The 57,671-nt window shown below is 61.6% G+C and carries 46 protein-coding genes and 18 pseudogenes (2 of these 64 running past the window's edge); 28 read left to right on the top strand and 36 right to left on the bottom strand.

The annotated features are described in order from the left end of the window. The 6 genes and pseudogenes from nifN to NKH01_RS19325 all read right to left on the bottom strand — a co-directional run. A protein-coding gene (gene nifN, locus NKH01_RS19350) for a nitrogenase iron-molybdenum cofactor biosynthesis protein NifN (RefSeq protein WP_353021748.1) crosses the window boundary here: on the bottom strand, window positions 1–924 show its 5' portion. 459 nt of this gene lie to the left of the window's left edge; the window shows 924 of its 1,383 coding nt (coding positions 1–924); the start codon lies at window positions 922–924; its stop codon lies off the left edge, out of view. Between the two features lie 7 nt (window positions 925–931). Continuing rightward, window positions 932–2,422 (bottom strand): nitrogenase iron-molybdenum cofactor biosynthesis protein NifE, encoded by a 1,491-nt coding sequence (gene nifE / locus NKH01_RS19345; protein ID WP_353021745.1) that lies wholly within the window; start codon window positions 2,420–2,422, stop codon window positions 932–934. Between the two features lie 63 nt (window positions 2,423–2,485). Continuing rightward, the gene (nifK, locus tag NKH01_RS19340) at window positions 2,486–4,027 is read right to left on the bottom strand and encodes a nitrogenase molybdenum-iron protein subunit beta (RefSeq protein WP_353021743.1); all 1,542 of its coding nucleotides are present in this window, start codon (window positions 4,025–4,027) and stop codon (window positions 2,486–2,488) included. Window positions 4,028–4,155: 128 nt separating this feature from the next. Next, window positions 4,156–5,658, bottom strand: a complete 1,503-nt coding sequence (gene nifD, locus NKH01_RS19335) for a nitrogenase molybdenum-iron protein alpha chain (RefSeq protein ID WP_353021741.1) — start codon at window positions 5,656–5,658, stop codon at window positions 4,156–4,158. 98 nt (window positions 5,659–5,756) lie between these two features. Then, window positions 5,757–6,650, bottom strand: coding sequence for a nitrogenase iron protein (gene nifH, locus NKH01_RS19330; protein ID WP_023801970.1), 894 nt, complete (start codon window positions 6,648–6,650; stop codon window positions 5,757–5,759). A 1,071-nt stretch (window positions 6,651–7,721) separates the two neighbouring features. Then, window positions 7,722–7,962: pseudogene (locus tag NKH01_RS19325) on the bottom strand (oligopeptide/dipeptide ABC transporter ATP-binding protein); the annotation flags it as partial. Window positions 7,963–8,104: 142 nt separating this feature from the next. Here NKH01_RS19325 and NKH01_RS19320 point away from each other — a divergent pair. Continuing rightward, window positions 8,105–9,270, top strand: a pseudogene (locus NKH01_RS19320) (IS110 family RNA-guided transposase). 568 nt (window positions 9,271–9,838) lie between these two features. Then, window positions 9,839–10,351 (top strand): annotated as a pseudogene (locus tag NKH01_RS19315) (transposase); the annotation flags it as partial. A 341-nt stretch (window positions 10,352–10,692) separates the two neighbouring features. Here the strand turns inward: NKH01_RS19315 and NKH01_RS19310 are convergent. Further along, a pseudogene (locus NKH01_RS19310) lies at window positions 10,693–12,021 on the bottom strand (aspartate aminotransferase family protein). A gap of 287 nt (window positions 12,022–12,308) precedes the next feature. Between NKH01_RS19310 and tnpA the strand changes: the two are divergent. From tnpA to tnpC, 3 genes are all read left to right on the top strand, one after another. Continuing rightward, window positions 12,309–12,701, top strand: a complete 393-nt coding sequence (tnpA, locus tag NKH01_RS19305) for an IS66-like element accessory protein TnpA (protein ID WP_353021737.1) — start codon at window positions 12,309–12,311, stop codon at window positions 12,699–12,701. Further along, window positions 12,698–13,045, top strand: a complete 348-nt coding sequence (gene tnpB, locus NKH01_RS19300; protein WP_353021735.1) for an IS66 family insertion sequence element accessory protein TnpB — start codon at window positions 12,698–12,700, stop codon at window positions 13,043–13,045. Before tnpA ends, tnpB begins: the two co-directional genes overlap by 4 nt. A 45-nt stretch (window positions 13,046–13,090) precedes the next feature. After that, a protein-coding gene (tnpC, locus tag NKH01_RS19295; RefSeq protein WP_353021733.1) for an IS66 family transposase occupies window positions 13,091–14,745 on the top strand; the annotation gives its coding sequence in 2 pieces (ribosomal slippage) (window positions 13,091–14,140 and window positions 14,143–14,745; 1,653 coding nt in all). Window positions 14,746–14,946: 201 nt separating this feature from the next. Here the strand turns inward: tnpC and NKH01_RS19290 are convergent. Continuing rightward, the gene (locus NKH01_RS19290; RefSeq protein WP_353021731.1) at window positions 14,947–16,164 is read right to left on the bottom strand and encodes an ATP-grasp domain-containing protein; all 1,218 of its coding nucleotides are present in this window, start codon (window positions 16,162–16,164) and stop codon (window positions 14,947–14,949) included. Window positions 16,165–16,641: 477 nt separating this feature from the next. Between NKH01_RS19290 and NKH01_RS35350 the strand changes: the two are divergent. Further along, window positions 16,642–16,862 (top strand): annotated as a pseudogene (locus tag NKH01_RS35350) (IS701 family transposase); the annotation flags it as partial. 554 nt (window positions 16,863–17,416) lie between these two features. On the opposite strand, the gene NKH01_RS19285 reads toward NKH01_RS35350, so the two are convergent. Then, complete coding sequence (locus tag NKH01_RS19285; RefSeq protein WP_353021730.1) at window positions 17,417–17,599, bottom strand: hypothetical protein; 183 nt, start codon at window positions 17,597–17,599, stop codon at window positions 17,417–17,419. Here NKH01_RS19285 and NKH01_RS35345 point away from each other — a divergent pair. Further along, complete coding sequence (locus tag NKH01_RS35345) at window positions 17,534–18,151, top strand: tyrosine-type recombinase/integrase (RefSeq protein ID WP_502912653.1); 618 nt, start codon at window positions 17,534–17,536, stop codon at window positions 18,149–18,151. The genes NKH01_RS19285 and NKH01_RS35345 overlap by 66 nt on opposite strands. Next, on the top strand, window positions 18,138–18,449 hold the full coding sequence (locus NKH01_RS19280) for a site-specific integrase (RefSeq protein WP_353021728.1): 312 nt from the start codon (window positions 18,138–18,140) through the stop codon (window positions 18,447–18,449). Before NKH01_RS35345 ends, NKH01_RS19280 begins: the two co-directional genes overlap by 14 nt. A 472-nt stretch (window positions 18,450–18,921) precedes the next feature. Here the strand turns inward: NKH01_RS19280 and NKH01_RS19275 are convergent. Continuing rightward, window positions 18,922–19,601, bottom strand: a pseudogene (locus NKH01_RS19275) (integrase core domain-containing protein); the annotation flags it as partial. Between the two features lie 691 nt (window positions 19,602–20,292). Here NKH01_RS19275 and NKH01_RS19270 point away from each other — a divergent pair. Next, a complete protein-coding gene (locus NKH01_RS19270; protein WP_352843033.1) occupies window positions 20,293–20,643 on the top strand; it encodes a hypothetical protein in 351 nt (116 codons plus the stop codon). Here the strand turns inward: NKH01_RS19270 and NKH01_RS19265 are convergent. Continuing rightward, window positions 20,570–20,953, bottom strand: a complete 384-nt coding sequence (locus tag NKH01_RS19265; protein ID WP_353021726.1) for a GNAT family N-acetyltransferase — start codon at window positions 20,951–20,953, stop codon at window positions 20,570–20,572. The two genes, NKH01_RS19270 and NKH01_RS19265, sit on opposite strands and share 74 nt — an antisense overlap. 365 nt (window positions 20,954–21,318) lie before the next feature. On the opposite strand from NKH01_RS19265, the gene NKH01_RS19260 reads away from it, so the two are divergent. From NKH01_RS19260 to NKH01_RS19220, 9 genes and pseudogenes are all read left to right on the top strand, one after another. Continuing rightward, on the top strand, window positions 21,319–21,762 hold the full coding sequence (locus NKH01_RS19260; protein WP_353021723.1) for a GDP-mannose 4,6-dehydratase: 444 nt from the start codon (window positions 21,319–21,321) through the stop codon (window positions 21,760–21,762). A 288-nt stretch (window positions 21,763–22,050) separates the two neighbouring features. Then, window positions 22,051–22,260: pseudogene (locus NKH01_RS19255) on the top strand (recombinase family protein); the annotation flags it as partial. A gap of 122 nt (window positions 22,261–22,382) precedes the next feature. Continuing rightward, a complete protein-coding gene (locus tag NKH01_RS19250; RefSeq protein WP_353021783.1) occupies window positions 22,383–22,574 on the top strand; it encodes a hypothetical protein in 192 nt (63 codons plus the stop codon). Further along, window positions 22,571–22,621 (top strand): annotated as a pseudogene (locus NKH01_RS19245) (hypothetical protein); the annotation flags it as partial. The gene NKH01_RS19250 and the pseudogene NKH01_RS19245, both read left to right, overlap by 4 nt. A gap of 143 nt (window positions 22,622–22,764) precedes the next feature. Then, a complete protein-coding gene (locus NKH01_RS19240) occupies window positions 22,765–23,040 on the top strand; it encodes a recombinase zinc ribbon domain-containing protein (protein WP_353021781.1) in 276 nt (91 codons plus the stop codon). A gap of 32 nt (window positions 23,041–23,072) precedes the next feature. Further along, entirely contained in the window at window positions 23,073–23,309 is a 237-nt protein-coding gene (locus NKH01_RS19235; protein WP_353021721.1) for a hypothetical protein, read from the top strand. 392 nt (window positions 23,310–23,701) lie between these two features. Further along, window positions 23,702–23,989, top strand: a pseudogene (locus NKH01_RS35340) (transposase family protein); the annotation flags it as partial. Window positions 23,990–24,214: 225 nt separating this feature from the next. After that, window positions 24,215–25,420 (top strand): aminotransferase class I/II-fold pyridoxal phosphate-dependent enzyme, encoded by a 1,206-nt coding sequence (locus tag NKH01_RS19225; protein WP_353021719.1) that lies wholly within the window; start codon window positions 24,215–24,217, stop codon window positions 25,418–25,420. Between the two features lie 131 nt (window positions 25,421–25,551). After that, window positions 25,552–26,829: pseudogene (locus tag NKH01_RS19220) on the top strand (ISL3 family transposase); the annotation flags it as partial. A gap of 52 nt (window positions 26,830–26,881) precedes the next feature. Here the strand turns inward: NKH01_RS19220 and NKH01_RS19215 are convergent. Next, window positions 26,882–27,080, bottom strand: a pseudogene (locus NKH01_RS19215) (transposase); the annotation flags it as partial. A gap of 367 nt (window positions 27,081–27,447) precedes the next feature. On the opposite strand from NKH01_RS19215, the gene NKH01_RS19210 reads away from it, so the two are divergent. Beyond that, entirely contained in the window at window positions 27,448–28,716 is a 1,269-nt protein-coding gene (locus NKH01_RS19210; RefSeq protein ID WP_353021717.1) for a pyridoxal phosphate-dependent decarboxylase family protein, read from the top strand. A gap of 62 nt (window positions 28,717–28,778) precedes the next feature. Here the strand turns inward: NKH01_RS19210 and NKH01_RS19205 are convergent, their stop codons facing one another. From NKH01_RS19205 to NKH01_RS19120, 19 genes and pseudogenes are all read right to left on the bottom strand, one after another. Next, a complete protein-coding gene (locus NKH01_RS19205) occupies window positions 28,779–29,462 on the bottom strand; it encodes a GntR family transcriptional regulator (protein ID WP_353021715.1) in 684 nt (227 codons plus the stop codon). Between the two features lie 161 nt (window positions 29,463–29,623). Then, on the bottom strand, window positions 29,624–30,175 hold the full coding sequence (locus NKH01_RS19200) for a P-loop NTPase family protein (RefSeq protein ID WP_353021713.1): 552 nt from the start codon (window positions 30,173–30,175) through the stop codon (window positions 29,624–29,626). A gap of 390 nt (window positions 30,176–30,565) precedes the next feature. Next, entirely contained in the window at window positions 30,566–31,147 is a 582-nt protein-coding gene (locus NKH01_RS19195; protein WP_353021778.1) for a type II toxin-antitoxin system HipA family toxin, read from the bottom strand. 39 nt (window positions 31,148–31,186) lie between these two features. Continuing rightward, window positions 31,187–31,318, bottom strand: a complete 132-nt coding sequence (locus tag NKH01_RS19190; RefSeq protein WP_352595110.1) for a hypothetical protein — start codon at window positions 31,316–31,318, stop codon at window positions 31,187–31,189. A 208-nt stretch (window positions 31,319–31,526) separates the two neighbouring features. Next, window positions 31,527–32,630, bottom strand: a complete 1,104-nt coding sequence (locus NKH01_RS19185) for an IS5 family transposase (RefSeq protein WP_352749953.1) — start codon at window positions 32,628–32,630, stop codon at window positions 31,527–31,529. A gap of 79 nt (window positions 32,631–32,709) precedes the next feature. Next, a pseudogene (locus NKH01_RS19180) lies at window positions 32,710–33,339 on the bottom strand (type II toxin-antitoxin system HipA family toxin); the annotation flags it as partial. Continuing rightward, window positions 33,314–33,631, bottom strand: coding sequence for a helix-turn-helix domain-containing protein (locus NKH01_RS19175; RefSeq protein ID WP_353021775.1), 318 nt, complete (start codon window positions 33,629–33,631; stop codon window positions 33,314–33,316). The pseudogene NKH01_RS19180 and the gene NKH01_RS19175, both read right to left, overlap by 26 nt. A gap of 105 nt (window positions 33,632–33,736) precedes the next feature. Continuing rightward, entirely contained in the window at window positions 33,737–34,120 is a 384-nt protein-coding gene (locus NKH01_RS35335; protein WP_502912655.1) for a hypothetical protein, read from the bottom strand. Next, window positions 34,120–34,299: pseudogene (locus NKH01_RS35330) on the bottom strand (transposase); the annotation flags it as partial. The pseudogene NKH01_RS35330 and the gene NKH01_RS35335, both read right to left, overlap by 1 nt. Before the next feature lie 160 nt (window positions 34,300–34,459). After that, window positions 34,460–35,624: pseudogene (locus tag NKH01_RS19165) on the bottom strand (NAD(P)/FAD-dependent oxidoreductase). A gap of 54 nt (window positions 35,625–35,678) precedes the next feature. Beyond that, window positions 35,679–36,728: a type 2 isopentenyl-diphosphate Delta-isomerase gene (gene fni / locus NKH01_RS19160; protein ID WP_353021710.1), complete on the bottom strand. Its 1,050-nt coding sequence runs from the start codon at window positions 36,726–36,728 to the stop codon at window positions 35,679–35,681. A gap of 85 nt (window positions 36,729–36,813) precedes the next feature. Next, on the bottom strand, window positions 36,814–37,716 hold the full coding sequence (locus tag NKH01_RS19155) for a terpene synthase family protein (protein WP_353021708.1): 903 nt from the start codon (window positions 37,714–37,716) through the stop codon (window positions 36,814–36,816). Continuing rightward, window positions 37,713–39,263: a hypothetical protein gene (locus NKH01_RS19150; RefSeq protein ID WP_353021706.1), complete on the bottom strand. Its 1,551-nt coding sequence runs from the start codon at window positions 39,261–39,263 to the stop codon at window positions 37,713–37,715. Before NKH01_RS19150 ends, NKH01_RS19155 begins: the two co-directional genes overlap by 4 nt. Window positions 39,264–39,409: 146 nt before the next feature. Further along, window positions 39,410–40,402: a polyprenyl synthetase family protein gene (locus NKH01_RS19145; RefSeq protein WP_353021772.1), complete on the bottom strand. Its 993-nt coding sequence runs from the start codon at window positions 40,400–40,402 to the stop codon at window positions 39,410–39,412. A gap of 154 nt (window positions 40,403–40,556) precedes the next feature. Further along, complete coding sequence (locus NKH01_RS19140) at window positions 40,557–41,900, bottom strand: cytochrome P450 (RefSeq protein WP_353021704.1); 1,344 nt, start codon at window positions 41,898–41,900, stop codon at window positions 40,557–40,559. Beyond that, window positions 41,900–42,745 (bottom strand): SDR family oxidoreductase, encoded by an 846-nt coding sequence (locus NKH01_RS19135; RefSeq protein WP_352904667.1) that lies wholly within the window; start codon window positions 42,743–42,745, stop codon window positions 41,900–41,902. The genes NKH01_RS19140 and NKH01_RS19135 overlap by 1 nt, the downstream gene beginning before the upstream one ends. A 168-nt stretch (window positions 42,746–42,913) precedes the next feature. Further along, window positions 42,914–43,039, bottom strand: a pseudogene (locus tag NKH01_RS19130) (ferredoxin); the annotation flags it as partial. Between the two features lies 1 nt (window position 43,040). Beyond that, the gene (locus NKH01_RS19125) at window positions 43,041–44,330 is read right to left on the bottom strand and encodes a cytochrome P450 (protein ID WP_352904646.1); all 1,290 of its coding nucleotides are present in this window, start codon (window positions 44,328–44,330) and stop codon (window positions 43,041–43,043) included. A gap of 91 nt (window positions 44,331–44,421) precedes the next feature. Next, on the bottom strand, window positions 44,422–45,624 hold the full coding sequence (locus tag NKH01_RS19120) for a cytochrome P450 (protein ID WP_353021702.1): 1,203 nt from the start codon (window positions 45,622–45,624) through the stop codon (window positions 44,422–44,424). Window positions 45,625–45,824: 200 nt separating this feature from the next. Between NKH01_RS19120 and NKH01_RS19115 the strand changes: the two genes are divergently transcribed. From NKH01_RS19115 to NKH01_RS19100, 4 genes are all read left to right on the top strand, one after another. After that, entirely contained in the window at window positions 45,825–46,124 is a 300-nt protein-coding gene (locus NKH01_RS19115; RefSeq protein WP_352725454.1) for a hypothetical protein, read from the top strand. Between the two features lie 1,132 nt (window positions 46,125–47,256). Beyond that, window positions 47,257–47,790 (top strand): peroxiredoxin, encoded by a 534-nt coding sequence (locus tag NKH01_RS19110; protein ID WP_352948310.1) that lies wholly within the window; start codon window positions 47,257–47,259, stop codon window positions 47,788–47,790. 69 nt (window positions 47,791–47,859) lie between these two features. After that, the gene (gene rpoN, locus NKH01_RS19105) at window positions 47,860–49,296 is read left to right on the top strand and encodes an RNA polymerase factor sigma-54 (protein WP_353021700.1); all 1,437 of its coding nucleotides are present in this window, start codon (window positions 47,860–47,862) and stop codon (window positions 49,294–49,296) included. A gap of 57 nt (window positions 49,297–49,353) precedes the next feature. Then, the gene (locus NKH01_RS19100) at window positions 49,354–50,571 is read left to right on the top strand and encodes an MFS transporter (RefSeq protein WP_353021697.1); all 1,218 of its coding nucleotides are present in this window, start codon (window positions 49,354–49,356) and stop codon (window positions 50,569–50,571) included. A 365-nt stretch (window positions 50,572–50,936) separates the two neighbouring features. On the opposite strand, the gene NKH01_RS19090 is transcribed toward NKH01_RS19100, so the two are convergent. Continuing rightward, complete coding sequence (locus tag NKH01_RS19090) at window positions 50,937–51,128, bottom strand: group II intron maturase-specific domain-containing protein (protein ID WP_353021695.1); 192 nt, start codon at window positions 51,126–51,128, stop codon at window positions 50,937–50,939. Window positions 51,129–51,191: 63 nt separating this feature from the next. On the opposite strand from NKH01_RS19090, the gene NKH01_RS19085 reads away from it, so the two are divergent. From NKH01_RS19085 to NKH01_RS19075, 3 genes are all read left to right on the top strand, one after another. Then, entirely contained in the window at window positions 51,192–51,563 is a 372-nt protein-coding gene (locus NKH01_RS19085; protein ID WP_353021693.1) for a type II toxin-antitoxin system RelE/ParE family toxin, read from the top strand. Then, window positions 51,563–51,958 carry an XRE family transcriptional regulator gene (locus NKH01_RS19080; protein WP_352752928.1) on the top strand — a complete coding sequence of 132 codons (396 nt, stop codon included), beginning with the start codon at window positions 51,563–51,565 and terminating at the stop codon, window positions 51,956–51,958. Before NKH01_RS19085 ends, NKH01_RS19080 begins: the two co-directional genes overlap by 1 nt. Window positions 51,959–52,024: 66 nt before the next feature. Further along, complete coding sequence (locus NKH01_RS19075) at window positions 52,025–53,368, top strand: hypothetical protein (protein WP_353021691.1); 1,344 nt, start codon at window positions 52,025–52,027, stop codon at window positions 53,366–53,368. Between the two features lie 154 nt (window positions 53,369–53,522). On the opposite strand, the pseudogene NKH01_RS19070 reads toward NKH01_RS19075, so the two are convergent. The 4 genes and pseudogenes from NKH01_RS19070 to NKH01_RS19055 all read right to left on the bottom strand — a co-directional run. Further along, window positions 53,523–54,084, bottom strand: a pseudogene (locus tag NKH01_RS19070) (IS91 family transposase); the annotation flags it as partial. Between the two features lie 9 nt (window positions 54,085–54,093). Further along, window positions 54,094–54,699: pseudogene (locus tag NKH01_RS19065) on the bottom strand (tyrosine-type recombinase/integrase). 38 nt (window positions 54,700–54,737) lie between these two features. Further along, window positions 54,738–54,935 carry a phage integrase N-terminal SAM-like domain-containing protein gene (locus NKH01_RS19060; protein WP_353021769.1) on the bottom strand — a complete coding sequence of 66 codons (198 nt, stop codon included), beginning with the start codon at window positions 54,933–54,935 and terminating at the stop codon, window positions 54,738–54,740. 520 nt (window positions 54,936–55,455) lie between these two features. Beyond that, a pseudogene (locus tag NKH01_RS19055) lies at window positions 55,456–56,434 on the bottom strand (IS110 family RNA-guided transposase); the annotation flags it as partial. Window positions 56,435–56,916: 482 nt separating this feature from the next. Between NKH01_RS19055 and NKH01_RS19050 the strand changes: the two are divergent. Both NKH01_RS19050 and NKH01_RS19045 read left to right on the top strand, forming a co-directional pair. Further along, window positions 56,917–57,081, top strand: a complete 165-nt coding sequence (locus NKH01_RS19050; protein WP_353021689.1) for a hypothetical protein — start codon at window positions 56,917–56,919, stop codon at window positions 57,079–57,081. After that, on the top strand, window positions 57,078–57,671 hold the 5' portion of the coding sequence (locus tag NKH01_RS19045; RefSeq protein ID WP_353021686.1) for a hypothetical protein. The gene runs 1,434 nt beyond the window's last position; 594 of the gene's 2,028 nt are visible here — the first part of the coding sequence; it begins with the start codon at window positions 57,078–57,080; its stop codon lies beyond the right edge, outside the window. Before NKH01_RS19050 ends, NKH01_RS19045 begins: the two co-directional genes overlap by 4 nt.

Below are 57,671 nucleotides of genomic sequence, written 5' to 3'. Positions count from 1 at the left end.
GTGGAAATGTCCGTCGAGCAACGCGTCCTGCAACTGCGCCCGGCGACGGCGCACCCCAGCCGGCGCCGCCGCGCCCGAAACCGCGGACAGCAGCGAGACGAACCGGTCGGCGTCCTTCAATCCAGTCAGCGCCTGGAACAGCACGTAAGGCACGCCGGTCAACCTCTGCAGCAGCTCGGCCGGGCGGCGCATATGCTCACCGATGACGATACATTGCTCGGCCGTGCCAAGCTCGCGGATATCCTCGACGCTGGTGCCGCCATAGGTGGTCGTGACCCAGCGGTCGGGCACCGTACCGTCGAGCGAGCCGGAGACGTCCGGCAGAATCACGGGCTTCAGTCCAAAGCTTTCAACCATCTCACGTAAATGCTCGATATCAGCCACAGTGAGGTTCCAGCCAGGCAGGATCACGATCTTCTTCGACTGCCGCGCCTGCTGGCCGGGCCGTGTAATCCTTTCGATCATCGCGCTGACAGCCTTGGCCCAGCCCTCTTCGATCGCGCCGCCGAAATCCGGTGTGTTGGCTAGCACCACCTCCGTACCCGCGAGTTCTTCCGCGCGCTTCAGCCTGATATTGGCGATATCTCCTGCGCAGTCTTCGCCCCGGGTTTCCACCAGCGCCGTCGTGCAGACCCCGATCAGCGTTGGCTTTGCGCGGGCCTTGAGGTTGAGGACCGCCTCTTCCAGATGGTCTGCCCCGCCGAGAATCGTCGCCACCTCATCCATCGCGGTTGTCTGCAAGGGGATGGCTTCCTTGAAATGCCGCACGAAGAGCACGAGGGCGAAGCTGGTGCAGCCCTGGCTGCCGTGGAACAACGGCATCGCGCCGTCGACCCCAAGGAAAGCGAAGGCGGCGCCGAGCGGCTGCGAGGACTTCAGCGGATTGACCGCCGCCGCTTTGGTCTGGGGAAGGATGCGGACCATCGCTTCCTCAACACTCGCCGAAATCGTCGGCTGTCGTGCCGGCGAATTCCTGGACAACATGCAAGGTCGCGGTCTCGCTTTTCGTGCTCGGCAGTTCTTCCCTCACCCCAGGCTGGCAATCCCATGGTGCCGGTTCCCGCACATGGCGCCAGATCGGGTTATGAATGGCGAGGTCGATCTGGCGTACGAGTTCCACCATGCCGTCATAGCCGGCGTAAGGATGTTGGCGCTCCTGGTTGATATCGAGCCAGGGTGTCTTGGCCTTCAGCGCGATGAACTGCGTGCGCCCGCCCGACAGCATGATATCGGCCTTGTGTTCTGAGAGCATGGCGTAAAGCTCGCGCGGCGTCATCTGCTCGAACATGTCGTTGTCGTCCTTGAGGATCTGCTTGATGCGCTCCTTGTCTCCGACGGTCGATTTCTTGACAGAGGTGCCGACGATCTCGATGCCGATCTCCATCAGCGCATGGACGACCGACCAGGACTTCACACCGCCGGTGTTGAGCAGCACGCGCTTGCCTTCGAGCCTCGGCCGGTAGGCCGCGAGCTTCTTCCATGCGATCACCTCCTCATCTGCAATCAAGGCCTCGGTGCGGCCGAGGATCTCCGGATCGGCACCCTTCTTCACGAGCAGCTGAGAGATCTGTCGGAGCGCTTCCGAGGTGTCGGTGATGCCGTAGAAGGAGCCCTCGAAGAATGGGATCTCCCAGCGCTGCTCCATCTTGCGGGCGAGATTGATGAGCGCGGTCGAGCACACCATCATAGCCGCCCGGGCGCGGTGCGCGGAGGCAATGTCGAGGTAGCGCGCGTCGCCCGGAATGCAGGCGCGCACCCGGATGCCCAGCCGATCAAGGAGCGGCTTCACCAGCCAGAATTCGCCCGAGAGGTTGAATTCGCCAAGGATATTGATGTCGTAAGGGCCGGCATCGTCGGGCTCCGCCGTGCCGATGACATGATCGAGCAACGCCTCGCCGGCAAGCTTGTTGCCGAGATTCTTGGAGCCGACGAAGCCCGGCGCATTGACCGGCACCACCGGCAGGCCGAACTTTTCCGCCGCGCGCTTGCAGACGGCCTCGATGTCGTCGCCGATCAGCGCCGTCACGCAGGTCGGATAGACGAAAATAGCCGGCGGCCCATACGCTTCCTTGATCTCGCGGATCGCTTTGAAGAGCTTCCGCTCGCCCTGCCCCATCACAACATCGAGTTCTGTGAGGTCGGTCGTGAAGCTTGTGCGCCACAGCGTTGGCCCGGACGAAGCCGCACCGCGGTTGTCCCAGGAATTGCCCTCGCAGGCGAGCGGCGCATGGATCAGGTGCGCGACGTCGGTGATCGGCTGCAGCACGATCTTGGCGCCATCGAAGGCACAGCCGCCGGCCGCCGCCCCGGGGATGAGTGGCTTCGAACAGCCCTCCTTGCGCGCCTTGGCATCCTTGCCGCGGTTCTGCTCGCAGGCGGGCTCGTTGAAGACATCCTGGATTTTGGCTCTGAGCGAGGACATTGCGTCGGTCTCCAAAGTCCCTCTGGACGACGACCGGCCTCACCGAAGAGCCGGCCGCCACCCTTAGCGGGTGAGGTCATACGAATAGTCCGTCACGCCCGTCTCGCTTGTCTCGCGATCGAGCTTGTCGAAGATCTTGTCGAGGATCGTCGTCAGGACGCGCAACCCGCCTTGGTAGCCCATAAGCGCAAACCGATGGTGATGGTGGCGGTCGAAGATCGGAAACGTCAGCCGGATCAGCGGCGTGCCGGTGTCGCGCTCCAGATACTTGCCATAGGAGTTGCCGATCAGCAGGTCCACCGGCTCGGTGAAGAGCAGCGAGCGCATCGCCCAGAGGTCCTTGCCCGCCCAGACTTGAGCATCCTCGCCGAAGGGCGATGATGCAAGCAGCTCCTTCAACTCCGCTTCCCATGCCGAGGTGCCGTTGGTGGCGAGGCAATGGGTCGGCTCGCCGCCGGTCTCCATGATGAAGCGGGCCATGGCGTAGACAAAGTCCGGATCGCCGTAAATGGCGTATTTCTTCCCGTGCAGCCAGGATTGGCTGTCCGCCATGGCGTCAACAAGTCGGCCGCGCTCCAGGCGGATTGCCTCGGGGATTTGCTTGCCGGTAATCGCGGAGACCTCCATCAGGAAGTCGTCGGTCGCCTGGACTCCGAGCGGGTAATGGAACGAGGCAGTCGCCTGCCCTACCCCCTCGCAATACTCCAGTGTTTTTCGGGTGTTGTAATGTTGTAGCGAAAGTGTCGCCTCGGCGTTGATTGCCTTCCTCACGTCTTCGATCTTCGTGCCGCCGTCGTACATGCGGTATTCGCCGTCCGACGGCGTGTCGAACTGGTCAGAGGCGTCTTGGATGAAGGTATAGGACACGCCTATCAGATCGAGCAGGCGCTTGAGTTCCCGGTTGTTGCCGACACAGAAGCCGTCGAAGCCCGGAATGATGTTGATGCTTCCCTCGGCTTCCGTGCGCTCCTCGCCTTTCCAGAAATGCTCCAAAATGCCCTTGACCGTAACGTCATAGCCGTCGACATGGCTGCCGACGAAGGCCGGCGTGTGGGCAAAGGGCACGTCGAAGTCGCGCGGGACCGAGCCTTCGTCCTTGGCGTTCTCGATGAAGCTGTGCAGGTCGTCGCCAATGACCTCGGCCATACAAGTGGTCGAGACGGCGATCATCTTCGGGTCATAGAGTTGATACGTGTTGGCGAGCCCGTCGACCATGTTCTTCAGGCCGCCGAACACCGCCGCGTCCTCGGTCATCGAGGAGGAAACTGCTGAAGCAGGCTCCTTGAAATGGCGCGACAGGTGCGAGCGGTAATAGGCCACGCAGCCTTGGCTGCCGTGGACGAAGGACATGGTTCGCTCGAAACCCGCGGCCGCGAATACCGCGCCGAGCGGCTGGCAGGCCTTGGCGGGGTTCACGACAAGCGCTTCGCGAGCGAGGTTCTTTTCGCGGTATTCCCACGTCTTGGTGAATTCGCGTGCGTCGGTAACGACCTGGTCCGGGTGAGGACATTCGAAATTCAGCCTCTTCTCGGCGAGCATCTGCCTGTATTCCGGCTCGCGGAACAGGGGCGCGTGGTCGAGAACTTTTTCAGCCGACTGCGGCATGGGTGGTTACCTCTTTTCCATCTGGCCGCGCCATACGGCGGCACAGGGACGTCGAAACGTTTCAGGTCTCCCGCGGACTGAGGGCCACAGGCGTTCAACGGCCTCCCGGCTTTCGGGAGGCCAGGGTTTCATTCCGCAGCGATCGCCGCCGACGGCTCGGCTTTTTTCTTCCAGGGAGCGTCGTAGAGGCCCCAGACCGGGTTGTTGATGGCCAGATCCATGTCGCGGGCGAAGATGGCGAAGCCGTCGTAGCCGTGATACGGGCCGGAATAATCCCAGGAATGCATTTGACGGAACGGTATGCCCATCTTCTGGACGGGGTACTTCTCTTTGATGCCGGAGCCCACGAGATCAGGACGGATCCCCTCGATGAACTTCTCCAGCTCGTAACCAGTCACGTCGTCATAGATTAGCGTGCCCTTCTTCACGTAGTGGCCGGTACGCTGATAATCGTCGTTATGGCCAAATTCGTAGCCAGTGCCGACAATAACCATGCCCAGGTCCTCATATGCCGTGACAACGTGACGGGGGCGCAGCCCGCCGACATAGAGCATCACCGTCCTGCCTTCGAGGCGCGGCCGGTACTTGGCTACGACCGCATCGACCAGGGGCCGGTATTTGGCGATGACCGCCTCGGCCTTGGCCTCGATTTCCGGTCCGAAATGCTTGGCTATCTTGCGCAGAGAGGCTTCGGTCTGGGAGGGGCCGAAGAAATTATACTCCATCCAGTCGATGCCATACTTTTCCTCCATATGCCGGCAGATGTAGTTCATCGACCTGTAGCAATGGATGAGATTGAGCTTTGCCTTTGGCGCTCGCTCTATTTCGGCCAGCGTAGCGTCGCCCGACCAGTTGCCGACCACGCGCAGGCCCATCTCCTCGAGCAGGATGCGCGAAGCCCAGGCGTCGCCGCCGATATTGTAGTCGCCGATCACATTGACATCGTACGGGCCGGCCTCGAACTCGACGTCCTTCTTCTCGAACACCCAGTCGCGGATCGCGTCGTTGGCGATGTGGTGGCCGAGTGATTGCGAGACGCCGCGGAAGCCCTCGCAGCGCACCGGCACGATCGTCTTTTCGTGCTCCTTGGCCTTGTTGCGGGACACCGCTTCGGTGTCGTCGCCAATCAGGCCGATCGGACATTCGGATTGCACGCTCATGCCTTTGTTCAGCGGAAACAGTTCCTCGATCTCGTCGATCGTCCGTTCCAGCTTCTTGTCGCCGCCGAAAACAATGTCCTTCTCCTGGAAATCGGAGGTGAACTGCATCGTGACGAACGTGTCGATACCGGTTGTGCCGACGTAGTAGTTGCGGCGTTGCGACCAGGAATATTGCCCGCAGCCGACCGGGCCGTGCGAGATATGGACCATATCCTTGACTGGACCCCACACCACGCCTTTCGAGCCGGCATAGGCGCAGCCGCGAATCGTCATCACTCCGGGGATGGACTTGATGTTCGATTTGACCTCGCATTCGGAAAGGCCCTCGCTTTCCTCGCCAGCCTCGTCGCCGCTCTTTGCGACGCTGAGGTGCTTTTTGCGGCGCTTCGCCGCCTTGTCAGGATATTGCGACAGCACCTCCTCGATAAGCTTCGCATGGAGGGCGCCGTCATTCTCGTATTCCAGGCTCATGGGACCCCTTTCAAGGTTCAGGGTGACGCCTCACCAACGAGGCGCCGTTCTTTGAAAGGCGCGCCAGTCAAGGCCGCGCCTCGTGTCGGCAGCGGTCGTTACTGTGCGGCCGCCTTGGCCGCTTCCTTGACCTGAAGCTCGGCAAGCATCTGCTCGTCAGTCTTCATGATGCCGAAGTCGAGCAGCATGTCCTCGAGCTCCTCCATGGTGATCGGGGTCGGGATGGTACCCTGGCCCGAATTGGCATGGATCTTCTCGGCCAGCGCCCTGTATTCCCCGGCCTGCTTGGAGTCCGGCGCATACTGGATCACAGACATCTTCCTGAGCTCGGCGTGCTGGACGATATTGTCGCGGGGCACGAAGTGGATGAGCTTGGAATTGAGCCTGGAAGCCAGCGCTTCGGCGAGGTCGAGCTCGCGGTCGGTTTGGCGCTCGTTGCAGATCAGGCCGCCGAGCCGCACGCCGCCCGAATGGGCGTATTTCAGGATGCCCTTGGCGATGTTGTTGGCGGCATAGAGCGCCATCATCTCGCCCGACATGACGATATAGATTTCCTGGGCCTTGTTCTCGCGGATCGGCATCGCGAAACCGCCGCACACCACATCCCCGAGCACGTCGTAGGAGACATAGTCGACATCGTCGTAGGCACCGTTCTCCTCGAGGAAGTTGATCGAGGTGATCACGCCGCGGCCGGCGCAGCCGACACCCGGCTCAGGGCCGCCCGACTCCACGCATTTGATGCCTTTGTAGCCGACCTTGAGCACGTCCGCGAGTTCCAGGTCTTCCACCGAACCTTCCTCTGCCGCGAGGTGCAGGACCGTATCCTGCGCCTTCGCGTTCAGGATCAGGCGGGTGGAGTCGGCTTTGGGGTCGCAGCCGACGATGAGGATTCTCTGCCCGAGGTCGACAAGGGCGGCGAGCGTATTTTGGGAGGTGGTGGACTTGCCGATGCCGCCCTTGCCGTAAAAGGCGATCTGACGCAAACCTGACATGTAGCTTTCCTTCCTTCGTTCCATTCATCGCGGCTGCCGCGACATGAATGCCGGTCGGCAGCTCTTGCCGCCTCGCACCGAAGGGTTTCAAGACTCGTGCCAACTGGGCTAATGGCTCGAAGAAAGATTTCGTGTTTGATTTTCAGCAATTTAGCATGAGGCCATCCAAGGGATTGTCGGAACAAGCCGTGTAGCGGACCCGACAATGGCGGAAAAGCGTCGATAGCGGAGGCTCGCTGCCGTGGCATCAGCCTGGTGAGGGGTTGGTCTCAGCAACCAAACCCTCCCCCAGGAGGCCATTCCAGCCACTGCACACAATCCCGCGTCAGCGGTCGTTCAATCCGCCTTCGATTCAGCTCTCTAGCACCCAACCGCGGCATCTCGGCTTTCGTGTCATCAATGTCGTTCATCGCCGAGCGCGCCTGCTACAGATATCTGAGCAGGGTCCGTAATATAATGTGAAAACAAAATTTCGCCGCATTTTACGAGTTCCCCGCACCGCTGTCACGAGGGGTCTCCCGAACCGGAGAACGCCCCTTGCTAGGTGTTTGCACTTCCAGGATTCCGACATCTCCCATCCCGGACTCCGGCTGCGTCGTACGCAGCAGCGTGGAAGCCTACCGGTTGATGGGAGAACAGATAAGGAAGCCTGACCGCACTCAGCCTCACTCGAACGAGCGCTCTCCTGCCGAGCAATCGCCATTAGGATTCCGGTTTCCGTAGTCCGGGCTTGTTAGACCCTATGATTGCTGGGCCTGAGCCTCATAACAAAACGCCATGACGGGCGACGTTGCAGGCGATGCGGGGAATCGCACTGATCAATGCGGTGGTGTTGGTCGCGGAAGTCGGCGACTTCACAGGCTTCTTGAATCTAGGCCAACTGATTTTGGTCTCGTACCAGGCGAGCAATCAAGCGGTGAGACGATCCGACAACCCACCGTATCAAAGCCACCATCCCGCAGGTTTACAGGGTGTCCTGCTTCGTGAGAATCCATTTTATCTCCTATGTTTCAAGAGCATCAGTTTCTCCGCTGTTTTTTCGATGCACTGGGACCGGATGATGGGGCTAAACTATATGAGCAGGTGAATAACTGCCGCTGTAACCGGTTGGACCGAGATGTCAGTGGCCGGAGCGCGCACATTACAGGCCACGACCCGTCCGTCTGCCATTGGGACCTAGGGTAGCACTTCGATGCGGCAACGCTCGACCGCGAGCGCAGCGCGGGTGAAACGCGCACCCACTCGGCGGGTTGATGGGGCTTGGCACTTCGCCCTCAACGGGTGCCTCCAGCCGAACTTCCGTAGGATTCGGGGTCGCGTCCCTACAGGTGGTGTAGCTCGGCGGGTAGCGAAGCCGCTCGCGAGCGCGCCCTCGATAGCGCTGTAGATGCTATGGGCGGCGGCGAGCGTGTGGCACCCTCGACGCTGTTGAGCAGCTACCTAAGGAGCGCCCCATGTCACCATCCTTTGATGCAAGCAAATCCCTTACCGCCCTTGATCAGGACAGCACGTTGGTCGCAGTGATTGAGATGAGCCAGACAAAGTGGCTCATTGCTGCGACGGTCCCTGGCTTTGAACGTAACCCTCTCAAGAAGCTCGATGCCGACCCGGATTCGGTGTTCAGGCTGTTGCGCCGCTGGCGCAGCGAAGCCATCCAAGCCGGGCGTGAAGTCCGGCGCATCGTTGTCGCCTATGAGGCTGGACGCGACGGCTTTTGGTTGGCGCGCTGGCTCCAGGCGCGCGCTGTCGAAGCTTATGTCATACATCCATCGAGCGTCGCGGTTTCCCGTGAACATCGGCGTGCCAAGACCGATCGCCTCGATACCGAACTGCTGATGCGCGCCTTTCTTGGCTGGCTGCGGGGCGAGAAGCGCCACTGCAGCATGGCAGCCATCCCAACCATCAATGAGGAGGAGGCCCGCCGTCCGAACCGTGAACGAGACAATCTCGTCCGCGAACGTACACGGATCGTCAACCGCATCAAGGCAATCCTCGCTCGCTTCGGCATTCGCGCCTTCAAACCCAATCTGCGCAAAGCTGCCGAGAAACTGGAGGCTCTGCATACGGCGGAAGGTATGCCCCTACCAGAACGAAGCCGAGCCGAGTTGCGCCCTAATCTCGGACGGCTTCACCTGTTGCGTGAACAAATCCACGAGATCGAACAGGAGCGGTTGCGGCAGCTCTCGGTGGTTCCGGACACGGAGAAGGGTCCGCTCGCGATGGTTCGCCTTCTTGCGCGGATCATCGGTGTCGGTATCGAGACTGCGGACATGCTGGTGAATGAGATTCTCTCACGCGGCCTGCGTGATCGGCGAGCCGTCGCCCGCTATGCCGGACTTACCGGGGCGCCGGATGAGAGCGGCCAACGCAGGCGCGAGAAAGGTCTTGCGCGGGCCGGCAACGCTCGGTCCGCTACGGCATGATCCTATTGGCTTGGCGGTTCCTCCAATTCCAAAAGAACAGCGCGCTGGCGCACTGGTTTTGCGCGAGAACGGCCGATGGCCGTGGCGGTACGCGCAAGACAATGATCGTGGCTTTGGCGCGTAAGCTACTGATTGCCTTCTGGCGACTTGTCACGACCGGCGAGATCCCGACGGGAGTAGCCCTGCGTCCGGTATAAAGCATGGAGGAGCGTTCGACAGGACGAGCATTGAAGTTTGGCAGCTGCAATAGCGTCTGCCAATAACGATCCGAGGTGGTGGTGATCCCGGTCGCTCACATGGCTTACGACGCCGCGCTGTAGAATGGGCCCACCGCCCGGAGCTTCGCCGCCGATGCGTATGGCTGCATCATGGTTTTTGATCCGCGAGGATCAACCGCATACAAGCTTGCGGCGCGTTTACGGGCGCCTGATGGCGAGCTCCCCTCGGTTTGAAGTTGTAGACCTCTACAAACAGCACCTGCCGGCTCAATGTAGCGCTGCCGCCGTGCTCGTGACCATCAAGGGCAAGTCGCTTCGCGATGGCCAAAGGCCCACCCTTGACCGTCACTGCGCGGCGCCCCAATGGACCCCGGAGCCAAAGCAGGAACAAATGGGCGCACACGGCTGAACAAGGAGACGGGACGACTGAAAGATCACCTTGACAAAGATTAGCCCATACAAGCGAGCGAGCGGCTTTGCGGTGGTCATCGACAGTTCGCCGGTAAGGTCGGGTTGCTGACACCAACCTGATCCGAAGGAACCATCGATGACCGACGACATGATGAACCTGCGCGCGCTCGTGGAGAAGACTCCGGATTCCGATCTCTTGCGCGAGATGATCGGCTTTGCCGCCGAGCGGCTGATGGAGCTGGAGGTTTGGGGCCGCCACCGGCGCCGCCTATGGCGAGAAGAGCCCGTTGCGCACGGCCCAGCGCAACGGCTATCGCGAGCGCGACTGGGACACGCGCGCCGGCACCGTCGAGCTGCGCATCCCCAAGCTCAGGAAGGGCTCCTACTTCCCCGGTTTCCTCGAACCGCGCCGCATGGCCGAGAAGGCGCTGACCGCCGCCATCCAGGAGGCCTACATCCAGGGGATCTCGACCCGCTCGGTCGACGATCTGGTCAAGGCCATGGGCATGAGCGGCATCTCCAAAAGCCAGGTCAGCCGGCTGTGCGAAAAGATCGACGGCAAGGTCAAAGCGTTCTTTGAAAGACCCATCGAGGGCGACTGGCCATATATGTGATCGACGCCACCTACCTGAAGGTGCGCCGCGGCGGCGCTGATCGCGGCAGCCCCGATCCCGAATCGATCGTATCCCAGGTAATGGTGTAGCTGACGGCTGGATCGCCGCGCTCTCCGGCATGGGACCGGGGTGATCAACGTAAATGGTCGAAAAGTGGGGCGTTTCCGACGACAAGAAGACCTACACGTTCCAACTCCGCGAACCTTGATCAAGTCGCGTCTAGTAATGGTCATGTTCTGTTCCTCCTCTTTTGGCCGGGTGCTCCCGGCATTACGAATGCGCTGATCACAGTCGGAAGTCCGGGAGTCCTACTCGGAAGCCAGCCCGCCATCGGCTTGCTTCAATCCTGGTCCTCACAGGCCCTCAGCAGACCTCCTCACGAAGCTGGCGCTGTCGCCAGGAACCGTTCGAAGACGTTCACGATCTTGTCGATGTCGGCATCAGACATTGCCGTCGATAGCGAGGCCGAAGTGTCGGCATGAAGAAGGATACCCTCACTGCGGAAGAAACGGCTTATTGCTTTCAACGCGCCCGCCTCATCGGTCGACGGGTAGGCTTCGCGATAGTCGCGCGGAAGCGTTTGTTTGGGGTGGATGCGAAAGAGCGACGCTGCGCCGCTGATGACATAGCGGGCCTGATGGCGGCTGATGGCGGCGGCGAGCGCAGTGCGGAGCCGATTCCCCATTTCCTCCAGGCGAGCGAAAGCCGCTTCCGTCTGGCTTCCATACTGACGCGACCGGCGACCATTGAGATCGGATTTTGCCGAGAAGGTGCCAGCCTGCGCCACTTTGGCCCGTCCGGCCGATCCGTCGAAGACGCTCATGACGCGGCGCGATCCGCCAATGGCACCGATTGGAAATCCGCCACCGATAATCTTGCCGGCGGCAATCAGGTCAGGCTCGATCCCATAGCGTGCGGATGCGCCACGATAGCCTTGGCGAAGATTGAGCACTTCGTCGCAAACGACGAGAATGCCATGTTGGCGCGCGGTTTCGACTACAGCGGCGATGAAGTCAGGATCAGGCGGGATAAGGCCACCGCTGCTCGGCATTGGGTCGAGCAGGATACAGGCTAGGCGATCGGCGGCAGCTGCGATCCTGCGACGCGCACCGTCGGCATCATTGAACCGAAGAATGACGACCTCATCAGCAACCGATGCCGGTGTGCCTGCATAGGCCGGCACGGCGACAGGCCCATCCGGCGATCACCATGTTGCGGGCGTACCTCCCAGGTCCGCCTCGGCCCAGTCATAGGAGCCGTGATAGGCGCCTTCGGTCTTGGCAATGCCCGGGCGTCCGGTGAATGCGCGCGCCGCCTTGATGGCGAACATCACCGCCTCGGTGCCAGTGTTGACGAAGCGAATTTGTTCAACCGCCGGAATGCGGTCAACCAGCAGTTCTGCCAAGTCGATCTCATGAGCGGTCGGATTGGAAAAGCAGGTACCGTCGCGAAGGAGACGCGCCACCGCATCAAGCGCCGGAAGAAAACCATGCCCATGGATCAGCGTGGTGAAATTGTTGCTGAGATCCAGAAAACGTTGTCCGTCAACGTCAATCAGATACGCGCCGTCACCCTTCAGGATGTAGCGCGGCGTCGGATCGCGTTCAACCGTAGCGCGGGTAATGCCACCCGGAAAAACCGCGCGGCCTCGGGCAAACAATTTGTTCGATTGCGGGCCAAGCAGTGCAATGTTGGGCGCCGTCATGAATTTGTTTGGCACATCAGATCTCCCGAAAAGTGTCGCTTGTCATTTGTTTTGTCGCAAAGGAATCGAGACCGTTTGCCCGGTCCGTCGATCGACCACTTCCTCACTCGTCTGATGTCGCAATACCTGCCCTGCTCCCGAAATTGGAACGCATCACCATACTCTTCCGGAAAGACCGCAAGAGCCTCGCCAGCGCACTCAAAGAGATTTACCGCGCCGTCGATGCCGAGTACGCGTCCGAGGAGGGCCGCCTTGCGGGCGAACGGAGGGTGTAGCTGACTGTCGGTATGGATATCGCTACTGACCGTCGCCAAGTCACTCGTCTCGAGATTGTTGACACTGGCCGCCGGCGCCGCTGGTCGGAGGGGGAGAAGCTGCGGATCGTCGAGGAGAGCTATTCGGCTCCGCGGCAGGCATCCGCGACAGCGCGGCGTCACGGGATTTCCACCCCACTGCTGTTTGCCTGGCGCAAGGCGCATCGCGAGGGTCGGCTTGGCGAAGGTGGCGTCTGCGGTTTCGTGCCAGCGATGATCGTACCGGAGCAGCCAGAGAAAGGTCCAGAACCGGCTGGCGGGCGCATGGAAGTGGTGAGCGTGAATGGCCGCAGGGTCATCGTCGAGCCCGACGTTCACGTGGAAGCGCTGCTTCGGGTCATGCGCGGCCTGGAAACGCTGCGATGATCCCAATTCCGACGGGGGTGCGAGTGTGGCTGGCGACGGGTTACACCGACATGCGCTGCGGCTTTCCCAGCCTTGCTCTACGCGTGCAGGAGATCTTGAAGAAGGATCCGCTGAGCGGTCATATTTTTTGCTTTCGCGGTAAAAGAGGTGATCTCCTGAAGATCATTTGGCATGATGGGCAAGGATCGTGCCTGTTTACGAGACGTCTTGAGCGCGGCCGCTACATCTGGCCATCTCTGGCAGACGGAAGCGTTACGATATCAACGGCGCAGTTGAGCTATCTCCTGTCCGGGATCGATTGGCGTAACCCTCAGGAAACACGGCGTCCAACGCGGGTCGGCTAGCATTTACATTTTGAAATTGCAGGCAAAATCTGATTCACTGGCCTCATGACGTTGAAGCCGGATGATCTTCCTTCGGACCTCGCGAGTGCCCTGGCGGCACTGCGGGCTGAACGCGAAGCACGCCGACAAGCCGAGGCGGTGGCTGCCAGCGCGCAGGCGAAACTATCGGACACCGAGGCGCTGATTGCACATCTACAGCTTATGATCGAGAAGCTGAAGCGCGAGAAATACGGCCAGCGTTCCGAACGCACGGCGCGCCTGATCGAGCAGATGGAACTTCAGCTCGAAGACCTCGTGACCGCGGCGAGCGAGGATGAGCTTGCCGCGGCCGCTGCGGTGGCGAAAACCCAGAGCGTGCGCGCCTTCGCGCGCAAGCGACCAGTGCGTAAGCCCTGGCCAGAGACTATCGAACGCGAGCGCGTCGTCATCGAGCCTCCCACCGCCTGCGCCTGCTGCGGCGGATTCCGGCTGTCCAAGCTGGGCGAGGACGTGACCGAGACGCTGGAGGAGATCCCGCGCCGCTTCAAGCTGATCGAAACGGTGCGCGAAAAGTTTACCTGCCGCGACTGCGAGAAGATCACCCAGCCGCCGGCGCCGTTCCATGTCACGCCGCGCGGCTTCATCGGTCCCCAACTGCTGGCGACAATCCTGTTCGACAAGTTCGGCATGCATGCTCCACTCAACCGCCAGAGCGCGCGCTTCAAGGCCGAGGGGATCGAGCTGCCGCTGTCGACGCTGGCCGATCAGGTCGGCCACGGAACCTTCGCCGTCATGCCGCTCTTCCAGCTGATCGAGCGCCATGTGCTCGCGGCCGAGCGCCTTCATGGCGACGACACCACCATTCGCATCTTGGCGAAGGGCAAGTGCGTGACCGGGCGCATATGGACCTATACGCGCGACGACCGTCCCTTCGCCGGGCCTGCGCCGCCGGCGGCGATCTATTACGCCTCGAGCGACCGGCGCGGCGAGCGTCCTCAGAAGCATCTGGCCGGGTTCGCCGGCATCCTTCAGTGCGACTGTTACAGCGGCTTCGAGCCGCTGTTCGACCCGCAGCGGAAGGAGCAGCCGATCACGCCGGCCTTTTGCTACGCCCATGCGCGCGGCGAGGATTCTTCGAATTGGCCGACATCGCGAAAAAGGCCCGGGATGGCAAGAAGGGCAAACCGATCTCCCCGATCGCGCTGGAGGCGGTCAGGCGCCTCGACGCACTGTTCGAGATCGAGCGCGCCATCAACGGCCGCAGCGCTGCCGAGCGGTATGCCGTGCGGCAGGAGAAGAGCAAACCACTTCTCGACGACATGCACGCCTGGTTGCTCCGCGAGCGCGATACCCTCTCGCGCTCTTCCGAGGTCCTGAAGCCAATCAATTACATGCTCAGGCGCTGGGCCGACTTCGCCCGCTTCATCGACGACGGCAGAATCTGCCTCAGCAACAACGCGGCCGAAAGAGCGCTGCGTGGCATTGCTCTGGGAAGGCGCAACTGGACCTTCGCCGGTTCCCAGCGCGGCGCCGACCGCGCCGCCGTTATGCTTACCCTCATCACCACGGCACGCCTCAACGACATCGACCCAAAAGCCTGGCTCGCCGATGTCCTGGCCCGCATTGCTGATCTTCCCGCTTCGCGTCTGCACGAACTACTGCCTTGGGAATGGAAGCGCCTGCGCGAAGCCGACAAGGCCGCCGATCAGCAGGCCGCCTGACCTTCACGCATCGCCATCATAGAGCCCGCCGCGCACGCGCGCGTGTCCCAATCATGCGGCCTTCGTCGTATGCGTACGATGCCGATGCCGAAGTGGAGGATCGGCGCAGATAGACCACGAGAAACGCCAGCGGGTCCAAAGAATGGTATGGAGCGTCAAAAACAAGCTCTCCCTCAGCCCCGAAGGAGATTAGGGCTTAGGTCAGGTCGAAAATGGTGTAATCGACCACTCGATTGTGTCGACGGCATGCTGAAGTATCGCCTCTGTCTGAGCACGGCTGGGGGAAGCGGCGATGACATACCCGATCCAGTCTCGGAGATCGCCTTTCCTGACGATTGGCGTCTTGGCTTCAACATAGAATTTGACTTCGGCTACACCGGGTATGGCAACCGCCTGACTGTCGCCTTCGATCCAATCAAGGATGCCATCGCGATCAGGAACGAGGAACCGCGCGGCCGCGACGTGCGAATGCCTTCTGCGTAAATTCAATTCGTCGCCGATGACAAGCTTGATGTGCTCGGTGATGACATCGAGCCCGTAAGCCACCTGAAGCAGTTGAGGCCCGGGCGCGCCACCAAGACGCGGATTGACTTCAATGACGACTGGGCCAAGCTTCGTCCACCGGAATTCAATGCAGGTTGGCCCCCAGCCAAGGCCGAGAGCTCGCAAACACCCCAGCGAAACACCGGCGATACGCTCATGCTCGTCATTGGTCAGCAGCGCCGGAAAGGTGAACTCACGAAAGACGAAATGCGGCGGGGGCCCGAAGTCACCGGCGAAAATTCCAGTGACCTTATCTCCCATTATCTCGGCGCAATAATAGGGGCCTTGTGCGAATTCTTCGACCAGTATCCTCGGCGAGGACTGCCATATGTGCTGCCCGCCCAACAGATAGGTCGTATGTTCGGCTAACTCATCGAGGTTGCGGCACAGTCGGACACCTCTGCTGCCGGCACCTACGGCTGGTTTAAGAATCACCGGCAGCCCGATTTCATCGGCAGAGCTTTCTATGTCCGCCGCATCCGTTGCCAAGCGATAATCAGGTATTGGAACGCCCGCCTCCGCGAGAAGCTGACGTTGAGTGAATTTATTGCAGCATCGTTCAATGGATGTGGGGTTCGGTCCCGGTAGATCGAAATGGCGGCAGAGCTTGCCAACTGTCGCATAGAACGAGTCCCCGACGGACGTAATGCCAGCGATGTCATAGGTTGCATGCAGCCGCGAGCATTCGCGGGTCAGCGCATCGAGATCGGCTGTATCGACACGGATTGCCTCAATTCCTTCGGCCCCAAGATAGTCGTACTGAGCTGGATTAGCCGACAGGACAATTGGATGAAGACCAATTTGCAGAGCTGCTTGGACGTATAGCGGACCATTATACCTTGAGCCTTCAACCAGGATCAGCGCTCTTCTTGCCATGGCCGTTGACTCCGACGTTGCGAGGGGTGCGCCGGTCCGAGCGTGCATCGGCAAAGCTTTTTCAGCCGTGCCTGATCTCAGACCTTGTAGTGAACGTACCATTGTCAGCGATTTTAGGTCGCAAAGATTCTGTGAATTTACTTGAAGGATCTGTTGCAACCGGTTTGCTTACCGGGCCGTGGCACGGAGCGTCTTGATGAATTTCTGAGGGTTGTGAGCTTCAAGGCGCGCCGGTTCGACCGGTCAGTGATCGTCACCGGTAAATCGTGCGCCGTGGCGTGAGCGTCGCGCATGAACGACGCGCCGATGAAGAGGCCGCCCTCCCCTCTTCCGAAACCAATTAACAATCAAGCACAAGCTGAAACATGTCCACACTGAGCACACAGCTTCCAAACCCGTTCAAAAAGGAGTCTTCCGGAGGGCGTTCTAGTCCTACAGTTGCGGATCATTTGATTTTCTGATTCCTTGCGACAGGTTATGGAGGGAGCCACGTCTGTCACTTCGTGGTCAGGGTCGTTGTTGGCTGGGAGCAGGAGTTCACAGCGCTGAAGGCGCTGGTTGGGCGGGTGCTTCCTCTCGTGAGCTGCGGGAGACGGGCGCAGATTTCCTTGACGGCCTTCGTTCCGATTGAGCGGAAGACAGGCTGGCTGATGGCTGAGCAGTCCGGAGCGGAGCGGCCCTATCGGATGCAGTCGCTATCGCGCGGGTCATGTCGGCAGCACCACGCTCGGTAAATTCTCCGGTGAGGCAATAGGGGTCAGTTTCTCAATTCGGCCGACAGACCGCCCAGGGCCGGCGGTGAGGGTTACACGCCGGGGTCGGTGCACGATAAGTGCGAACCGTAGCGGATCTCAGTCGCTGGCTCGATGGGTGCAAACTTCGCCGGATGTGCTCGATGAGGAGGTTCTCCGTCAGTATCATGCAGCCCGCCGCCGGGGCTATTTGCGGCGTGGCGAGGCGGCCACTGGTCGGCAACTGCTCAGGTACTTACGTGACCTCGATTGCATTCGAGCCGTCCCGCCAGAGTTGATTGGAGAGATCCAAGATTTCGGGCGCTACCTGAGTGCGGAGCGTGGGCTCTCACCGGCGACCTTGAGCAAATATCTGCCGATTGTTCGAAGCTTTCCAATCGGGCCGTTTGAGAACAAGTCGATGGGGCTAGATGAGCTGCGCCCAATGGATGCCCATCGTTTCGTTGTCCGTTACACTAACACGGGAAGCCGTCGCCGGGCTCAGCTGATGATCACAGTGATCACAGCATTGCGCTCGTTTCTGCGGCAACACCGGGGCGCAATCGCGACGGATCTCGCTCGCGCAGTGCCTCGGGTGCCCCACTGGAGCTTGGCGCACCTTCCGCCTGGTCCAGCAGATGCTCGCGTTTTGCGATCGCGGCACGCCGGTCGGTCAGCGCGATTATGGCGAGATTGTCGTCCACGGCAAGGGCCAGCGGCTGGGGCGACTGTCATTACCGGCGGACGTCGGTGCGGCGCTGGTCGACTATTTGCGGCACGTTCGTCCGATCTGCTCGACGCGGCGTCACCGACACCTACTGCTATCTCACCGCAACGCCAGAGTTACTGCAATGCGCCCTACTGCGAGTGGAGCCGTCCGAGCGGGGAGAACCCGCATGAAGAGCGCCAGCACATTTCCCACTCTGCTGGAGAGTTTCTTCATGGACCGGCTGATGCGACAGAGACAAGTGGCCGCTCTGCTCGCCGCCCCTGACCTCAATATCTGGAGCGGGCGGCGCGATCGGGCGTTGCTGCTTCTGGCCGTCCAAACCGGACTGCGCGCCTCCGAACTCCGCGGTCTGCGCTGCCAGGACGTCGTGCTCGTCCCCGGCGCGTCAAGGCAAGGGGCGCAAAATCCGCAACACACCCCTGCGCAAAGAGGCCATCGCGGTTCTGCGCAGTTGGTTTCAAGAAGGCCAGGGCTAGGCCCCAGAACCTGCCCTTCCGACCATCACCGGCACGGTGCTGAGCCATGACGCCCTGCAATACTTGCTCAACAAACATCTTGCCATTGCGCATCGTCGCTGCACCTCATTGTCCGGAAAGCATGTGACGCCTCATGTGCTTCGACACACGCTGGCGATGGACTTGCTTCACCACGACGTCGACCGTTCCGTGATCGCGCCGCCGAATAGAAAAGCCAGGATATTCGATCTATTCCCCGCGCACGAGATCGGCCGCGAACTGAAGACCATGTCGCAATGGCTGGCGCAAGCGGCGAGGGTATGGCATCTTTCGGCACTGAAGGAGGCGCCCCATGTCACAATCTTTTGACGTGAGCAGGTCCCTCACCGCTCTCAAACAGGATAACACGTTAAGCGCCGTGATCGAGATGGGCCAAGCGAAGTGGCTCGTTACAGCGCTCGTTGCGGGTCTCAACGCCAAGGCCCTTCAAGAAGATCGAGGCCGACGCGGAAGCGCTGTTGAAGTGTCGCAGCGCTGGCGCGACGCAGCCGGCCAGACTGGGCACACGATCAAACGCATTGCCGTTGCCTATGATGCAGGCCGCGAACGGCTTCTGGCTGGCGCTCTGGCTGCGGGCCCGCGGGATCGAGGCCTATGTGATCCACCCTTCAAGCGTTGCGGTATCGCGCGAGCACTGCCGCCAAGACCGATCGTCTTGACGCGGAGTCGCTGACGCGCGCCTTTTCTCGATTGGCTGCGCCGCGAGAAGTGCCAATGCACCATGCGGCGATCCTGACGATCGAGGAGGAGGACACGCGGGCCAAACCGCGAGCGGAAGAACCTAGTTGTTCAGTCCCGGCATTTGATGGATTGGATCAATGATGAATCGATCCGGGTCTGAAGTCCATCGTTTGCAGATGAACTCGTACGGTGTGAGGCCCTTCAGCGTGTTTAGCCTGCGGCCGAAATTGTAGGCGTCGATGAAGTCCTGAAGGTGGCGACGCAGTTGTTCCTGGCTGTCGTAGTGGAAGCGCTTGACGGTCGCGTCCTTGATGGTTCGGGTCATCCGTTCCACCTGTCCGTTTGTCCAGGGATGGTTGATCTTGGTGAGCCTGTGCTCGATGCCGTTCTCGTCGCAGACGCGATCGAAGATGTGGTGGAACGCGTATCTGTGACGGGCGTGGTTGGTGAACTGGATGCCGTTGTCGGTCAGCACCGTGTGGATAGTGTAGGGGACCTGCGCAGGAACTGAGCTGCGACCATCTTGCCTGCCTCCCGGTGGAGCTCGGCGTAGGCGAACTTGGATGTGCGGTCGATGGCTACGAACAGGCGCAGCTTGCCCTCGGCCGTTTGCACCTCGGCAATGTCGATGTGGAAGAAGCCGATCGGATAGGCTTTGAACTTCTTCTTGGGCGCCTTGTCGCCTTCGATCTCCGGGAGCCGGCTGATGCCGAGCCGCTGCAGGCAGCGATGCAATGAAGACCGCGACAGGTGAGGGATCGTCGGCTGAAGCGCATAGAGACTTCCGGCTGAGCCTGCGCCAAGCCGCCCTCGAGACACATCCGCAGGGCGAAGTTGCCAGACAACACCCGCGCCGAGCTGCGCCGTTTGCTTGAGCGGCTGCGCCAGATTCGCGCGATCGAGCAGGACCGCCTGTGCCGGCTCCCGGCGGCTCCGGTTATGGCGAACGGGCCGACGTGCGATGGTTCGCTTGCTGGTGCGGATCATCGGCGTCGGCGTCGGCGTCAAGACCGCAGACATGCTGGTCAACGAGGTCCTGTCGCGCAGGCTGCGGGACCAGTGCGCGGTGGCGCACTATGCCTCACGGGATCGCCGATGAGAGCGGCAAACGCCGCCGTGAAAAGGGTTGGCACGCGCCGGCATCCTCGAAACCGAAAAACGACAGCTTCCGCTTCAGAATAGCTCGGCGCATGACGCCAAAACCATGAAGGAGAAAAACAGACCCGCAACATACCTAAGTGGCGGTCAATTCTCGAAGGAAATGATCCCGCAACTCCGGTTCAGTTCTTAGTGGAAATTAACAGACGCCGAAAATGCGACACGCGCGTCGTCTCGGGCAAGAGGTGACCCTCGAGGTCGCGGTCACATAACGGCTGGCTTCGAACCAAGACGCATCACCGGGTAGGTCGTCCATGTCAGCGATGGAGAGCTTACGCTGGCGGGACCGTTCTATGGCAGCGAAGAGGTTCTCTTGGCGACACCGCTGTTTATTCTGGTCGAGGATCGGCCCTTCTTTCTCCTCACCAGCAAGCCGGCATTCAGTCACGATCCCGCCGTTTGTTCCAGCCAAGGCATCGACATCTCCAAGCTTGAGTTCGTGGTCGTCACCGGAAAGGCTTGTTTCGGTACGAAAAGTCACGCTTTTGAGCCGAACATGCCATCGAGCTTGGGGAGATCAGGCCGACGACATTGGCCTGGCGGCCTGACCCGGACAACTTTGAGCCCGAAGCGCAGCAGTTTGCTGAGCATCACTGAGGCGGACGGCGCAATTCCAAGAACTGATAGTTTGTTCCATCAAAGACAGCCGGCCCAAGGCAGGTAAAGCCCTGTCGGGTTCTCGCTCTGAGAGATCGTATATTCGTCGAGCGTATGAAAGTGACCAACCGATCGATAGGTTGGGTTGCGAAGGCGAATTCGATCACTGGCTTAGAGCTTTCCGGCCCAATCCCCTGACCGCACCGGGCTCCGAACAAGCAGCATCCGACTTCAATGGCGTTGTCATCGAAGTGGAGCAGCCCGGACCGCCCTACGAAGCGCAAGTCGCCATTGTCCTCTCGTTCATAGACCATCCAGAATCCATACCCGTAGGCTTCCCACTCATGAAGATAGAGGGACAGCCGCGCATCAGACATTTCTCGCGTTGGCGGAATTCCCCCATCGTCGATTCGACCACTAGCGAATCACATTGCAGGCGATGCAAGGCATCGGCGTCCCAAGGACGTATTGGGCGCATGAATAAACGTTCTGTTTCCAGATTCATGTGAAATTCCGTCCCTCGTTCCATTCATCGCGGTTACCCGCGACATGATGCCGGTCGGCAGCTCTCGCCGCCTCACTGCAAAGGGGTCAAAACCCATGCCAATTTGGCTGATCGAACCGAAGAAGGAATTTCCTGACTGATTTTAGCTATTTAGCCTGAGGCAAAACACAAGAGTGGCTAAACGACCCTGTGCCGCGTGACACGACAAACCCGACACGAGGTGTCGGATAGCGTTACTTGAGACTGCTACACGTTGACCTCGCTGGAGAGCCACAACGGCTGGCGACCCCTTCTCGCATAAACGGCAGGCCGTCTGATAAACTGATTGCTGAATCGAATGCTTTAGGCGCATGGTTGTCGAGACTCAGATGGGACGGGGGCCTGCGCTTTTCGCGGTCCGCAGCTTTGTCGAGGCTGCCTTCAGGCGAGTCGATAAGGAGATATCGTCTGGGAGGAGGAGGCGTTGACGAGGCGGGCCGCAAACGCAGGGATAACCAGACGCTGATCCGTATAGACAAGCGATATTTCCGTCCGACCGAGGTTGACCTGCTGATCGGCGACGCCTCTAAGGCGGCCACCAAGCTCGTTAGAAGCCAAAGACCATTTTCGATGGGCTCGTCTCAAAAATGGTTGAGGCCGATTGCCGCCTACGAAATCGCGCTCGATTACGTGAAAAGATAATGACAAGCGACAGGCGCGGTACGCCTTCAATCCGACTCTGTCCCTGGCCGAACCGTTCGCCATCTCGCTGCCTGACCAGCAGCGCACCAATCCTTACTGCGTCCCAACTCACTCGTTGCGACAAAACCGGATAAACCTAGTCCAAACGATCCAAAGCGGATTTGCGGTGCAGATCACACGCCGTTTTGCGACCACGTCTGCTTGTCGCTCCCCCTGTTCGGACAACAATTTTTGGGGCTTTCGGCAAATACTCTTTGCATATCGAGGGGAAATGCGAAGCCAACCCAAATGGCGTGGCCTCCGTCAAGAGTTCGCCGCGGCGCGAGCCTGCTGCGGCCCGGCTTGGGGCGGTTGCGCGACCTCGCGGCCGAGGGCCAAATCCAAGCGCTCATCCATGGGCCGGATCGGCTGAGCCGCAAGTATGCCTATCAGGTCGTTCGGACCGAAGAGTTCGCCCGCCATGGCGTCGAGACCATTTTTATAAAAGCGCCGCATGCCGGCACGCCGGAAGATCAGCTGATGCTGCAGTTCCAGGGCATGATCGCCGAGTACGAACGGCCCAGATTCTGGAACGCTCCCGCCGCGGCAAACGTCACCGCGCCAAAGCCGGCGAAGTCTCTGTGCTCGGTGGGGCGCCCTACGGCTATCGCTACATCCGCAAGACGCCCGAAACGCCGGCGCGTTACGAGATTGACGCCGCCGAGGCGGCAGTGGTGAGGCTGATATTCGACAAATACACGGTCGAGGACCTGAGCATCGGCGCCATCGCCCGGCTGCTGCGGGAAAGGGCCGGCCGACACGCAAGCGCGTGACCCGCTGGGAGCGTTCGGTCGTGTGGGGCATGTTGCGCAACCCCGCCTACAAAGGCACCGCCTGCTTCAACAAGACGAAAGTTGGGCCACGGCAAAATGTGACGAAGCCATTCCGCCTGTCGGGTCGGGCGGTTCATGGCGGAAAGACTGTGCGCACGAGCGGCCGCGGGAGGAATGGATCGAAATACCGGTGCCCGCCCTTATCAGCGAAGAGACCTTCGCGTTGGCGGCAGAACGCCTGGCCGACAACAAGCGCTTGGCGCCGCGGCGCACCATTGAGCCCGGCCTCGTGCAGGGCTTGGTGTCATGCCGCAAATGCGGGTACGCGCTCTACCGCACGTCGGCCCGGAGCTCGGCCCGCAAAATCCACTATTACCGCTGCCTGGGTTCGGATGGCTGGCGCCATCTCGGCGGTTCCGTTCGCGACAGCCGCCCGATCCGCCAGGATCTGCTAGACTTAGACTAGTTTCCGTCCACAAACGCCAACTAGACTACATCGTGTGGCAGGAGGTCATTTGGCTGATCGAGGGACCTGAGCGTATCACCGCTGAGCTTGACCGTCGCCTTGATGCGGCCCGTGCGAGCGAGTCGACGAAGAAACAGCAGGAGGCGGTCGAACGCGACCTCACGCGCGCCGGCAAAGGCATCGAGCGCCTGTTGACCGCCTACCAGGAAGATCTCATGTCTTTGGACGAACTGCGCCGCAGCATGCCCGAACTGCGGGCCCGCGAATAGGGACTGCGAGCCGAGCTGCAGGCGATCCGCGTTCAGGCCGCCGACCGCATGTCATTCCTGCGATTGGCCGAGACATTGACCGCTTTCCTCCAGCGCCAGCGGCAATCGGCAGAGACTTTGGAAACCAGCGACCGCCAGAGAATCGTCCGCTTGTTGGTCAAGGAGGTCTTGGTGGATGACGACATCATCACGATCCGCCACTCGATTCCGGCGCAACCGACTACGCCTGCGACCGGCAGCGAACCGCCCTCCCCAAATCGTAATGCGCCGTCCTCCGACCGAAGTTACCTTTTGCGTTCAGGGCGTGATGCCCGCCCCTTGCGGGGTGCCCCGCTACTCGACCACGATCCGAGATCGAGATCATTATGTGTCCGCGTCCACCAGTACGCCACGGCAAAAAAGGGGGCGCTGACGATGGTTGCATGGGACGTTCCCGCGGCGGGCTCACCACGAAAATCCATGCGCTTGTCGATGCCGAAGGCCGGCTGATCGATCTCGTGCACGGCTGCACACGCCCACGTCGGCAAGCCCGCCATCGCCATGCTCGCCCTCCAGCCCGATGCAATCCTGCTCGCCGCCCGCGCTTATGACAGTGACGCCATTCGCAGCCTTGCCGCACAGAACGGGCATGGGCCAACATCCCGCCCAAGAAGAACAGAACCGGCAGTTTCTCGTATAGCCTCCGAACCCGGAACTGACACGTTTGTCAGGTCTGTCGAGCCTACGACGTAGCGGGACCTGCCTGATTGCTGCTGCATCCTGAACAAATGGTTGACAGACCTCTAGTTCAACCTCCCCTTCTGCAAAATTGGCACGACTTTTGAAGGGACACATTGGCTACGTGGCGGGGTTGCCGATGATGAACAAACGTAAATTATCTTATGATCATTTTGACGGAGAGTGACGTGGACAAGCAGAGATTTCGTGACCTTGCAAGCGTGATTGAGAAGTCGAGATCAGATTTCGACTATGCGTACTCCAAAGGAATAATGACACTATATGCCCGCTCGCTTAAGCAGCGACACGTGGAGCTCGAGCCGGGACGATCGGTTATAGAATTCGCGAGGGGCAGCTATCTCGGGCTTGATAACCATCCAATGATCGTGAACGCTGCGATAGCAGCATTAGCGTCATATCGCTCGATACAGTGGTCCGGTGCACGCACGAGATTGAATTTTTCGCTAACTCGAGATCTCGAATACAGCCTATCTGAACTTTTCGATGCTCGGGTTATCGTATACTCGTTGGTTCTAACGGCGAACATGAGCGCGCTCCCGTTACTCGCATGCGGGGCTTTCACCAGAGGACGCAAGCCGGTACTGGTGTTCGACCGATTTGCCCATGCCACTTTGGCATACCACAAGGCTGTTATGGCCGAAGATGCCGAGGTTCTGCAAATTAGGCACAACGACACTGAGGAACTGGAGCGTATTTGTCAGAAACACACGCGCGTCGCCTACATATGCGATGGTGTGTATTCAATGGGCGGAAATGCCCCAATCCGTGAGCTTTTGCGTCTCCAAGAACGCTATGGGCTTTTCATCTACATCGACGATGCGCATGGCATCTCAATCCGCGGAAGGCATGGCCAAGGATATGCCAAATCCCAAATCACAGATCTAGGCGAAAACACAATCATCGCGGCTTCTTTGAGCAAGGGCTTCGGAGTGACCGGCGGTGTCCTCATGCTTGGGACGGAAGAGCAGGAGAATCTCCTTAGACGTTATGCCGTCCCGCATGCATTCTCAATGGGGCCAGACTTGGCCGGAATTGCAGGTGCCTTAGCATCAGCAGAGATTCATCGTTCTGCGGAGCTGGGTGAGCGCCAGGCCCGCCTGAGTAGGGTTGTTCAAGCTTTTGACGAGAAAATGCCGACGCAATCGTCAGGTGACGGAATGCCAATCCGGATGGTCCCGATTGGTGAGTCTCGGGCAGCGGTTGATGCGGCGGCAGAGCTATTGCGGCGCGGCTTTTATGTGGCCGCAGCATTCTATCCGACGGTGCCCCGGGACAAGGCTGCTTTGCGCGTATGCCTGACTGCGGACCACAGTCTGGAAGAGGTCACCCAGCTTTGTGCATCAATCCGAGACATAGGCAGTGTCCGTCCATAATGTGCCTGCAGCAAGCAGAAGGAGGTTCGATGGTGAACTGACAACATGCTGAAAAGCTGCGTGAACCGCGGGCGCAGACGGCGACTGCGTGAACCGCGGGCGCAAACGGCGACCTGTCCGGGTTGCGCGACGGCCACCAACCCTGCGCTCGGCAGATTTTCGCTGAGCGCTTTGATGGCGGCGTACTGGTACCCTGGTCCCGTCGGACCGGCCGGCTTGATCATATCGTCCATCATCTCGCGCTGGTTTTGGGCGGCAGGCCAGCCGCAAGCTTCGCCCGCAGACTGATGCTGCCGGTCAGCAACGACACCTTGCTGCGCGTGGTTCGACGGCGCGGCGCTCGCGGCTTCATCCCTCCAACCGTTATCAGGATCGACGATTGGGCGTGGCGGCGCAATCAGCGCTACGGCACAATCATCTGCAATCTGGAGCGGCGCCGGACGATCGCCTTGCTGCCGGACCGAGAACCTGCGACCGCCCAGGCTTGGCTCCATGGACCAGAGGCAGATCAAGGTCGTCGCCCGGGACCGTGGCGGCGGCTACGCCCTAGCCGCCGCTGCTGATCGCTGGCATCTAATGGAAAACGCCAGCCGCGCTTTCCTCGACGCAGTCCGCAGATCCATGCGACAGATCCGCACCGTGCGGCGCCGCAACGATCAAGCCCGACCTGCTGACCGCCGCTGAGCGGCTGCAGTACGTGGGCTATCTCGCGCGATAGGAACCAACATGGCGGTCCTCGAGCTGTCCAAAGAGGGCGTCGCCGTCAAGGAGATCGTCCGTCGAACCGGCTACAGCCGCGGGCTGGTTCGAAGAATTCTGCGCAGCCAGCGGAGCGACGTCTTCCGAGTCCGGGAAAGCTCCCTCGAGCTGTACCTGCCATGGCTCGATGCTCAATGGGCTGCTGGTCGGCGCAACGGGGCCGAGCTGGGCGGGATCTTAAAGCCCGGGGTTCCGCGGCGGCCTTCCCGACCGTAACGTGTGGCTTCCCGTCGCCGTGGCGCCGACAAGTCGGACGGCGAAGCGCTGAGCCGAGCGCCGGCAGCGCGGACCATCGCGCGGCTGTTGACGATCGGCCGCAAAACCTATCAAGGCCGAGACCGTCACGGTCGCGGCGATCGAGGTCGGAGTACCCTCCTCGTAGAAGCCCGCGAGATCATCGCCGGCTTTCAGGGCATGATCCGGCGCGGGCGCTGGCGGGGTTGGACGCCTGGCTCGAACGGGCCCGTCCCAGCTTGATCGCCTCTTTCGCCGACAGCATCGCGAAGGATTATGCCGCAGTGGCGATCTCCTCACCCTGGTCCAACGGCCAAACGGAGGGCCAGATCACAAAGCTCAAGCTCGTCAAACGCCAGATGTATGGTCGCGGAAAAATCGACCTGCTTCGTGCCCGCGTCGTCGGACCGAGCTGATGCGCTTCCGCACCAAAATGCGCAGAGCCAATTTTGCGCGCCGATTCCACACCCAACGCTGGAAGCGGTTGTAGAACGTCTTTCTCGGGCCATATGCCGCAGGCGCATCGACCAACACGCCGCTCTTGATGACATGGATGATGCCCCCGATAACCCCCCGGTGGATCCACCCGTGGCGCACGTGTCGGTAGCAGGTGCGGCTTCAACTTCGAAAATTGCGCGTCCGCCAGCCAGAGTCTCGACTCATCCATAGCCTCCATCGGAGACCCTGAATGTTGACAGCCACATCAATGGAAACCCTTTATGGGTCCGGGCCCACCACCATACCGCGACCCGATAGGTTGCCGGTTCTGGGCTTTAACGTCCAGTTCGCCGCGAATGTCGAGCACCATCTGCCAGTCGCGCGCGAGGTGACTGATATCGGCAGCTATAGGGCGCCTATAATAGCCAACAAAGTCCGCGAAGGGCGGAACTGGCCCATACCTGTCTTCCAGATCTGCAACCCGCTTGTTCCGCCCATGGTGGATGCACGCCTGCGACAGCTTGCTAATGTGATATTTTTTTGTTGAAAGTGAAATATAATTATGCAAGAAATGATATCACTAAGGAGCATGCCGGATGAAAAAAGATACGTCGTTCCCGGAAAATGGTCTGGAAGAAGCGGCCATTTGGCAGGCAATGGAGTATGCCAGGCAAGAGGACGTGGACTGGAGAGGAGGGCGCTTGCCGGGCTTTTATGTTCATTTTGCCAACGACGATGTTGATCGCGTTGGTAAAATCGCGCTTGAAAAATTCCACGCCACCAATGCGTTGGGACTCAGTGCATTTCCATCAATCAAGAAATTTGAGTCAGAGGTTGCGGGGTGGGCACTATCCCTGTTTCACGCGAATGGTGGTGCAGCCAGTATTACATCAGGGGGAACCGAAAGTATTTTTATCGCGATGAAGACTGCACGGGAGTGGGCAAAAGCAAATCGCCCGGAAGTCACCAAGCCAAAAATGCTGATTTCCCACAGCGCGCACCCGGCTTTCGATAAAGCCGCAAAGTATTTGGGGCTGGATGTTGTACGACTTTTGCCGCGTTCCGACTTCAAAACTGACATTAACGCAATTAAAGTAGCTCTGGACGATCAAACAATCATAATGGCCGGGTCGGCCCCGCAGTTCACTATCGGAGTTTTCGATCAGATTGAGGAACTTGCTGCTCTAGCGTCTTCCCGAAACGTATGGTTTCATACAGACGCGTGCATTGGGGGCTTTTTCTCTCCCTTCGCCGAGCAGAATGGACACCGGATCCCTCCTTGGGATTTTCGGGTGGAGGGCGTGAAGTCCATTTCGGCAGACCTACACAAATATGGCTTTGCGCCGAAAGGCGCTTCGATTGTTGCCTTTTCGGATACCGGTTACCAACGGTACCAAGTATTTGACTTCGACAACTGGTCACGAGGACGATATGTGACGTCGACATTCGCCGGCACGCGCTCTGGTGCTAGCATAGCCGCTGCGTGGGCGGTCATGCGCTTCCTCGGCAATCAAGGGTATCGTAAGATCGCCGATCAGATCTGGCAGGTTCGTGAAAAGCTAATACGAGATATCCCCGCGATTGAGGGTCTATTCATTTATGGCGAGCCTGAACTTACGGTGATGAGTTATGGTTCGAAATCGCTTGACGTAGCCGATATCGCGGCAGGCCTGGCTGCCAAGGGTTGGTATACTGTGGCACCGTCCCCGTATCCACCTGCAATCAATTTGGGCATTCTCAGTCTGGCTTTTGGGGAAGTGGTGGAGGCCTACTTGGCCGACCTTCGGCAGGTCGTTGCTCAGCTTACAGCTGCTGGCGAGAACTCCTTCGATCGTTCACTTGTTGGGACCTATGGGGCCAGATAGGTGATCAAATGTCAGTAATCTCTTGATTCAGCGACAGTTGCCCCGCAATGGGCATAGTAGCGCTACCCACGTGTCTGATTCAGCATTGCGGCAGCCTCAATGATACTAGCGATGTAGGTCAGCGCCTGGTCAATGTCCTGTCTGATCTCTTCGGTAACAGCAGCGGCATCTTTGCTTTCAACCCCCGCGGCTATCCTTTCCCGCCAGTCGCCGCGATCAGCTGATATCGAGGAAATATAATGAGGGTAAAGCAGATTTAGGTATGGGCCCGTTTTAAGCCAAAGTGAATTGATTATTCGAATAAGGTTTGGCATGCTACACGCAGTGTATAGTTCAAACTGAAATTGATATACCAGCGCAATGTCCGCACGACGATCACCAGCGGCACGAGCCTTTTTCAGTTTTTCGGATGTCTTGCGCAACCTTCCTGCAATCTCTGGCGTGCCCCTTAGTGCAGCGCGCTTTGCGGCAAAGCACTCGATGTGCAAACGGATATCCTTAAGCTCCGCGATCTCCTGAGGCGTTAGAAGCGGTATCAATGCCGATCTGTTCGCCTCACCTTGTAAGACGCCCTCAGATATTAAGCGATAGAGACCCTCACGAACAGGCGTTGGGCTCATTGAAAAGTCTTTCGCAAGGTTTCTTATGGTGATCTTCTCGCCAGGAGAGTACTGCCCGCAACGAATCAGCTCACCCAATCGGTCGTAAACCTGGTCCCTCAAAACAGCGGAGTTTGGGGTGGTCAATTCGATCCTCGAGTTTTATGACTTTCCCATACCGTTTTGATCGATGCTTCTGCAACAAGGAAGTTTTGAAATTCCCGCGTGCGTTTTGATATATATATCAAATTTACCATATTGACATCACAAATATGCGAGCTAGACTGAACCCCTCTTTAGCGCAGCTTTTAGAGAGTTGGGTGATAAAGGCGCATTGCTGCGGATGTGACAAGCGGTGGTGGAACGCGCCTATTGCTGTCACACAGGTTGTTACCCCCGAATGATCGGACACGCTCAGGCTGGGTTTGACCCGTGATGATCTCGCGGGGCGAACGATAGCCGAGGGCTTGTGCGGATGAAGGCGGTTGTAGTGGTGCATCCGCAAGGGCAGGCTTTCCACACGGTTCTGGCGTCCGGCAGCACTTGCCCTTATAGCCAATCTTGAGCACATCCTTGAGTTCGAGGTCTTCCACCCGGTCTTCCTTTGCCGCCAGATGCGCCTTCGCGTTCAGGATCAGGCGGGTGGAGTCGGCTTTGGGGCCGCAGCCCACGATGAGGATTTCTCTGCCCGAGGTCGACAAGGGCGGCGAGCGTATTTTGGGAGGTGGTAGACTTGCCGATGCCTTGCCGTAAAAGGCGATCTGACGCAGACCACATGTAGCTTTCCTTCCTTCGTTCCATTCATCGCGGCTGCCGCGACATGAATGCCGGTCGGGCAGCTGTCGCCGCCTCGCACCCAAGGATCTCAAGACTCGTGCCAATTTGGCTGATCGAACCGAAGAATAATTTCATGGTTGCTTTTCAGGGATTTAGCGCGAGGCCAAAGAAAGGATCGTCGGAACAAGCCGTGTAGCGGACCCGAGAATGGCGACACAAAGCGTCGGATCGCGATCCTCAGTCGCCGCATTCGTTCGAACCGCATCGTTGTGTTGAGGTGGGCGAACAGCATCTCGACCCTCTAGCGTTAAGCAGGATGCTGCGAACTCTTCTGTTCCCGCTTGGTTCTCGCGTGTCCTCATCGACACTGCGCGGAATCTTGCGCGCCACGCTGGCATACCATCGATCCACGGCCATCCATCCGGGCCACGGGCGGATAATTCCGCCATATCACCAACCCAAGGGGACTCGGCTCACTTATCGGCGCAGGAGTTCAGTATCGGCGTCATCGCCTTCACATGTTCGTCGATCCGCTCGAGCACTTTCGCTGCGACAACGTCGCGCTCAGGCAGATGCCACCAGTGCTCGTTGACGAGTTCGACGGTCTCGACCACTGCCTTCAGGACTGCCGGCGCCGGAAGCCTTGCACGGTTCGCAAATGCTTTCCATCGCGGTGCTGCTAGCGCCTTGAACGAGCGCTCCCCTCCAAGCGAAAGCGCCATGGCGTCGGCGGGAATATTGCACGGTCGACAGGACGTCGTAGATTGGTGCGAGACCGGCTTGTCGCCGTTGCCGGGATAAATCAAAGACCAGTTCTTCAGGTGCATGTCGCCATTGCCGGTGATGACCGTCAGCACCAGGCGGCGAACGAATTCGAGAGCTGCCGTAGGCGAGACGGCCACGCCAAGGGCCAAGGCTATGTCGTGATAAGCGGCCCCCTCATATTTGCGCGAGGGATAGACACCGAAGACCTGAGCGAAATCCTCGATGTGCATCCTCTCGCCATCGGCGCCGCGATCGAAGCGTTTGACGAGAAGGACCTTGCCCTCCGACAGCGTGTTGAATTCCTCGGGAACGCCCTCAAAATCGGACTTCTAGCAGGCTGTTGAAGAAGTCTGACGTATTGCCTTGAGGATGGCCTCGTCGCCGTTGTGGTAGGCGAATGTGATCTCGATCGAGCCGTCGTCGAGCAATTCGGCATAGCCGTCGCCTGTGACTTCATCCATCTCGTCAGACCCGGCCCATGTGAAGTGAACTATCGAGGGGCTGTAGCTCAGATCGAGGCCGGCTTGCAGGGCGCCAAAGGCGATCTCGCCGTTGTTGTCGGCTCCGATGGCGATGGTTGCGGGTCCACCGAGGTTCAGGTAACCGCGATCCCACAGATCGGCTTCGATATCCGCCAGCGGCCGATCAGTTGCCAGCCTGCGGGCACGGTCATTTCGACGCCGCCAAGAGCTTGGGCAGCCGCACCAGATTGTAGGCGGCGGCCGCGAAGGTGAAGGCCCACCCAACGCGGTCGCGGCCACGCAATTTGGTCTTCTCCTGCCCAGCGACGGTTTTGATCCAGCCGAACGCCTCTTCGATGCGCTTTCTGATGCGCTGGCTGACGGCATAGCCACCGTGGCGCGTGGTGCGGCGATCGATCGCCGAACGACGGCCGTTCGTGTTCTGCGCTACGTGGGGTGTCACCTTCATCGAGCGCAACTCGTTGACGAAGTCCTCTGCGTCATAGGCCTTGTCGGCACCGAGCGTGATCGCCCGCGGCCGGTCGGCACGAGGTTCGATCATGTGCAGGGCCGCCACCCGCTCGGCATGTCCGTCGGCCAGCGTCAGACAGGCTTCCACCAGCAGGCCGTGGCGGTTCTCCATCAACCCATGTCCCATGAAGCACAACCTGGCCTCCTTGCCCCGCCCTTTGCGGTAGAGCCTGGCGTCGGGGTCGGTAGTCGAGGTGTGCGTCTCGTTCGATCGCCTCTCGCCGTGGAAGTCCGCTTCCGCATTGCGTCCGCCGCCGTCTGCCGGCGGTTCGCCATGACCGCCGCTTGGGCCGCCCTTTGGCTTGACGCTCTTCATCGAAGCCCAGGCCTCGATCAGCGTGCCGTCGACCGAGAAGTGATCCGTGGACAGGAGCTTCTTGACTTTGGGTTGCGCCAGCACGGCCGCCAGGAACTTCGCCGCGATATCGCCCTCCAGCAGCCGGTCACGGTTTTTGGAGAACACCGAATGGTCCCAGGCTGCGTCGTCGACGCCGATGCCGACGAACCAGCGGAACAGGAGGTCGTATTCCAACCGTTCCATCAAAAGCCGCTCCGAGCGGATCGAATAGAACGCCTGCAAAAGCATCGCCCGCAGCAGCTTCTCCGGCGGGATAGATGGCCGTCCGATCGGCGAATATAGCGCCGCGAACTCACGCTCCAGCCTCGACAGGGCTTCAGTCACGATCGTCCTGATCGCCCGCAATGGATGATTGCGCCGAACCCGGACCTCAAGGTCCACGTAGCTGAAAAGTTCGCCAGTTCGATCGTCGCCGCCGCGCACTCGTCACCTCCGAATCCCTTCGGAGCCAGTGAATCATTGCTGCGGTCCGGTGGCGAGGGCCTTTTTCAACAGCCTGCTAGACCAGTTCGCATTCAGGAACCTCCATGCCGATTGCTGCAGCCAGCGCCAGGTTGGCGAATTCGTTCTCGGAAACGCCCGGAAACGCCGTCGAAGGGAACTTGGCGATGTACCGGCCCTGCTCGTCGTCCATCGGCAAGGTAAGGCCGCCGCCTTTTCCAGTGTTCTTCATGACCGACAGCTTCATTTGCACGCCGGCAAGTGAGAACCGTGCCTTCGGCTTATCCTTTGAAGCATCTTGCGAAACCGCTATCGCGCCGTCACTGGGCAACGCCCGTACGGCTCCCGGCAGATCGGCGCCCAGCGCCGCTGAAAGATCGAAATCATTGCCTGGCCGCACATTGCCTTCGTGGTGCTTTTCCATCGCCTCGCGCAATTTCTCCTCCGGCAGGAGGTTCGCGAAGAAAGCGGGCAAGGCGCCGGCCAGAGGCTTCGGATCTTTCCGCAATCCTCCCGTCGCTGCCCGGAACGACAGGCTGAAAACCGGAAAGCCGCCCGTCGCGCGGTAGGCCTCATCGAAGTTGAATGCATTGAAATCGCCTGGCGTCCTAACGATTGTGCCGATCTTCAGTGCGTTCAAGAGCACGTCCAGCGACGGGATCGTCTTAGGTGCGCGAAAGACTGGAGCCATGATCGTCATCGTCAGGTTGAGAAACAAAGGCGGGTCGATCATGCGGACGCAATAGAGCCTGGACAGCCGGCACCATGACTTGCGGAACCAGCATCATTTCCAGACCGAGCGCGCGAGCGATATTCATGAGGGTCGTCGCACGCGCCGCTGCGGCTCCCTTTTCGATGTCGCGATAGCGGGGACGGGATATACCCGCCAAATCAGCGACCTGCTCCTGCGTCATGGCAGCGGCCAGCCTCGCCTTCCTGAAAAGCCCACCGATTTCGCGCAGAATCTCCGATTCAGAGTCCATCATGATATGCGCGATGATACCCAAAGGTATCTCGTCCAGCGAGCAAGTCAAAACTTTTATGATCTGTTCGCGTATCATATATGAAGATAATGATATGCAAAGAGATCAATCCTTCTTCGAGGCTCTCTCAGGCTTTAGCCCCGCACAGCGAACGGCGTTCCTCCGAGAACAGCTGCTATGGCCACCAGGCTCCTCTGATGGGGCCGCCGCCGGTTTGCCAGGCTTCTTGCGGCCTGCGGCCTGGCGCTGCTCTTCTTTTTCGGCCTCGATCCGGCGCTCTTCTTGCGCCGCCAGCTTGGCCTCGGCTTCCAGCGACGCCATCGCCTGCTGGATCTTGGTCAGCCGGTTCTGCTTGTCGCCGGCCCAATCCGGCATCTCGTCGCCGCGCTTGTCCTTGCCGAAAGTCACGTCCTCCTCGGCATCCGCGCCCTCGGCCGCCGTCAGCATGCGAGCGACCTCGGCTTTCAATTCCAGGTCGCGCTTCTTCATGCGCTCATAACTCATCGCCTTGTGTTTGACGCGTTCGCCTTGATCTTCGTGCCATCCAGCGCGACATGGCCGAGTTTGACCAATCCTGCCGTCTCACACAGCTTCAGAACCTGCACGAACAGCGCCTCGAGCGCCTTCAAATGCCGCTGGCGGAAGTCGCTGATCGTCCGGAAATGCGGCGGATCGAGCGCCACGATAATCACAAATCATTCCGTTCGCGGCAGGCCCTGGCCGGCTGTTTTCGCCAGCTTTGGGCCATCGACCGCCTGTCGCGTTCCTTCGCGCCCCTCTGTCCCTCCAGCATCAAAAGGGCCGTCGCGGCGCACCCGCCCTTCCTGCTCAAATCACATTCAATTCCCGAAACGGCCGCCCGTCGGCGATCCGGCTGTACCCGAACGCCGAGCAATCCACCGTGCGATAGCCGCCATGCACGATCAGTTCGGCCAGCGCCTTGCCGACCGCCGGAGCCTGCTGCAAGCCGTGACCGGAAAACCCGTTGGCGAAGAGGAAATTCCCGACCTCCGGGTGCGGGCCGATCACCGCGTTCTGGTCGAGCGTATTGTAGTCGTAATGGCCGACCCAGGCGCGCGTCGGCTTGATCGCCTCGAAGGCCGGAATGCGGGTCGCCAGCACCGGCCAGATCACCTCCTCGAACAGCGGCCAGTCGGGCTCGAAATCGCCGGGGTCGGCTGGTCCTTCGCCCTCTTCCGGCTCGGCGCCGCCGGTGATGTAGACCGAGCCTTCCGGCCGGACATAGATGCCGCTCGGGTCGACCAGCAGCGGCATGTCGTCATATTTCTCGCGCGCCTCGAAGACGAAGACGTTGCGCTTGCGCGGTTCCACCGGCAGCACCAGCCCGGCCATATCAGCCACCTTGCCGGCATTTGGCCCGGCGGCGTTGATGACGGTGCCCGCCTCGAGCCGTTCGCCATTGTCGAGGGTCACACCGGTGATGCGCTCGCCTCGCCGCTCGATACCGGTCACCGACGCCGTGATGAAATCAATGTTCTTCGTCCGTAGGGCCTTGCGGAACAGCATCAGCATCGCGTGCGCGTCGAACCAGCCTTCGCCGCTGCGGCCGTAGGCCCCGGCAGTGATGCCCGCGGCCGACAGCCAGGGAAACCGGCGGACGAGCGCCTCCGCATCCTCGAGCACGATGTCGGCGCCCTCGGCCATCTGCGCCCCGTGGTTGGCCCGCAGAATCGGCAGCCCGTTTTCGCCGGCAAGGATGAGATAACCGCCTTCGCGAAAGCCGATATCGGCGTCCGCGCCAAACTCTTCCCTGAGCCGCCGGAACAGTTTCAGCGTGAATTGCGACAGCCGGATGTTTTCCGGGATCGAGAACTGCTGGCGGATTGAGGCGCAGGACAGCGTGGTCGCGGCGCGGGAAAATTGCGGCTCGCGCTCGATAAGTGCAATCGAGCCTGAAAATCCTGCCTCGCGCAGATTAGGCGACCGAGGAGCCGACGATGGCTCCGCCGATGATGATGATGTCGTAATGCACTTTTTCGCTTCTCCAGTTCCAGGCGCCCGCCGCAACGTGCGGGCGATGCCGGCATCAACCGGCCGGCAGATGTGCCGAGGGCAACAAGCGCGCCTGACGCAACGCCGCCAGATCAGCCGAGCCGGTGCAGAAGCAGGCGACGGCCAACTGGCGGATGACGATCTCGAAATGCGCGACAACCGCCTCCGTGGATATCGTAGCCGCGCGCAGCACGCCCACCGCCTGCCCGGCGATGTCCGCGCCCAGGCGGATGGCCTTGGCCACGTCGACGCCGTCGCGGATCCCGCCCGACGCGATCAGCTTGACCGTTGGCAGCGCCCGACGTACCGCCTGCACGCTGGCCGGGGTCGGAATCCCCCAATCGGCGAACGACATCGCCACTGCACGGTCGGCGGCATCGCGGGCGCGCTCGCCCTCCACCGCGGCCCAACTGGTGCCGCCGGCGCCGGCGACATCGATCACCGCCACGCCCGCCTGAACGAGCGCACAAGCCACCGAGGCGGACAGGCCCGACCCCACTTCCTTGGCCACGATCGGCACGCCCACGCTGCGCGCTGCGCGAGCGATCTGCGCCAGGACGCCGCGCCAGTCGCGGTCGCCCTCCAGCTGTACCGCTTCCTGCAGCGGATTGAGATGGACGATGAGTCCATCGGCCTCCAGCGCATCCACCGCCCGGCGCGCCAGGTCCAGGCCGTCGGCCTCGCGCAATTGCGCGGCGCCGATATTGGCCAGCAAGGGAATGTCTGGGGCCAGGCGGCGCAGCGCGCGCGTCAGCCCCTGGGAGTTGCGGGATTGCAGGCTCACGCGCTGCGAACCGACGCACATGGCGATCCCCAAGGCTTGCGCTGCCTCGCCCAGATGCCGGTTGATGGCCTCGGCGCGCGGCATGCCGCCGGTCATGGAGCTGATCAGCAGCGGCGCGCGCATGGTCTTGCCAAGCAGCGAGGCGCTCAGGTCGATCTGCGTCAGGTCCAACTCGGGCAATGCGCAGTGTTCGAAACGAATGTACTCCCAGCCGGCGGCGGCCTTGGCCCGCGCCGTTCGCCGATCCAGCACGATGTCCAGGTGGTCGTCCTTGCGCCGGCTCAGGTTAGTGTCGCTCATGCTCGCTCCATCCGCCGTATCGGGCGACGGCGTTGCGTCGGACCGGACCGACGGCAGCGCGCGCACGCCGCCGTTTCCCGCGCGTTCAGGCCGGCGCACGTTGGCCTCCGCCCGCAGCGTCGCTGCGGTAGCGGCTGGTTGAGGTCTTGTAGTACTGCGCGCGGATGGCCGCCATGGCCTCGATCAACGGTGCCCACGGCGCGGGAAAGCGTTCTTCCGCCATCATCCGGTGCAGCATGCGCGTATGGCCGGCCAGCTCGTCGTTGAGGAACTCCACCACAGGCATAGCCGGATAGCGCTGCAGCAGCAGGATCGCCGCGTTATCTCCCTCGCCGGCCGACCTGTCCTTTTCGCGTCCATGCAGATCGTTCTGCAAGCGCCCTATCGCGGAGATGAGCCGCAGGACCTGGCGAAACCCCGGACGCGCGCGCAAGGTCGCCATGTCCAGCCCCCACAGCAACGACAGGCAACAGAACACGTTCGTGTAGGCGATCGAATCAATGCCGTTGTGCAGGTACTCGGCGTAGGACCAGCGTTCCGCCCCTGCCGCCTGCGCGTGTCCGGCGCGCAGCGCCGCGCAGTAGCACCGGGTATCGTCGAGAAGCTGAGCATAGTCGCGACGATCGTAGGCAAGCGCGGCCAGCGAAGCGCGCAGCACAGCGCAGCCCTCGAATCCGGGGAGCGCGCACGGCTCGCTCTGCGCCAGCGCCTGCTCCACCGCGGCGAGCTGCTCCGGCGCGATCAGGCCAAGGTCGTTGCAATCGTCGAGCCAGAACAGCAGCGCCAGTTCGCGATAGAAAGCCACGATCAGCGTTTCGTCCTGCGGATCGCGGCCGGTGCGGGCGCTGGTGTCGCGCAGGCTCTGGTGGATGCGCTGCAGGATGTACTGGCCGCCCCTGACCGCTTCCACGGCATGCTCGTCGGCGAACCCGGTCAGGGAACGCCCCCACTCCAGCACCTGCTGGAGCGCACGTTCGTTCTGGATCATGGCGCCGCTCCTGCTCCCTCGGCCGAGACGCGCCGCCCCCAACGAAGCCCCAGCCACAACCCAGCGAGTTCGGCCACGCGCACCACCCGGGTGGGGCAATACAGTTCCTTGCCAATCCACAGCGGCGTCTGCGGCAATGCATGCGCCGCGTGGCGGGCGAGCATCCACTTCAGCGCACGCGCCACCGCCTGCGCGATGCGCCGGCGCCCTGTCGGCTCTTCGCTCCCGTCCATCACGTGCAACGCGAACAGCGCATAGGCGCTTTCCTCGAATGTGGACGCGCGACCGGCGCCCCAGCCGCCGTCGTCGCGCTGCGCCTGCAGCAGCGCCGCCAGCGCGCGCTCGTCGCGCCACTGGGGCTTGCCTTGCGCCAGCGCAGCGACCGCATGCGCGGTGGGATACAGCCACGAAACGTGCCATTTTTCGTTGTCCCATAGACCGTGCGGGTTGCGATTGGCCTCGACGTAGGCGCTCGTGCCGGCGGCGGGCTTTCCCACCATTCGCAACGCATGCAGGGCGTGGATGTTGGTCGACACCGAGGCATTGCGCTCGCCGGGGAAGGTGACGAACAGCTCGCCGATTTCGAAATGGCGCAACGCATCGACCGCCGGGTCGCGGCCTGCAAGGCGCAGGACGCACATCGCAACGGCGGTATCGTCCGCATCGGCCGCGAAGTGCAAGGCCGGGCCCAGACCGCGCACGCCGAGGCGGGCGTCGAGCTGCGCGACGATCACTTGCACCGCCTCGGCCAGCGCGGGATGCGCGAACAGACCGGCCAGATGCAGGGTGTACAGCGACCAGCATGGCTCGAATACATTGATCGGCCAGACGTTGGGAAAGACACCTTCGATGCCGCTGCGCGTCGCCCGCGATGCCGCCTCCAAATACGCGTCGGCGCGCCCGACCTGCGGCGTGCTCCCCTGTGTCACGGCGTGCGCACGCCACGCGGAGGTGGCCGCCGGACTGATGCCGATGCTGCCGTCGTCATCCGGGCATACGGTGGTCGGTGACGTCCCCCAGGCTTCCCAGGAGTGCAGCAACGGATGGCCGCTCGGCAAAGTTGCCACCGCCCCCAGCTTGACCAGGCACGCTTGCCGCAACGGCAACAGCGCCGGGTGGCGCGGAAACGCCACCCCGCCCAGCAAGGATGCGGCCTCGCCGCACAACTGCGGCAGGATCAGCTCCGCGCCGATCGGCGCGTCTTCCGGCACCGCATGCGCGTAGGGATCGGGCTGGCGCTCGAGGAACCAGGTTGCAGCCTGGACTGCGTCGGCAGCGCCGGGAAGAGGATCGGCACGCTGCAATGCCAGCAACGCCGCCCACGTGGGCGCATGGCGGAACAGCGGGAAGTCCGCATTTCCCCATCCGCCATCGGCCTGTTGCTGCGCGATGAGCCACGCGTATGCGTCCTGCCGACCGGTGACGTTGCCGTGGAACTGCAGAGCTCGCGCCGTGTCGTAGACGGACGGACCGACGCTGCCGCCGTCGCTCATCTCGCTCAGCAGGTGGCGCAATTCGGAAAGGATCTGTTCGGACAGCGCGTTCACGCGGGATGTTCCTTCTGCAGAGGGTTGACGAGAACCAGGATCGGCAGACGCCGCGCACATCGCCGGGACTCGGGCACAGTGCAGCATGCACCGCTGCCGCCGGCGATCGCAGCGGCACAGGGGCGACTCCATGTGGACGGGCGTGCTCATGCGCATGGCTTGAACAGATACCCGTTGGCCCGCTGCAGTATCTGCGCCAACCGTTCCGCACGCGGCCCCAGCGGGGCGATGGCTTCCCCGGCGTCGCGCAACAAATCCAGCGCGAATTGGCGCGCTGCCTGCAGCCCCATGATCGACGCGCAGGTCGGCTTCTGCGCCGCCGCGTCCTTGCCGGGGGTCTTGCCCAGCGTCGCGGTATCCGCTGTCGCGTCGAGAATGTCGTCGATCACCTGCAACGCCAGGCCGAAACAGGCGGTGTAGCGATCGAGCGCACAGTACAGCGCAGCGTGCGCGGCATCCTCCGCGATGGAGCATAGCGCGCCCATGCGAACGGACGCGCGCACTAGCGCTCCGCTCTTCATCCGGTGCATCGCCACGATCCTGTCCAGCTCGGCGTGCTTTCCGACCAGCGACAGATCCATGGCCTGCCCGCCTGCGGCACCGTCGGCGGACACGGCCTGCGCCAGTTCGCGCACGAGCGCGATACGGTTGTCGCCCGGCGCATCTAGGCTCGCCAGGGTCAGGAAGGCGTGCGCCTGCAGCGCATCGCCGACCAGGATCGCAGTGGCTTCGCCGAACTTTACGTGCACGGTCGGAAGGCCGCGGCGAAGCACGTCGTCGTCCATCGCGGGCAGGTCGTCGTGGACCAGGGTACAGGCGTGCATCATCTCGATGGCGGCGCCGACGTCGTCGAGCATGTGCGCCGGCGTGTCGGCCAGTGCGCCGGCAGCCAGACAGAGCAAGGCGCGGGTGCGCTTCCCGCCATGCAAGGTGGCGTAGCGCATCGCCGCCATCAGCTCGGTCTCACCGTCGTCTTCGGCGCAGAGAAGACGCGCCAGCGCCTGTTCGACCCGCTTTGCGCCGTCCTGCATCCAGATCTCCGGCAGCAGCCTGCCGGATGCGCCGCGCGCCTGCGCGCCCAATCCGCCGACCGCGGAAACGCCAGTTCGGTCGTCGTGTAGCGTGGAACCGGTCTGCATGTTTTTCATGTCCTTGTACCTGACACGAGATGGCCACAGCGAGCGCCAAGCCGCAGCGGTGTTGCCGCCATCGCACCGAGCGCGTGCGCTGAGTGCAGCAATGCCGCGCCTCGCCGGCGCCGCTGCCTCGCCACACGGGGCATGCGATGCCAGCTCATGAGAAGCCTATGCGGATTGCCATGGACGGATGTGCGGTCGGGTAATAGCGCCGGCCTTTTTCGACGCCGCTCAGCAACCGCGGCCGCACCCCGGCCTTGTGCATGATCAGCGCCAAGGCGATGCAGAACTGCACCATTTCCAGCCATACCAGGTGGTAGCCGATGCAGACGTGTGGGCCGGTACCGAACTGCAGCATGTCCACCGGCCGGATCGGCTCCGTGCGTTGCAACCACCGCGCCAGGCGGAACTGATCAGGCGCCTCGTGCAGCAGCGCCGAGGTCGAGAAATGCAGCAGCGGGATGCACAGATGGGTGCCTGCGGGAATGCGCCGTTGGCCGAGTTGCAATTCCTGCAGGGCGCGACGCGGCAGGAGCGTGGTCGCCGGATGCAGGCGCAGCGTCTCGCGGAACAGCGCCTCGGCGACCGGACACTGCGCCAGGTCCGCGTGCCGGGTCGGCACCGCGCCCACGCGTTGCGCCTCCTCGACGAGGGCGTCCCACAGCACAGGCTGCCGCGCCAGCTCGATCACCATCCAGGCCATCGTCGAGGCAGTGGTGTCGTGACCGGCAAGCAGCAGCAAGCGGATATTGGCGACCAGGACGTCATCGGAAAGCGCATTGTCGCTGCGGTCGAAGGCGCTCACCATGTCGTTGATCAACCCGGTGCGCGCGGCATGCGCGCGCGCGTCGCGGACGAACTGGCGCAACTGCGCGTCGATCCAGTCGCGGGCGGCGCGGCCGCGCCGCAAGGGCAGTCCGGGCACGTCGACCGGGGGCGCGACGATCAACTGCAGCAGTTGCCGGTATTTGCGATGCCATCCCGGCAGGTCCTGCGCGGGGATTCCCATGAGGCTGAAGATGAGCTTGAGCATCAGGTCGCCGGTTTCGCGCAGGATGGTTACGTCGCCGCGCTCGCGCCACGCCTGCACCCGCGCCCGGATGACGGGCGCGAACAGGTCGCCGATGCCGGCCTGGGTCAGCCCCTTGGGCAGGAACGCCGCCTTGATCGCATCGCGCGCTTGCCGGTGCGCGCCGCCGTCCTGGGCAACCAACGTTCCGCCAAGCAATTCGGGCGCGATCTCTTCGATCAGCGCCGAGGACACGTCCTTGTGCCGGAGCAGTGCGAACGCATCCGGATGCACGCAGGTCATCAGGTGTCCGGCAGGGCCGAAATCCAGCCAGAAGTGGCTGCCCAGCGTCCGTTCCGCGCGCCGCAGCAGGCGCGGCAGGTCGCAGGCGATGGCGGGAAGATGCCCGAGCAGGGGGAAAGCGCCGGGCATGACCGGGATGTCGTATCGCCGCCGGTGCCGACGGTTGAGCGGGTTGAGCAGCATGCCCATCAGCAGCGCGCCGCCGCGGCCGCTTCGGCGGTGTCGCCGGCAGGCCGCACGGCGCAGCTGTTGCCACCGTCGGCGTACGTCGGCACATGCGCCAGCATGCCGCCGTCGATGCACACGACCTGGCCAGTGATGAACGCAGCATCGTCGGAGAGCAGGAACGCCACGAGCGCGGCCACGTCCTCGGGGCGGCCGACGCGCTGCAAGAGCTGGTGCCGGCGCAGATGCCGTTGCATGCACTCGTCCAGCTTGGCGAGGAGACGCTCGGTCATGACGAGACCCGGCGCAACGGCGTTGCAGCGGATCTGCGCATGACCGTACTGGGTGGCGAGCGAGGCCGACAGCATGTTCATCGCCGCCTTCGACGCGGCGTAGGACGTCTGCGCCGTGTCACCGCTGAGTCCCTGGCACGACGACATGTTGACGATCGCGCCACCGCCGCGGGCGATCATCCGTGGGATGGCCTGCCGGCAGCAGAGCAGCGTGCCGCGCAGATTGGTCGCCATGGTCTGATCCCAGACCGCCAGGTCCAGGTCGAGGATCGCGCGGTCGCGTGAGGTCAGATGCATGGCGCTCGCATTGTTCACTAGGAGGTCGACCCCACCGAAGTGCCGCTCCGCCGTCTCGAACAGCGCTGCCACCGCCTGCGCATCGGCGATATCCATGGCTAGGGGCAGCGCGTGGCCTGCTTCGGCCGCGATCTGCGCGGTGCAGGCGATGGCCGCCGAGCCATCAATGTCGGCCACCACCACTCTGCCGCCCCCGCGCGCGATGGCGAGAGCGCATGCCTGGCCGATGCCGGCGCCGGCGCCGGTCACCACGGCCACCTTGCCTTCAAACCGTCCCATCGTGTCTCCTGAATTGCATTGGTCTTTCGCAGCATGCCGCTCGGCCTCCGCCGGAGAAGGCGCAGGGTCGGCGCTGGCGCGCTCGTCATGGCCAGCGTCGCTTTCGATGACCCGAATGGCGGCGACCGGGCACTGGTTGGCCGCAAGCCGCACGGCGGCGTGCAGCGCCTGCGGGACCGTCGCCACGCACACTTCGGCCACGCCGTCCGGTTCGCGCTGGCGAAAGGTGCCCGGCAGCGTCAGCACGCACTGCCCGGTAGTTCCGCACAGATGCTGATCGACCAGGACGCGCATCTCAGCCCTCCTGCCCATGCAGCCGCACCGGCAGCGCGCGGAACGTCCTAAGGAACGCGGAGGGCTCCCGGGTCGGCTGCTCGGCCAATGCCAGCGTGGGGAAGCGCGCCTGGATCCGCGGCAGGCTCTCGGCCAACTGCACTCGGGCCAGTTGCGCACCCAGGCAGAAGTGGATGCCGTGGCCGAAGGTCAGCATGATCTTCCCGTCGATCGACATGCCAGGACTGGTGCCGTAGAACCGCACGGGATCGAAGCGGTCGGGATCGGCGAAGGCGTCCGGGTCGCGATTGCCGGCCGCGATCAGCACGCGCACGTCCGCGTTCTTCGGGATCACCACGCCGCCCAGTTCGATGTCGCGCTGGGCGATACGCGGAATGGAGCTGAACATGGCGGGCGCGTCGTAGCGCAGGGCTTCTTCGACGAATGCCTTCACCCCCACGGCATCTCCCTTCAGCCAGTGCCGCTGTTCGGGATACGCCAGCATCGCCAGGACCGCATGGCCGATGGCCGCGGCAGTGGTGGCGAAGCCGCCCAGCAGCATGCCCCAGAGCATGCTGATCAATTCCGCATCCGACAGCATCTCGGCATCGTCGTCGTGTGCGCCGACCAGCATTGACACGATGTCGTGGCGGGAATCGGTGCGCTTGCGCTGTATGAGGTCGCCGAAGTAGGCCTGCACTCTGGCGCTGGCCGCGTCCCCCGCAGCGAGTTGGGGATCGCTGGCGTGCGGGCTCAGGCCTTCCAGAATGGCGCTGATGCCGGTGACGAGCCCGAGAATGTCGTCCGGGGGCATGCCGAACAGTTCGCCGAAAACCAGCATGGGCAAGGCCAGCGCGAATTCCTGATGCAGGTCCACTGCCTCCCCGCGCTCCAGTGCGGGCGCCATGCCGTCCAGGCGCGCTGCGACAATGCGAGCGATGGTCGGCCTCAGGTTGTCGATCTGGCCGATGGTGAAATCGCGCGAGATCAGCCGGCGCAGACGCGTATGCGTTGGAGGTTCCTTCATCGCTAAAGTGGACGCCAGCAAACTTAGCGACAGGCTGGTCGCCGCACGCGGGAAATAGCGCGCCAGTTCGCCTGGTGCCGGCCCCCGAAAAGCATCGCCCGTGGCCTTGAGCGCCCAGTAGATGTCGGCGTGGCGGCTCAACAGAAAGAGGCCCGACGCCGCGCGATGTACCGGATCGTGCTCGCGCAACCACCGCATGAATGGGTACGGGTCCTGAATGCACGCTGGCGACGCCAGTTCGGCGAAGGCATCCCGGCATGCTGCCGTGGTTTCTTGCACGTCCATCTTGGTCACCTGTTGGCTAGCTGATCTGATCGGCGCGCGGCAGGCGCGCCGGCAATTTGGAGAACATCGCGTTCCTGGTGGCGTCCGCGCATCACCAGAGCACCGGGAACTCCCCGAACCCGCCAGTGATGATCTCCTTGCGCAACTTCAGTTCTTCGGGCGCCACGGCCAGGCGCAGCGCGGGAAAGCGCTGGAAGATCGAACCGAACACCGCCTTGAGTTCCAGCCTGGCCAGCGCCAAGCCGATGCAGTTGTGCGGCCCGTAGGAGAACGCCAGGTGCGGGTTTTCGTCACGTCCGATGTCGAAGATTTCCGGGTCGTCGAAATGGCGCGGATCGAACGACGTCGCCGGCAGGCCGACCAGCACCTTGCTCTCCGCGGGAACATGCACGCCCGCGATGGTCACGTCGGTCCTCGGATAGCGCATGATGCCGTCCCAGCCGGCGCCCGGCGGGTACATGCGCAGGATTTCCTCCACCGCCTTGTCCACCAGGGATGGATCGCCGACCAGGCGTTCGCGCTGTTGCGGATGGCGGAACATGGCCAGCAGGCCGAATTCGATCTGCGCGACGGTGCTCTCGTGCCCCGCCACCAGCATGCCCGCCGCCAGGCCGATCGCCTCTTCCTCGGTCGCCTTGCCCTGGTCGACCGCCGCGAGCAGGTCCGTCAGCACGTTGTGGCCCGGATCCTGGCGCTTGTCCCGCATCTTGCCGCGAATGTAGGCGCGGAGTTCTTCCCAGGCCAAGCGCGACGCGCTTCGCGGGCCGCTTTCATGCTGGTGCGTCATCACCTCGTCGGACAGCCCGGCGAAAAAGGCGTGATCCTCGTAGAGCACGCCCATCAGCGCGCCAATGACCATGGCCGGAAGCGGAAAGGAGAGGTGGCGCCGCAGATCGGCGGGCTGGGGCTGGGCCGCCAGCGTCTCGAACAACTGCGTGGCGATCGCCTCGACCTGCTGCGCGAGCAGCTTCACCCTGCCGTTGCTGAAGGCCGGCGCCACGATCGTGCGTAACCGTGTATGCTCGCCCCCCTCGTGCGAGACCAGCCATCCTGGCGAACCGAGAATCACCGAATCCGGGGTGAATGCCGCCGGCGGCATTCCCGCGGGCCGGAACGCCGCGTCGGACAACACCGCCTTGGCCTCGTTATAGCCTGTGACCCACCAGCCTTCGTGCCCGGACGGAAAGCGCACGTGGTGGATCGGACCGTTGGCGCGTAGCGCCAACATCTCGGGCGAGGGCTCAATGTGATCGACGCGCCACATCGGCAGCGTCGGCAAAGGTTGTTCGGACATGGTGGCACTTCACTCTATAGCGATGGAAGGGCGGAAGGTGACCGGCGGGCGCTGCGGCAGCGAAGACCTAAGACGGCATGTAGACGACGTCGTCCGAAGGCAGACCGATTATCAAGATCGGCTAACGCGTACCTGTCTAGGCACATCGCGCGGCGAGATGCAGAACGTTATCCTGCACCTTCGAGGTCAGGATAAAGTCGGTGTGGTGGGCCTTTGACTCGCCGCCGGCCAAGATTTCCTGCGCAAGGGTCGACAAGGGCGGCGAGCTGTTGGGTAAGGGCGGTTTCGCCGAGGACCCCCTGTCCATAGACGCTATCCGACGCGGATTTGACATTTTGCTTTTCTTTCTTCGTTCCATTCGTGTCATCCACGAAATGAAAGTCGGTCGGCGGCTCCCGGCCCGCAACGAAGGTGCTTCAAATCTCGTGCCAATTTGGCCGCAGCAGAAAAAAATTGTGGCAGCTTCTCAGCGGCTTAGCCTGAGGCCAGAGAAGAGCTAGGCGAAATAAGCCGGTGTAGCGGGCCAACAAAGGCGACGGAACAGTGTCGGACAGAACGCCTCGGGCGACCTTTAGGTCGGGCTTGCGACATTCTGGTCCAGTTTCGAACATAAGAGGGCGGCAAACAGACACGATTGGGGAATTCGATCCTCACGGCGCCGGGGCGCTTGCCCAAGAGCGCGCGCTCATGTTGCTGCGACAGGCGCGTGTTCGCGATAGCCGTGCCTGCGCACCCATGAACGCTAGCGGCACACGCTACGACTGGAGTGCCCGCCATGCATCGGCTCGGCTTCCGGTTCTTCTTTGCCCAGCCGGGGCTGAAGCGCCGAATATCCGCACCATACAGCATCGTTGTTGCCTGTGTGACGAGGCGGTATAGCGCGCGCCCGATCTTCCAAGACACGGCCTCCGAGAAGAAGGGGGCGGTCCAACAGCACCTCTATTTGAAATGGCACGCCGCTTGCTGCTCCTGGTTAGAGCACCATCAAATCACGATGAAAGCGACTTGCACCATGCCCGACACGCGAAGCTCTAGACAGTGGCCTGAGGAGACGGTGCCCGTTCCCGCTGAACATCGGGACATCGTCTCCTCCGGAAGTCCGTTCTCGGTGGCCGCTTTGCGCATGGCTGGTCCGATGCCGGCACGCCAACACGGGCCGCTTGCGCAAATGCCGTTTACCGGTTCTGTTCAGCATGTGAGTGCCCAAGAGCCCCGTCAAAGGGTCACCCAAGCCAAGGCCGGCGGGTCACTGCCACATATCGACAACACGCTGAACCAGTCCAGTGACGCGAGTCTGTTGCGTGAAGTGACATTTCAGGCCCCCACATGCTTGCGATATTGGCTACTTCCGGCCGCTATCCCTTTTCCAAACGCACGATCGCGAGTGACCGATCCCGCTTTCGGCGCCATAGCCGTGGGAACCAAGCGGCTCGACGGTGTCCAGCTCGCTCAGATCGATTGCGTTCGGGTGGCCAAGACCAGCCGCCAATACGTTCCCATACGTCGGGAGGGAAAAAGGAGGGTGCGAGCCGCGAGGGCCTCATTTCATGCCCGCCATACGAGCCTTTGCTCGGTATTGCGCCAGCCTCTGCCAGAATCCGGCGCGCCAGTTTTTTCCTGAGGAGCAAGTTGATGACCGTTCAAAAGAAGGTTCCCTTCGTCACCTTTCTCACGCGTGTTCGCGATGAGTCAGTCCAGGGCCCAAATCCATATCGCTGGGAAGAAAAGACATCTGACGACTACTTTGCCGGCAAGCGCGTCATCCTGTTCTCGCTGCCTGGCGCCTTCACTCCGACCTGCTCGACCTACCAACTGCCCAATTTCGAAGAGCTCTATGATGAGTTTGAGAAGGAGGGAATTGACGCGATTTACTGCGTCTCCGTCAACGATGCCTTCGTCATGAATGCGTGGGGGAAGTCCTTGGGCCTGCAGAAGGTCGAGCTCATCCCCGATGGCTCAGGCGAGTTCACACGCAAGATGGGCATGCTGGTCGCCAAGGACAATCTCGGCTTCGGGATGCGCTCCTGGCGCTACGCCGCCCTGATCAACAATGGCGTGGTGGAGCAGTGGTTCGAGGAGGAAGGTTTCTCCGACAACTGCGAGGCCGACCCGTATGGCATCTCGTCCCCGCAAAACGTTCTCGAAACGCTGAAAGCCGCCGCATGACCTAGAATACGTCTCACTGGTGCCATTGCCGGCCCCAAGAGGCTCCTCGACAGGATTTTCGCGCTCACCATGCAATCCTCAGCAAGCCTGCTTCAGCGCCAGAAGCAATCCATGGTCGCATCGCCTCAACTCATTGAGTCGATTCGCCTGCTGCAACTGGCGCATACTGAACTGCATCAGTTCGTGGAGCGGGAAATCGAGAAGAACCCGCTCTTGGAATCTGCATCAAGCGATGGCGGGCCTTTTGACGACGTTTCGATTTCGGGAGCGGATCAGCCTGTCGGCCCTGGCGCAAACGCCGTTGAAGGACCGACCGGGGCAGGTTCGCCTGAACGGCTCGGGCAATGGAAATCACTTCGCAACACGACCAACAACCCGCCGGGCAATGGCCCTTCCCTCGACGAGTTTGCCACCCTCGCCGAAACATTGCACGACCATGTCGCTCGTCAGATCGCCCTCACTGCGTTCACACCACAGGAGCGGCTGATTGCTGGCCAGCTTGCCGCCGATCTGGAAGACACTGGCTATGTTCGGGCAAACCTTTTGGAGCTGGCCGAGAGCCTGAATGTCCGTGAGGCTGTTGTAGAACGGGTTCTCGGAACCTTGCAGCAATTTGATCCACCGGGAGTTTTTGCGCGAAGTCTCAGAGAATGCCTCGAGATCCAGTTGCGCCAGCGTAACCGGCTCGACCCGGCAATGGCAGCTTTGGTTGCCCATCTTGAAATGCTTGCGCGGCGCGATTTTGAGGCACTGAAGCAGCATTGCGGAGTCGATGAAGAAGACCTTCTCGACATGATGCATGAGATTCGGGCGCTCGATCCCAAGCCTGGGAACCGATTCCAATCCGGTGCGTCTGAATCAATCATACCCGACATCTGGGTCACGCCCTCACCGCAAGGGGGGTGGCAGATCGAACTCGATCCCGCCACACTGCCAAAGCTGCTGATCAACCAAAGCTACTATGCCGAAGTCTCGCGTCAAACTGCCCAAAGTGCGAAGGATAAAGCATTTCTCGACGAATGCTTGCAAAACGCGAACTGGCTAATCCGCAGCCTCGATCAGCGCGCCAAGACCATCGTTAAGGTTGCGGCTGAAATCGTGCGTCAGCAGGATGCCTTTTTGGAACATGGCGTCGCCCACCTGCGGCCTCTCAATCTCAGAACCGTCGCTGACGCGATCGGCGTGCACGAGTCGACGGTAAGCCGGGTGACCTCGAACAAGTACATGCTTACCCCGCGCGGCGTCTTTGAACTGAAGTATTTTTTCACCGTCGCAATCGCGTCCTGCCAAGGCGGCGATGCGCACTCCGCCGAAGCTGTCCGCCATCGGATCAAAGCGATGATTGCCGCAGAATCTCACGGTGACGTGCTTTCCGACGATGACATCGCTGTCCGGCTGAAGGAAACCGGCATCGATGTTGCGCGCCGCACCGTCACAAAATATCGCGAAGCAATGAACATCCCCTCCTCCGTGCAACGCCGCCGGGAAATGCGCTTGTGTTTTTAAATTTGGGTCAAGGCAGCCAACATCAGGTTGCATTGCATCAAAGTGGAGACTTCGTTCATGACCCAATCCGCGGCAGGCGTTGTGGACGCTGTTCTGCACGACCCAGAAAGGCCCGTCCCACCGTCTGGTCCCGCATGGGGTGCGGTCATTTCGCTTTCCTTGGGTACCTTCGGTCTGGTGACGGCAGAGTTTCTTCCTGTCAGCCTGCTCACGCCGCTCGCGCATGATCTCGGTATCACCGAGGGAGCGGCTGGACAGGCGATGACGGCTACCGCTATCGTCGGGGCCATTTCGGCGCCGACGGTGGCCATCATCACAAAGCGCCTGGACCGCAGGATCGTCATGTGGACGATGACACTGCTGCTGATACTGTCGGACGTTCTGGCGGCCGGCGCGTGGTCGCTGGCGGTTCTCCTCACTGCACGCGTTGTGCTCGGCATAGCGCTCGGCGGCTTCTGGTCGATGTCGGCAGCACTGGCGATGCGGCTCGTTCCAAGCCACCTCCTGCCGCGCGCCATGTCGGTCATCCTCACCGGCGTTTCCGTGGCTACCGTTTGCGCAGCTCCAATTGGCGCTTATGTGGGCGATATCTGGGGATGGCGAAGCGCCTTCATGCTCGCCGCAGCCGGCGGCGCCGCTACACTGCTGGTGCAACTCATAACCATTCCGAGGCTGCCTCCGATTGGAGTGGCTAGCGTCCGCAGCCTGCTGGATGTGGCTAAGATTCCGATGGTCAAAGTTGCGCTTTTGGTCGTCCTGTTGGTCGCTTCCGGCCACTTCGCCGGAATCACCTATATTCGTGCCTTCCTCGAGAAGATTCCCGCACTGGATGTCGAAACGATCTCGCTTGTATTGCTTGCTTTCGGCATCGGCGGATTCTTCGGCAATTTGGCCGGCGGGCTTCTGGCCGAGTACAGTCTCAAGGCAGTCGCGGCCCTTGCACCGCTGCTCATAGCGATAGCCGCTGTTTCGCTGCTGACGGCGGGAGCATCGGCCTTGGCCTCGGCGATTGCGGTTGCCGCGTGGGGCTTTGCCTTCGGCGCGGTGCCGGTAGGATTGCAGACGTGGATGGTGCGGCGGGCCGTCCCCGAGCACGCCGAAAGCGCCGGTGTGCTGATGGTCGTAGCTTTCCAAGTGGCAATCGCAGCCGGCGCGATTTTCGGCGGACTATTGGTGGACAATGCCGGGATTACCAGTGCCATTGCCTACAGTGCTGTTGCCACGTTCCTCGCCGCCCTGACAGTGTTCCTGCTCGGCCCGAAGCGCGAAACCTAGACCGCCTGACAGAAGAGGCCTCAGCAGCGCAGCGGGACGAGAGATGCAGTCGCATGCACGGCGCGGCGCGATCCTCCGCATGATTACGCATCGACCAGCGCCAGCGCCTCGCCGGCTTCACCTCCGGGCGGATGGCGACCTTCGCCGCCAGACACGCGAACCTCGCCGGCACCGGTTTCTATTTGGCGATGATGAGCGCTGCCGGCGCGATGGAACCCTTGCTGGCGGTCATATCCTTCACGACAAGCCGGGATTCTGGGCAAGCGACAGCTACGCGCCGGCCATGCCCGTCAGAACGCCGGTGACGATGCCGCTCGATAGCGCAGACAGGTCGCGAATTGCCAGTCGTGTCAACGGCGGCCGGATTATCGTCGACCGCGCGTACCTTGTTTCGGCCGCAGACTATCGTTCGGCAGCTTGATGCTGTTGGCGAGTAGCGGAAACGCTTGCGCGCGTCTGATCCACCCCCTGAGGAGCGGATTGATCAGCCGGGCGATGTCGTTCAACGAGAGCTGCGTCTGTCGGCGGATGTGCAAGTCCCTGATCTTTTCCCGCATTGCTTTCAGCGCCGAGGAACTGACCGCTGGTGTGATGTTGACCACATAGCCTAGGAGCTATATATGACTTGGGAAGTCGTTTTTGGCGATGAGTTCGATGGGGAGTTCGAGGCGTTGCCCCAGACAGTCCAAGATGAGCTATTGGCCTCGGCTAAGCTGCTCGGTGTGTTCGGGCCCCAGCTGGGGCGACCGCATGCGGATACCTTGAATGACTCGTCGTTCGCGAACATGAAAGAACTTCGCTTCGACGCTGATGATGGTGTCTGGCGGGTTGCGTTCGCATTCGACCGGAAGCGGAAGGCGATCCTGCTCGTCGCCGGCGATAAGTGGGGCGTGAGTGAGAAGCGCTTCTATAAAAGTCTGATCGCCAAGGCGGACAAGCGCTATCAAGGGCATCTCGACCGTTTGGCGGCGGCGAAGAAGGAGAAGAAGTGATGGGACGCAAGCTTGACGACCTAATCGCTGCGCTCCCCGAGGATCGTCGGGAGCGGGTCGACGCGCGTTTCGAAGACTTAAGGGGAGAAGTCGAGAGTCTCGGCGATTTGCGGCGTGCCGCTGGAAAGGCCCAGGCCGAAATCGCTTCGGTCCTCAAGATCAAGCAGCCTTCGGTCTCGAAGATCGAGAAACAAGCCGACATGTACTTGTCTACTCTTAAAAGCTACGTCGAGGCGATCGGGGGGCAACTCGAACTCGTCGTTCGCCTTCCCTCGCGCGCGCCCCTCCGTATAGAGCGGCTCGGCGACGTCGTGGCTCCCAAAGCCGTCTCCGTGCGTACCGTTAAAAGAGCGGCAGGTGGACGTAATCGCACAAAGGCCGCACGCGCCGGCTGACCTCACTCTGTTTCGGCTAAAGACTACCGATGGTGCGAGATGGTCTCGTCGATGCAAGGAGTAGGTATGAGCAACGTCCTAGTTAAGCCAAAGACCGACCTGCCCGCCGTCACACTGCCCGACGTGACCCCTCTCTCCTCGCCCATGCTAGCCCAACTTACCGCCGCGTTGGGAGTCCCCCGCAATGTGCTCGCCGAGGACGACCAGATCGCCCATGCTTGGTCCCAGCTCCCACGCCTGATCAACAAGATCCCTCCGCACCTGCGCGATGAGCGGATCGTCAAAATGTGTGTCGCCGTCGCCAGCGGTCTGTTCGACGCAGCCATCAACTACGTTTGGAACGCGGCCGTGGTGGAACTGCGTGACAAGGTGCGACGGTTCGGCATCAACGTCGTCCCTCAGATCCTCGACGACAAGTCCTTCGACGAGGACACGCTCCTCGACCTCAAGGACGCCGAGCTGCTCGACCTCTGCCGTAAGCTCAACCTGATCGGTGACGACGACTTCTTTTTCCTCGACCAGTGCAGGGCCACACGCAACAGTTTCTCTATCGCACACCCAGCTGCGGGGACGGTCGACGAAGACGAGTTCCTGAGCTTCCTAAGCCGCTGCCAGAAGCATGCGCTCTCGAGCGCCCACAACCCTAAGGGGGTGGACACAAAGTCCCTGCTCGCTGCGCTGAAAGCAACGAAGTTCAAGAAGGATCAACGACAAGAATGGGAACGCCGTATCCAGGAAACATTCGAGGCCCAGCGCGAGCTGATCTTCGTCATGTTACACGGCATCTACTGTGATCCAGCGTCGGGAGAGCAAGCCCGCCTGAACGCCATCGCAATCTGCGAATCGTTCAGTAACGACCTTAGCCCCCGGACCAGGTCGGCGCTGGTGGATCGACACCAGGACTATAAGGCAAAAGGCGACGAAGCCCGTCAGAAGGCTTCGCTGCAGTTCTTCGAGACGCTGGGCCAGTTGTCGCTGCTGAGCGAAGCCGAGGTTCACAGTATCTTCACATCAGCGAGTAGGAAGCTCTTAAGTGTGCACAATGGCTGGGATAACTTCCACAACGAGCCGCCCTTCGCCGATCGGCTCCTCAAGCTGTCGCGGAAAAACCGCGTTCCGGAAACAGCGCAGGCCACTTTTGTGGAGGCAGTCGTGACGGCAGCGACTGGCAACTCATACGGCGTCTCGAACGCGGCGTCGCCATCCTACAATGAGATGGTCAAGTCGTTCTCGCCAAACGAGGTCAAGCTGATGCTGGATCTACCGAAGGCCTCGACCCTCGTCGCAAGTCGCATCAACTCGAACAGCGGCTGCGAGAAGCGGTTCCGCTCGCTCGTCGCTCTCGTTGACGCCAAGACGGTTCCCACGGCATCGAAGAGCCTTTACGCAAAATGGGTTCCTAAGCCTTGATTCGCTGCGTTCCCGCTGACCCTGTTTCGCCCCTGGACTACTGTATGTAGGTGACCGGCAACCCGCTGGTTCGCAAAAAGAGGACGGCGAGGTTGAACGAGGAAGAACCCCCGGGATCAGATCCCGTCGCCAAGCCCTCGGCCTTCTTGTCCGCGATCAGCCGGGTGAGGAACAGGCGGCGGAACAACTTGCCCAGTACTCTGACCGGGAGCAGGAAGGCCGGGCGCGACGATATCCAGCGGCTCCCGTCCGGCGCGATGCCGCCGCCCGGCACGATCATGTGGACATGCGGATGGTGGGTCATCGCCGATCCCCATGTGTGGAGCACGGCGGTGATGCCGATGCGCGCGCCGAGATGCCTGGGATCGGCCGCGATCGTCAGCATGTCCGATGCCGCCTTGAACAGCAGGTCATAAACCAGCGCCTTGTTGTGGAACGCGATCTCGGCGACTTCGGCCGGCAGCGTGAACACGACATGGAAGTAGCCGACCGGCAGCAGGTCGGCCTCCCGCTCGGCGAGCCATATACGCGCGGCCGCGAGGCGATGCGCCACTGGCCGCAGTCTTCGCAGGCCTCGACGTGACCGCCGAGCGCCGCGGTGCGGCATGCTCGATCGCCGACATCACCTTGAGCTGGATGAGGCTCAGGTGACCTGCATGGGCGGCCCGATAGGCGGGGCCGGCAGCACGGAAGATGTCGGCGACCTCAACAGAGATGTGCGCGGCTCAGCCGGGCGGCGTCTTGCCTTCCATTAGCGCCATCAGCCGGTCGAGCGGCCCTGCGACCGCGTGGATCGTCCGGGTCGAGACCTTGGTGTAGAGCGCGGTCGTATGGAGCTTGCTGTGCCCGAGCAGCACCTGGATGACGCGGATGTCGACCTCCTGTTCGAGCAGGTGGGTGGCGAAGCTGTGACGCAGCGTGTGAGGGCTGACGCGTTGGCGGATGCCGGCGACTTCGGCTGCCTCCTGGACTGCGCGGTGCAATTGCCTCGATGAGATCGGGCGCGGTGAAGCTGCGCCCCGGGAACAGCCAGCCATTGGGGAGCATCACCCCGCGCTGCCTGCCTTCGCGCCACCACAGCCGCAGCAGTTCCAGAAGTTGCGGCGAGAGCATGGCGTTGCGGTCCCTGCGTCCCTTGCCTGTTCGACGCGGATCAGCATGCGTGTCGAGTCGATGTCGTCGATCTTGAGGTGCGCGACTTCGGACACGCGCAGGCCCGCGCCATAGGCGACGCCGAGCGCGGCCTTGTACTTGGTGCCGGGTGCGGCTTCGAGCAGCCGCGCCGCTTCCTCCACGCTCAGCACCTCGGGCAGCTTGCGCTGATACCTCATGATCACCAGCGCACGCGCCAGATCCCGACGCTTCAGCGTCACGAGAAACAGGAACCGCAGTGCCGAGACCCCGCGCCATTGATCGTCGCAGGGCCGACGCCGCTCTCATGCTGATGCAGCTGGAATCGACGGATGTCCTCAGCCGTCGCCGTGTCGGGCGAGCGGCCAAGGAACACAGCGAAGCGCCGGACGTGACGAACGTAGTTCTGCTGGGTATGGGAGCCCAGGCCACACATGAGCATGTCGTGCTGCATGCGCTAGCGAAGCGGAGAGATTGGTGCATCGGTCGACAGGGTAGCCATGGCGAGTTCCTCTCGTTGAAGGGAACTCCATGGTCAGATCGACGCCTCTACCCGCTCAAGTCAAATGGCAGTCGCGCCAGCTCAGGCCGAGGCGCCCCTCCCGCGAAGCGGGTCGTCTAATCGCTCGGCCGTCAAGGGGGTGAGTGCAAGCCAGTCGTCCTTTCTGTCCATGTTCGTTCGTTCGTATGCGGGGTACAGGGTCGTCTACGCGGTCGATGCAAAGATCGCCGCAGGATGAGTTTCGCAGGTGAGATCTTCCTATGTTCGTTGCGCAATCTGCTTAACGAGGCAGTTGCTTCCCGCTTCGCGGAATAATCCCAGCCACGTCCCGGCAGGGACGGCTCGGTGCGTCCTGTAAGAACGCTATTGGTTGAATGGCCCGAAAAAATCGTCGTGGTCGAGCCTCTGCAGGATCAGGCGGCGGCGGGCGTTCCTCCGTGCGGATCGAACAGCACCGGAGCATCGCATGCATGATCACTGCCAGCTTGCGCGCCAGGGCCACGGCGGCTCGTTTGAAGCCGAGCCGTTCTTTGAGCTCCAACGCCCAGGTTCGCAGGGTGCTGGTATCCGTCGACCGGTTCAGGATGACCGCGGCCGCTTCGTATAGCAGTCCGCGCAACTGATTGTCGCCACGGCGCGAGATATGGCCGTTATTATCGACTTCGCCGGACTGGTAGCGTCTCGGGGTCAGGCCTACCCATGCGCCCACGGCGCGCGAGTTCCTGAAGTCGCCGGATCCTCCACGGCCGCGGCAAAGGCGGTGGCTGTGACGGTGCCGACACCGGGCACCGACATGAGCAGACGGCAGTGCTGGTCTTCACGAGCCATCGCGGCCAGTTGCTTGCTCAGCTCTGCTATCTGGTATCGAATATCACTCCATGCCCTAAGCATTGGCACGACGATGCGCGCCAGCTTTGCTTCGCCCTGCAGAAGATCGTGAACGTTGCGAACACGCTGCCGGCGCCCTTGGGCACGACAAGGCCGAACGTCTTCATCAATCCGCGGATTTGGTTGGATATCTGCAAACGCATCTTGAGAAGCTGGCGCCGCGCGGTGATCAGCGTGCGGATCAGCATGCTTGTCGAAACCTTTGACCCGAACCTCTCGGTAGAAGCCGACCTCGGCCAGATGTGCCAGGCCATCGGCATCGTTCGCATCGGTCTTGTTCGCGGCATGTCGAGCGCTGCCTTGGCATGCCGCGCGTCGATGCAGATCACCGGCAGCCCCTCTGCCATCAGCACATGGTAGAACCACACCGACAGCGGCCCCGTCTCGAATACCACCCGCCGCACATCGGGTGCGCGCTTGCGGATCAGCGCCGCGAGTAGTTGCGGGTCGGACGCGCACTTGCCCCGCCACATCCTTTTGCCGTCCTGCCGGATCGAAATTGCCGTCTCTTTCATAGATACGTCGAGACCGATATACTGCTCCATGGCTGTCCTCCGTTCGATGCCTGGGCCCGGTGTCCATCGTGAGCCCGTTCTTCATCCTATCGGGGGACAGCCAGCCGGCTAGAGCTCCGAACATCGCCGCCACAGCTTTGGTGGCCACCCCTCCCGCGATTACGTCATGTTCGTGCATGAGGCGCATTGCAGCCCGGCGGCTGTGGGGCCGACAGTGGACTGTCGGCTGTTGAACGTGCCGAATGGAATAGCTGCCGTTCATCAATGGTGCTCCAGCGGCAAGAATACCGCAGGGGTGAATTCCTCGAGCAAGCCTGGCACGCCACAGGCGAACTCGTGGCCGTCAGCCGGTCACCGGACACTGAAACGGCCGACGAGAGCTGCTAACCATCAGAAAAATATTGAAGCCATTGTATGCCCCTTCGGTCTGAAAATTCATACAACATAAGGATTTCGTGGTATTGGGTGCTACGGGGGCTAAGATGTCTAACATATCCGAAGCAGAGGACAAGTTGATCGAGCGGGTGTCCCGCGAGTTCGAGCTACCGCCGGTGACCGTGCAGGCGTTGTTGGATCTCGAAAGCGAATTCCCGAACATGTCCGCCCGCAGCGCCAAGTCGCGCTTGGCCCGAAGGGTCGAAGAAGTCATTTCAGCCGGGCTGGGGTCGAAGGATTGAAGTTCGTTTCCTTCGATATCGAGAATATGTTCGCCTATAACGGGACCTGCTCGGTGGACCTGTCCGAGACGCAGGATGGTGAGCGCAACATAGTGCTCATCAAGGGGCGCAACGGCGCCGGAAAAACTAGCCTGCTCAACAGCGCGAAACTCCTCTTCGCGGGCGCGCAGGACGAGTCTCTGCGGCGGGTAGGCTTCTCGCGCACCGCGCTTACAGATAAGCAATATGTTCTGGGCCAGCCCGGACGTTGGTCCGGGGTGTTCAACAAGACCGCGCGGCAGCAGGGGCATAACCGTGCTAGCGTGTCGTTGTGCTGGACCGAAGGCGGCGTGGTGCATCGGGCGCGCCGCACTTTCGTTGGCCAGAAGAGCTTTTCGGCATACTCCGAACTGGTCGAATTCGGCCCGGTAAGTTCGCCCCTTGATGGCAACGCTGCGGAGGACGCGCTGCAGGCAATGCTCCCGCGCGAATTGGTGCCCTTCTTCTTTTTTGACGGCGAACAGGTGCAGTCGCTCGCCGACGCGGAGATCGGACGCGAGGCCGGCGAGATCGAACGTCTTTTGGGGCTGCACTTCGTAGCACACCTGATC

The sequence above is a fragment of the Mesorhizobium sp. M1403 genome (assembly GCF_040317695.1).
Lineage (GTDB): Bacteria > Pseudomonadota > Alphaproteobacteria > Rhizobiales > Rhizobiaceae > Mesorhizobium.
The sequence above is the reverse complement of the archived record's forward strand: the minus strand, read 5'-3'. Positions and strand labels throughout refer to the sequence as shown.

Bases quoted from the DNA above. Each gene is read 5' to 3' on its own strand.
- nifE (WP_353021745.1), bottom strand. From the start codon at position 2,422: ATGTCCTCGCTCAGAGCCAAAATCCAGGATGTCTTCAACGAGCCCGCC.
- nifK (WP_353021743.1), bottom strand. From the start codon at position 4,027: ATGCCGCAGTCGGCTGAAAAAGTTCTCGACCACGCGCCCCTGTTCCGC.
- nifD (WP_353021741.1), bottom strand. From the start codon at position 5,658: ATGAGCCTGGAATACGAGAATGACGGCGCCCTCCATGCGAAGCTTATC.
- nifH (WP_023801970.1), bottom strand. From the start codon at position 6,650: ATGTCAGGTTTGCGTCAGATCGCCTTTTACGGCAAGGGCGGCATCGGC.
- tnpA (WP_353021737.1), top strand. From the start codon at position 12,309: ATGGATATCGCTACTGACCGTCGCCAAGTCACTCGTCTCGAGATTGTT.
- tnpB (WP_353021735.1), top strand. From the start codon at position 12,698: ATGATCCCAATTCCGACGGGGGTGCGAGTGTGGCTGGCGACGGGTTAC.
- NKH01_RS19290 (WP_353021731.1), bottom strand. From the start codon at position 16,164: ATGGCAAGAAGAGCGCTGATCCTGGTTGAAGGCTCAAGGTATAATGGT.
- NKH01_RS35345 (WP_502912653.1), top strand. From the start codon at position 17,534: ATGCTCGCGTTTTGCGATCGCGGCACGCCGGTCGGTCAGCGCGATTAT.
- NKH01_RS19265 (WP_353021726.1), bottom strand. From the start codon at position 20,953: ATGTCTGATGCGCGGCTGTCCCTCTATCTTCATGAGTGGGAAGCCTAC.
- NKH01_RS19210 (WP_353021717.1), top strand. From the start codon at position 27,448: ATGAAAAAAGATACGTCGTTCCCGGAAAATGGTCTGGAAGAAGCGGCC.
- NKH01_RS19190 (WP_352595110.1), bottom strand. From the start codon at position 31,318: ATGGATGAAGTCACAGGCGACGGCTATGCCGAATTGCTCGACGACGGC.
- NKH01_RS19175 (WP_353021775.1), bottom strand. From the start codon at position 33,631: ATGGACTCTGAATCGGAGATTCTGCGCGAAATCGGTGGGCTTTTCAGG.
- NKH01_RS35335 (WP_502912655.1), bottom strand. From the start codon at position 34,120: ATGAAGAAGCGCGACCTGGAATTGAAAGCCGAGGTCGCTCGCATGCTG.
- fni (WP_353021710.1), bottom strand. From the start codon at position 36,728: ATGAGCGACACTAACCTGAGCCGGCGCAAGGACGACCACCTGGACATC.
- NKH01_RS19155 (WP_353021708.1), bottom strand. From the start codon at position 37,716: ATGATCCAGAACGAACGTGCGCTCCAGCAGGTGCTGGAGTGGGGGCGT.
- NKH01_RS19145 (WP_353021772.1), bottom strand. From the start codon at position 40,402: ATGCAGACCGGTTCCACGCTACACGACGACCGAACTGGCGTTTCCGCG.
- NKH01_RS19140 (WP_353021704.1), bottom strand. From the start codon at position 41,900: ATGGGCATGCTGCTCAACCCGCTCAACCGTCGGCACCGGCGGCGATAC.
- NKH01_RS19135 (WP_352904667.1), bottom strand. From the start codon at position 42,745: ATGGGACGGTTTGAAGGCAAGGTGGCCGTGGTGACCGGCGCCGGCGCC.
- NKH01_RS19125 (WP_352904646.1), bottom strand. From the start codon at position 44,330: ATGGACGTGCAAGAAACCACGGCAGCATGCCGGGATGCCTTCGCCGAA.
- NKH01_RS19120 (WP_353021702.1), bottom strand. From the start codon at position 45,624: ATGTCCGAACAACCTTTGCCGACGCTGCCGATGTGGCGCGTCGATCAC.
- NKH01_RS19110 (WP_352948310.1), top strand. From the start codon at position 47,257: ATGACCGTTCAAAAGAAGGTTCCCTTCGTCACCTTTCTCACGCGTGTT.
- rpoN (WP_353021700.1), top strand. From the start codon at position 47,860: ATGCAATCCTCAGCAAGCCTGCTTCAGCGCCAGAAGCAATCCATGGTC.
- NKH01_RS19100 (WP_353021697.1), top strand. From the start codon at position 49,354: ATGACCCAATCCGCGGCAGGCGTTGTGGACGCTGTTCTGCACGACCCA.
- NKH01_RS19090 (WP_353021695.1), bottom strand. From the start codon at position 51,128: ATGCGGGAAAAGATCAGGGACTTGCACATCCGCCGACAGACGCAGCTC.
- NKH01_RS19085 (WP_353021693.1), top strand. From the start codon at position 51,192: ATGACTTGGGAAGTCGTTTTTGGCGATGAGTTCGATGGGGAGTTCGAG.
- NKH01_RS19080 (WP_352752928.1), top strand. From the start codon at position 51,563: ATGGGACGCAAGCTTGACGACCTAATCGCTGCGCTCCCCGAGGATCGT.
- NKH01_RS19075 (WP_353021691.1), top strand. From the start codon at position 52,025: ATGAGCAACGTCCTAGTTAAGCCAAAGACCGACCTGCCCGCCGTCACA.
- NKH01_RS19060 (WP_353021769.1), bottom strand. From the start codon at position 54,935: ATGTGTGGCCTGGGCTCCCATACCCAGCAGAACTACGTTCGTCACGTC.